The sequence below is a fragment of the Micromonospora tulbaghiae genome (genome assembly GCF_900091605.1).
In the GTDB taxonomy this organism is placed as follows: domain Bacteria; phylum Actinomycetota; class Actinomycetes; order Mycobacteriales; family Micromonosporaceae; genus Micromonospora; species Micromonospora tulbaghiae.
Window position 1 is genome coordinate 302,666 of sequence record NZ_FMCQ01000007.1, and the last position, 55,880, is coordinate 358,545.

The window sequence follows — 55,880 nt, forward strand, 5'->3', positions numbered from 1 at the left end:
GAGCGACGATGACCTCCCTGCTCGAGATCGCCGGGGTCGGCAAGACCTACCGGGCCCGGGAACGCACCGTCGAGGTGCTGACCGCTGTCGACCTGTCCGTGTCCGAGGGCGAGTTCGTCGCGCTCGTCGGCCCGTCCGGCTGCGGCAAGACCACCCTGCTCAAGATCGTCGCCGGGCTGCTGCCGGCCACGACGGGACAGGTCCGGTTCGACGGCCGCCCGGTCACCGAGCCGCCGGCCGGCCTCGGCGTGGTCTTCCAGGAGTACGGCCGCAGCCTGTACGCCTGGAAGACGGTCCGGCAGAACGTCGAGCTGCCGCTGCGCCACCTGGGCCTGAGCCGGGCGCGGCGGCGCGAACTCGTCGCCGACGCGCTCGACGCGCTCGACGCGGTCGGCCTCGGCGCGGCCGGCGACGCGTACCCCTGGCAGCTCTCCGGCGGCATGCAGCAGCGCGTCGCCATCGCCCGCGCGGTCGCCTACCGGCCCCGCCTGCTGCTGATGGACGAGCCGTTCTCGGCCGTCGACGCGCAGACCCGGGCCGACCTGGAGGACCTGGTCGCCGCGCTGTGGAAGCGCTACGGCATGACCATCGTCCTCGTCACCCACGACATCGACGAGGCGGTCTACCTCAGCCAGCGCGTCGTGGTGCTCGGCACCGGCGTCTCCGGCGTCCAGGCCGACATCCCGGTCGACCTGCCCGCCGACCGCGAACAGATCGGCACCCGTTCCTCCGCCCCCTTCGGCGAGCTCCGCACCCGCGTGTGGACGCAGGTCCGCCGTACCCCCGACGGCGAGCCGCACGCTCGCCGTACACCCGAGAGCGAGATGGCATGAGCAACGCCCGATGGACCGACACCGGCGGCGGCGAGGGCCCGCTGTGGTCCTTCCGAGTCGGTGAGGTCGAGGTCTTCCCGATCCGCGAGGTCGACTACTTCGTGGAGCCGGCCGAGTTCTTCCCGCAGATGGAGACCGAGTCGTGGACCGACGGCGCGTTCTACACGCGCGAGCCGTTCACCCACGACGGCCGGATCCTGCTCAACCAGGAGGCCCACCTGCTGCGGACGCCGGACCGGCTGATCCTGGTCGACGCGGGCGGCGGCAACGGCAAACCGCGCAACGGCGGCGTCTTCGACCGGGCGGACCGGCCGTTCCTGGAACAGTTCGCCCGCGCCGGGGTGTCGCTCGGCGACATCGACACGGTCGTCTTCACCCACCTGCACGTCGACCACGTCGGGTTCGCCACCGGCGCGGACGGTCGCGGCGGCTGGGAGCCGACCTTCCCGAACGCCCGGTACCTGGTGGTCCGCGAGGAGTTCGACTGGTGGACCGGCCCGGAGGGCGCGCGGGCCATGCGGCGTACCGGCGACTACATCGCCGACAGCATCCTGCCGCTGCGCGACGCCGGAGTGCTCGACCTGATCGAGGCCGACCACGTGCTGTCCCCGCAGGTGCACCTGGTGCCCGCGTTCGGCCACACCCCGGGCAACGTCTACCTGGTCGTCGAGTCAGTCGGTCAACGGGCGCTGTTCGCCGGCGACATGCTGCACCACGGCGTCCAACTGGAGCGGCCGGAGTGGAGCATCCGCTACTGCGTGGTGCCCGGCGACTCCGCCGACCAGCGCCGCCGCCTGCTCGAGCGGGCCGCCGACTCGGGCGACCTGCTCGTGCCGGCGCACTTCCCGTTCCCCGCGGCCGGACATGTGCACCGGGCGGAGCGCGGCTTCACCTACACGTTCCTCGACGTCTGATGTTCATCGCCGACTTCCACACCCACCACGCCTGTCCGGACCATCCGGCGGTGCTGCCGCACAACGCCACCGGCGTGCTCGCCGCCCGCTGGGCCGACACCGCCCGGCGGGTCGCCGACCTCGACGACCTGCTCGCCGAGTCGGGCCGGTACGGCGTCGACCTGCGTGTGCTCAGCGCCCCGCCGGCGATGGTCACCCCGCACGGCGAGCGGACCCGACCCGGCGACCAGCGGCGGCTCAACGACCATCTGGCGACCGTGGTCGCGGGAGACCCCGCCCGCCTCGCCGGGCTCGCCACGATCGACGCCTTCGGCGGCGAGGCGGCCGCCGGGGAGGTGGTCCGAGCCGTCCGTGACCTGGGCCTGCCGGGCGTCGTGGTCGACTGCGCCGCCGCGGACGGGCGGCTGCTCGGTGACCCGGCCGCCCGTCCCACGCTCGTCGCCGCGGCCGAGCTGGGCGTACCGGTCTTCGCGCATCCGATCAGCCGGTCCACCCTGACCGCGGAGTTCGCGGGCCTGGGCCGGCTCGGCACGTCGCTCGCCCGCGGCACGATCACCGCGGCCGCGCTGCTGTCGCTGCTCACCGGCGGTGTCCTGGCCACGCTGCCCGGCCTGCACGTGGTCTTCCCGATGCTCGGGGTGGCCGGCCTCGCCCTGGCCGCCGCCACCGACGAGGGCGCACTGCTCAGCGCGCCGGACCGGAGCGCCCACGTGTACGCCGACACGATGGGTTTCGCGCCGTCGGCGATCCGCTTCGCCACCGACCTGCTCGGCGCCGACCACGTGGTGGTGGGCGGGGACTGGCCGATCGCGGAGCGGTCCACCACCCGCGACCGGGTCGAGGCGGCGTTGCGCGACGCGGGTCTCGGCCCGGACGACAGCGCCCTGGTGGCCGGCGCCAACACGTTGCGGCTGCTGGGCCGCGGCTGAGCCCCGGTGGTGGGCAGCGGCGGACGTCAGGCCGGCGCCGATCCCGTACCGGCCGCGGCCAGCGGGGCGGCGCCGAACGACACCGCGAACCGCTTGCACCAGATCGACACGCTGCGCAGACCGTCCAGGTCCACAGTCGCCGGGATGTCGTACGCCTGGTCGCCGATGTTGCCCTTGAGCCGGCCCAGTTCGACCCAGCGGCCGTCGTCGAACACCTGCCAGCCCGCGCGGCCGGGTAGCACCTTCCGGTCGGTGAGCCACACCCGCAGGTCGGGTCCGTCCGAGGTGTCCAGTCCGCGCAGGAGGAGCTGACGGCGGCCGTCGGCGAGGCGGACCAGCTGTGCCCGGCCGGACGTGTCGTGCTCGTGGGTGACGAAGTCACCGGCGGCGAGGACCACGTCGGCGGGCGCCGCGCCGATCGACGGCGGGCCGGTCGTGCCGGAAGCCGGCGGGCCGGTGGTGCCGGCCGGCTGCTGCTCCGCCACAGTGGGCAGCGCCTCGCGTACCTCGCGGTCGGTGACCAGCCGCCACGGCTGGAACAGGTACAGGCTCACCCCGAGACCGGTGACGGCCACGAGGGCGAGCACCGACAACACCACACGTCTTCTGCCCATGCCGTGACGGTAGGCGGGTACCCGGCGGAAAGATCTTTCCGTCCGCTTACGGCTCGACCGCGGGCCGCCGCACCGGGCCGCCGGTGGGTAGCGTCTGGCCCATGGGGCGCTACGTGCTCGTCGTCGACGACGACCGGACGGTGAGCGACGTCGTCCGGCGCTACCTGGAACAGGACGGCTGCCGGGTCCGGCTGTCCTTCGACGGGCCCGGCGCGCTCGCCGCGGCCGAGGAGGAGCCGCCCGACCTGGTTGTCCTCGACCTGATGATGCCGGGTCTCGACGGCATCGAGGTGTGCCGGCGGCTGCGTCGCCGCCTGCCCGGCCTGCCGGTGGTCATGCTCACCGCGCTCGGGGACGAGGCCGACCGGGTCGCCGGGCTGGAGGTCGGCGCGGACGACTACGTGACCAAGCCGTTCTCGCCGCGCGAACTCGTGCTGCGCATCAGGTCGGTGCTCCGGCGCGCCGCCCCGAAGGACCGGGGACCGACCGGGGTGCTGCGCGACGGCGACCTCACCGCGGACACCGACCGGCGCGTCGCCGATCGCGGCGGGCAGCAGCTGTCGCTGACCGTACGGGAGTTCGACCTGCTCGCGTTCCTGCTGGCGAACCCGGGACGCGCCTGGTCGCGGGCCGAGCTGCTGGACCGCGTGTGGGGCTGGCGGTTCGGCGACCAGTCCACGGTCACCGTCCACGTCCGGCGGCTGCGGGAGAAGATCGAGGACCACCCGGCGCAGCCCCGCCGCATCGTCACCGTGTGGGGCGTCGGTTACCGGTACGAGCCGTCGGACCCGCCCCGGTGAACGAGCTGCTGGTCATCGGGCTCTACGCCCTGCTCGCCGGCGCTGTCGTCGGCGCGCTCGGCGTCGGCGCGCTGCGGCTGGTGCGCCACCGGTCGATCCTCGCGCACATCGCGGCGCTGCTCGCGGTCACGATCGCCTCGGTGACGGCGGGCGTCACGGCCGTCGCCCAGGCCATGTTCCTGTCCGCGCACGACCTCCAGGTCGTCCTCGTCACGGTCGCGGCGTCCGCGGCTCTCAGCCTGGCCGTCGGGGTGGCGTTCGCCCGCCGGCTGGCGCAGGCGGCGGTCTGGGCCGACCAGGCCCGGCAGCGGGAACGGCAGCTGGAGGCCGGGCGCCGTGAGCTGGTCGCGTGGGTCTCGCACGATCTGCGTACGCCGCTGGCCGGGCTGCGGGCGATGGCGGAGGCGCTGGAGGACCGGGTGGTCGACGAGCCGGCGGCGGTGGCCGAGTACCACCGGCGGATCCGGGTCGAGACGGACCGGATGACGCGTCTGGTCGACGACCTGTTCGAGCTGTCCCGGATCACCGCCGGAGCGTTGCGGCCCGCGCTGTCCCCGGTCCCGCTCGGCGACGTGGTCTCCGACGCGATCGCCGCCACCGCGCCGCTGGCCGCCGACCGGCGGGTCCGGGTGCTCGCCCCGGAGACCGGCTGGCCGACCGTCCGGGCCGCCGAGGCCGAACTCGCCCGCGTCGTGACGAACCTGCTGGTCAACTCGGTGCGGTACACGCCACCGGACGGCACCGTGCGCATCGACGCCGGACGGGACGACGACGACGCGTGGCTCGCCGTCTCCGACACCTGCGGCGGCATTCCCGAGGCGGACCTGCCCCGGGTGTTCGACGTGGCGTTCCGGGGCACCCGGGCCCGTACCCCCGCACCGGCCGGCGCCGGCGAGGCGGCGCCGGCCGGCGGCGGGCTGGGCCTGGCGATCGTGCGCGGGCTGGTCGAGGCGCACGGCGGGCGGGTGCACGCGCACAACGTGACCGGCGGGTGCCGGTTCGTCGTCCGCCTGCCGGCGGTCTGACCGCCCGGCTCACCGGGGCGGGCGGGTCGCCGCCGACGGCGGGCCTGGCGGGCCGGTCAGCCGGCGTCCGGGGGACCGGTCTCCACCAGGCGTCCCTCGGCCAGGCGCAGCCAGCGGCCGACGTTGATCGCGGTGAGGAACCGCTCGTCGTGGCTCACCACCAGCAAGGCGCCCCGGTAGGCGTTGAGCGCGCTCTCCAACTGGCCGACGCTGACCAGGTCGAGGTTGTTCGTCGGCTCGTCGAGCAGCAGGAGCTGCGGGGCCGGTTCGGCACCGAGGACGCAGGCGAGCGTGGCGCGCAGCCGCTCGCCGCCGGAGAGCACCCCCACCGGGAGATGCGCTCGCGGGCCGCGGAACAGGAAGCGGGCGAGCAGGTTCATCCGCTGCGCGTCAGGGGCCTGCGGCGCGAACGCGGCGAGGTTCTCCGCCACGGTACGGTCCAGGTCCAGCAGGTCCAGCCGCTGCGACAGGTACGCGATCCGGCCCTCGGCGCGGGCGATCCGGCCGCTCTCGGGCTCCAGGCCGCCGTCGATCAGGCGCAGCAGTGTGGACTTGCCCGCGCCGTTGGCGCCGAGCAGGGCGATCCGCTCCGGGCCACGGATCGTCAGGTCGACACCGTCGGCGGCGAACAGGGACCGCTCGCCGTGCCGGACCCGGACCCGTTCGGCGGTCAGCAGCGTGCGTCCGGCCGGCACGTTCGTGGCGGGCAACTCCACCGTGATCCGCTGCTCGTCGCGCAGCGCCCGCTCGGCCTCGTCCAGCCGCGCCCGGGCGTCGTCGACCCGCCCGGAGTGCATCTCGTTCGCCCGGCCGGCGGACTCCTGGGCGTTGCGCTTCATGGTCCCGGCGAAGATCTTCGGCAGGCCGGCGCTCTTCAGGTTGCGGGAGGCGTTGCCGGCCCGCCGGGCGGCCCGCTCGCGGGCCTCCTGCAACTCCCGCTTCTCCCGCCTGAGGTCCTGTTCGGCGCTGCGGACGTTCTTCTCCGCCACCTCCTGCGCGGCCCGCACCGTCGCCTCGTACGAGGTGAAGTTGCCGCCGTGGAAGCGCATCTCGCCGCGGTCGAGTTCGGCGATGCGCTCCATCCGGTCCAGCAGCGCCCGGTCGTGGCTGACCAGCAGCAGGCAGCCGTTCCACTGCTCCAGCACGTCGTACAGCCGGTGCCGGGCGTCGAGGTCGAGGTTGTTCGTGGGCTCGTCCAGCAGCAGCACGTCGGGCTGCTTGAGCAGTTGCGCCGCCAGGCCGAGGGAGACGACCTGCCCACCGCTGAGCGTGTCCAGGCGCCGGTCGAAGGCGAGGTCGCCGAGGCCGAGCCGGTCGAGCTGGGCGCGGGTGCGTTCCTCGATGTCCCAGTCGCTGCCGATGGTGGTGAAGTGCTTCTCGTCGGCGTCGCCGGCCTCGATGGCGTGCAGCGCCGCGATCAGCGGGGCGATCTCCAGCACCTCGGCCACTGTCAGGCCGGCGGCCAGCGGCAGGCTCTGCGGGAGGTAGCCCAGCACGCCGTTGACAGTGATCGACCCGGCGGCGGGCCGGTGTTCACCTGCGATCAGCTTGAGCAGCGTGCTCTTGCCGGCCCCGTTCGGCGCGACCAGGCCCGTACGGCCCCCGCCGAGCGTGAAGGAGAGGTCCTGGAAGACCGGGGTGTCGTCCGGCCAGGAGAAGGTCAGGTTCGAGCAGACGATGAAGGAATGGGACATCGGGAAGACGACCTCGGAGTGAGGGCAGGCGGACCGGAGCCGCCCGGCAGGTGGACATGGTCTCGGGGAACGACGAAGCGACCACGGCAAACGGCGCTGATCCGCGCGTGCCGGTGGTCTGTCACATGCCCGGGCTCACCCGGAGATGTCGTCGTCACCCGCCATGTCTGATCTCCCTGCTTGCCAGTCCTGGACTGGATCACTCCGCTCCACCGTAGCACCGACGACGCTCGCGAGCCGGTCCCGCAGACGGGCGTGCCGGAGCTGGTGGACCGCGAGTGGCGCGTGACCTGCGTTACCTCTCGCCGAGACGGGAATGTGATCACGGGAGGCGCATTTGACTCAGGGTGTGAGTGCCGCACCCTCTCGCGCCCGGCCGCACGCCGACCGGACCGGGACGCCCCAGAAGACCGATGCCGCCCCGACGCCCACCACGGGCGACCTGATGAGCCGGAGCCAGCGGCTCAAGCTCGTGCTGGTCCTCGGCTCGCTGATCGCTGTGGGTCCGCTGACCATCGACATGTACCTGCCCGCGCTGCCCGCCATCGTCAGCGACTTCGCGACCACGTCGGCGGCGGTCCAGCTGACGCTCACCGGCACGCTCGCCGGGCTCGCCGTCGGGCAGCTGCTGATCGGGCCGCTGTCGGACGCGATCGGGCGGCGCCGCCCGCTGATCGCCGGTCTCCTGCTGCACATCCTGGCGTCGGCGCTGTGTGTGGTCGCCCCGAACGTCGCCGTCCTCGGCGTCCTGCGCGTCGTGCAGGGCCTCGGTGTCGCCGCGACCGCCGTGGTGGCGATGGCGGTGGTACGTGACCTGTTCAGCGGGTCGGCGTTCGCCACCATGCTGTCCCGGCTGCTGCTGGTGATGGGCGCGGCACCGGTGCTCGCCCCGACGCTGGGTGGCGGCGTGCTGCGGTGGACCGACTGGCGCGGCGTCTTCGTGGTCCTGGCTGTCTTCGGGGTGCTGCTCGTCGCGCTGGCCACGCTCGCGCTGCCCGAGACGCTGCCGCCCGCGCGTCGCCAGCGCGGCGGGGTCGTCGCGACCGTGAAGACGTACGGCGGGCTGCTGCGGGACCGGGTCTTCGTCGGTCTGGTCCTGGTCGCCGGGCTGGCCATGGCCGCGCTGTTCGCGTACGTCGCGGGGTCGTCGTTCGTCCTCCAGGACACCTACGGGCTCGACGAGCAGGAGTTCGGCCTGGCGTTCGGCGCGGGCGCGGTGGGCCTGATCGGCGCCACCCAGTACAACGTGCGGCTGCTGCGCCGCTACCAGTCGCAGTGGATCCTGGTGACCTCGCTGGCGGCGGGAACGGTGGCCGGGCTGGCCCTGGTCGTGTTCGCCGCGACCGGCTTCGGTGGGCTGCCCGCCCTGCTCGTGTCGCTGTGGCTGGTGCTGGCGGCGGCGGGCCTGGCCATGCCGAACGCCCCGGCGCTGGCGCTGTCCCGCCACGGCGAGGCGGCCGGCACCGCGTCCGCCCTGCTCGGTGCCGTGCAGTTCGGCGTCGGCGCGGTGGCCGCGCCGCTGGTGGGCGTGCTCGGCACCGGCGCGGTGGCGATGGCCCTGGTGGTGGCCGGTGGAATGGTGGCGGCACTGGTGGTGCTGCTGGTCGTCGTCCGGCCGTCCCAGCTCGCGGGCCTGGAGGCGGCGCCGGCGGTCGCTGTCGCGCACTGACCCGGCCGCCCGGATCGCGCCGGGTGCGCGCAGTGCATACGCTGCTGCCGTGAACGCCCCGGCCCGCATCCTGGTCGAGGGCATCCACGGCTCCGGCAAGTCGACGCTCGCGGCGCATCTGGCGAAGCGGTTCGGCCTGCCCTGGCATCCGGTCGACGACCTGCTGTGGGAGCCCGGCTGGGTCGAGGTGCCGGTGGCCGAGCAGCGCCGCCGCATCGAGACCATCTGCCGGCGCGACAGGTGGATCGTCGACGGTGCGTACCACGGCTGGCGGGACGTGGTCCTCGGCCGCGCCGACCTGGTGATCGGCCTGGACTACCCGCGCGGGGTCTCGTTCCGGCGGCTGCTGCGGCGCACGCTGCGGCGTCTGGCCGGCGGTGAGCTGATCTGCAACGGCAACCGGGAGACGCTGCGCAGCGTGCTGTCCCGCGACTCGATCCTGGTGTGGCACCTGACCGGGTTCGGCCGGGCGCGGCGGCGGATGCGGGCCTGGGCGGCCGACCCGGCCGGGCCACCGGTGCTGCTGTTCGACGACCCGGCCGCTCTCGACGACTGGCTGGCGCGCGGGGCGCCGGTGACACCGCATGCCGGGCCGGACCGGGGCGGCCTGCGGCCGCTGACGTGACTACATCGGGAAGCGGCCCTGGCGCCACTGCCAGTGCCGGCCCGCCCGCATGTGGTCGATCACCGCGCGCTGGAGCGCGGTGCGGCGCGGCAGCCGGTCCAGCGGCGTGCTCAGGCTGCGGAACACGAACCGCAGCACCTCGACGTCGCCGTCCGGCGTGTCCTGCTCCTGGTGGGGCTCCAGCGTGAACCGCCGCTGGAACCGGATGATGTTGGAGTCCTCCGGCAGGTATTCGCGCAACTGCGGGTCGAGCAGCCAGGAGCCGCAGGAGAACGCGGTGTAGTGCTCGCCGGGGAAGTGGCGCGGGAAGAACGCGCGGGCCCGTTCCAGCGACGCGTCGACCGCCTCCGGGGTCAGCGGTCCCGAGTCCGGGATGTGCAGGCCGATCGCGCCGCCGTCGCCGCGCTGGTGCTGCAGCCGGCCCAGCTCGTAGAGGCCACCGCGCACGTGCAGCGTCAGCCAGCTCTGCATGACCGGCCAGCCGTCACCGTTCATCCGCCGGTCGACGGCGAGGTTGTTGCCCAGGTCGGCGAGCGTCGCCCAGGACACGTCGTCGGGGACGTCGTGGTCGCGGTGGTAGGCCCGGACGGCGTCGACCAGTGCGAGGTACGCGTAGACGTAGAGGTGCCGCCAGGCCGGACCCCGGTCGCGCGGCAGCGCCGGGCCCGGCGCCAGCCAGGCGTGGCCGCCGAGGTCGGCGCGGACCAGGGCGGTCGAGCGGTCGAGCAGCCAGCGCAGCTCGGGAGTCCAGAGTGGTGAGCCGGGATCCGGCCAGGCCGCCAGGATCTCGGCGGCGTCGTCGGGGCGGACCGCGAGCCGGTCCAGCAGCGTGGGCGCGTCCGCCCGGGCGGGCAGCGGCGCGGAGGGCCGGTCACCGGCGAGCCGGTGCACCCGGTCGACCTCCTCGACGGGCACGCCGAGCCGGCCGGCGACGTCATCGACATCCATGGCGGTGACGCTACCGGCCGGCGCCCACCCCGACAGCCCCGTGCGGTGCTCAGCGCCGTTGCTGGCACGGCACGCAGAAGCGGGCCGAGGGCAGGATCTCCAGGCGGGCGGTCGGGATGTCCTGCCCGCAGCGCTCGCAGACGCCGTACGTGCCCTCGGACACCCGCTTCAGCGCCTGGGCGGTGTCCGCGACGCCCTGCCGGGCGGTCTCGATCAGCCGGCGCAGCGTGTCCGGGTCGTGCCCGCCGTAGTCGGGCTGCCGCGTGTGCAGCGTCAGCTCGGTGAGCTGGTCGGTGTACTCGCCGAACTGCCGGTCCAGCAGTTCGCGCAGCGTGTCGGTGCGGTTGAGGGCGTGCGTCATGATCAGGCGCTCCTTTCCGGGCGGCGCTCGGTGTCGTGCGGGTGTCGCAGGGCCGAGATGGCGGCCATGCCGGCGCCGGTCAGCGCGGCGGTACGGGGTGACGCGGCGCGGTGCACCGTCGCGCCGAGCGTGGCGACCAGGCGGGCCGTCACGTCGGGCCGGGTGGCGCCGTCACCGATGACGATCGGGCCACGGGCCAGCGCGGCGCGGACCTGGGGCCGCAGCGCCGCGTCCTGACGCAGCTCGCGTACCAGCCGGGAGGTGGTGTCGGCGAGCATGGCGGCGGTCGTCGTGTGGTTCAGGTCCCGGGTGCCGGCCTCGGCCCGCCGGGCGGCGACCACCCGGCCGTCCTCCAGCAGCGCCACCTCGGTGAGCTGGGCGCCGATGTCGGCGACCAGCAGGGTGCCGGCGGCGGCGCCGGCGCCGATGGCGCCCGCCCGGACGCTGTCGAGGAACAGCAGCCGGGACGGCGCGAGCACGGCGGTGAGCACCCGGCGGGTCGCCTCCTGCTCGGCCGGCGCGGCGAGCACCGGACGGCAGGCCACGACCAGCGCGCCGACCGGCACCGGGGTGCGGTGGTCGCGCAGGATCTGCCGCAGCTCGGAGACGCAGCCCGGACCGTCGACGATCCGGCCGCGCCGCACGACCGGGCTGCGCAGGCCGTGGCCGAGCGGGACGCTGAGCGTCCGGCCCGGTCCCAGCCAGATCCGCAGCAGGCTGCTGCCGAGGTCCACGGCGAGCGGCGCCGCGTCGACCGTCACCGGCGGGCGGCTGCCGTGGGAGCGGCCGATCAGCATGCCGGTACGGGCCGGAGGACGAATGGCGGTGACAGGGTGCGGCATACCGACCTCTTTCGGATCAGGGTGCCCAACGGGCGGTGGACGATGCGGGGAAGGGGCGTGGCCGGGGCCGCGGGCGTCGGATGCACTCGACGACGCCGGCGGCCGGGGGCTCAGACGCGCTTCTGGTCGCCGCTCGCAGATCGGGACGCGAGGAGACCGGCGAACACCGGTGGCGGAGCCATCGACGTGCGGGTCATGCTCACCACCTCCTCGCTGCTCGGGTGCCGCCTCGGACCTCCAGCGTCGCCGGGAACACCACGCGCGGCAGTGCACGCCACCGGCCAACAACGGGCGCAATGATTGCCGGTGGCCGGAACCCGGATTCACCCGTACCCCGTGGCTATGGTTGACACATGGAGAACGCGAGCCCAGCTCGAACATCCACCGCGTCGCCCTGACGCCGGCCGGCTCCGGCGGGCCCGCGGCGACCGCGTCCGAAGGAGGTCCCCGTGATCATCGAACGTACGACCCTTCCCGGCATCGGGGTCCGGCACACGCTGACCACGGAGGAGGGCCGCCGGATCGGCGTGATCGACTATCAGGTCGGCGGCCGGCGCGACGTCGTCCACGACGACCCGGACGACCCGGACCGCATGGTCACGCTCACCCTCACCCCTGACGAGGCGTCGGCCCTGGCCAACCTGCTCGGCTTCCCGGAGCTGGTGGCCGTACCGGCCTGAGCCGGTCACCCCGCGGCGGCGGCCCCTACGCCGGCAGCGGCCGGCGCGGCCAGTCGAGCGCCCGCGCGCCGAGCACGGCGGCGTGCAGCGTGAACCGGTCGCGCGCGTCGGCGGGGTCGTAGCCGCTCAACGCCCGGATCCGGGCCAGCCGGTAGGTGACGGTGCGCACCGACACGTGCAGCCGGCGGGCGGCCTCGGTGGCGACCTCGCCGCAGGCGAAGTATTCGTTCAGCGTGTCCAGCAGCGGCTCGGCGCCCCCGCGCGCCTGGGCCAGCGGCGTCAGCACCGCCCGCACCAGATCGACCATGGCGGGCTGGTCGCGCAGCAGCACCCGGTAGATCAGCAGGTCGTGCGCGTCGATCACCGACGCCTCGCTGTGCAGGCGCCGCGCCGTGGTCAGCGCCTCCCGGGCCTCCTCGTACGAGCGAGCGATGCCGTAGACGCCCGGGTGCGGGCGGCCCACCGCCACCTGCCACGGCCGGCCCCGGACCAGCCGGTCCAGCTCGCCGTGCATCAGCGCGCCCAGGTTCCCGGTCGCGCCGGCGCCGCGGCCCCGGTCGGCGGCCACCGGGTCCGCCGGGGCGATCACCACGAGCAGCCCTTCCTTGGTGGCCACCAGCACGTCCCGGTCACCGAGCCGGTCGAAGATGACCCGCTCCAGCGCGCTGATCGCCGCGTCGGTGTCCGGCAGCCGCCGGCCGGGCGCGGCGAGCGCGACCTGGTGCACCCGGGCCAGGTCCAGGCCGAACGGCTCGGCCCGCTCCACCAGCCCGCCCAGGTCGGAGTCGCCGCGCAGCAGGTCGTCGACTAGTTCCCGGCGCAGCGACTCCTCGCGCCGGACCAGTTCCCGGCGGGCCACCGCGTACCCCTCGGCGAGCGTGGCCACGGCGGTGTCGACCACGTGCAGGACGGCGTCGGCGGCGGCGCGGACCGCCTCGCTGTCGTCGGACCGGTCCAGGTGGGGAAGCTGCCGCCAGACGCGCCGCGCCGCAGACAGGTAGAGGCGTACCGCGCGGCCGGCGGAGATCCCCTGCTCGGCCGCGCGCCGGCCCAGCGCGCCGACCGCGTCGAGTTCGGCGCGGCGCGGGCGGCGGCCGGTCACCGCCGCGTCGGTCAGCAGCCGCAGGTAGTCGCCGAGCAGCTCCACCGGCACGCCGCCGGCGTCGGCGCCCGCCTCGCGGGCCACCTCGGCCAGCCACTGCTCGTCCTCGCCGCCCGCGACCGGTGCCGGCCGGCGGACGCTGTCGCTCATCGCGGTCTCCCCGGACGGGGCCGGCACCGGACGCCGGCCCACCGCACCAGCCTAGGCGGCGGGTCCGGCGCACCCTGTGTCATCGCCGCGACGGTGGTTCCGGGTCGATCACGAGCGCCGGCCCGGTGCGCCGCGCGCCCCGGGCGCCGCGGGTCAGCAGCTGCGCCGTCCGTGCCGGGTCGTCGCCGGCGGCCACCTGATCGAGTACGCGCAGCCAGCGCTCCCCGTGCGCGTCGGTGAAGCCGGTGCCGACGACGGCGATCCGGCGGCCGGTGACCGGGCCGGGCGGGGCGTGGTCGCCCGGCTCCGTCGACCCGATCGCCGGCCCCTGCGGCACTCCGGCGGGTTCGGCGCGGCTCCCGGCGGCGACGACGAGATCCGGTGAGCCGCATCGCACCGCCCGTACCGACCCGGCTCGGTCCACGTCGACGATCGTGGCGCGCAGGTGGCCCGCCGGGGCGAGATCTCGTACCACCCGGTCCAGCGCGCCGACCAGGTGCGGCACTGTGCGCCGTGGTCCGGCGGCGGCCCGTCGGAACGCCTGCTCGATCGCCCGGCGCCCGGTGGGCGTGTCCAGCGCGGCGCCGGTGACCGTGCCGAGCAGGACGCGCAGCCCGCCGCCGCGGACCGGTACGGCGGCGCCGATCTCCCCGGCCGTGCCGCAGATCGCCAGCGCGGCGCTTCCGGGCCCGGCCGGCACGGTGAACACCGCGACGTCGGTCGGCGCGGCGACCCGCGCCAGGGCGGCGGTCCGCGTCCGGCGGCGGGCCCAGGCCAGGACCGGCACCGCGGCGAGGCCGGCCGCCGAGGCGAGCAGCGCCTGCGGATCACTGCGGTGGCCGGGGATCACCGGTACGACGACGGACAGCGCGAGCAGCACGCCCGCCCAGGCCGACACCAGCGCCGCCACCCGGGGCCGGGCCGAGACGCCGAGCAGGCCGGGCAGCAGCACCCAGCCGACCGGCGTGCTGACCTCGGCGAGGCCCATCAGCATCGCGTTCCCGGTGGTGCCCGCCAGGGCGGTTCGCATCGGCAGCACGCCGACCACCCTATCGGGGTGCCCGCCGGACGCCGACCGGTGTACCGGGCAGAGTAAACCTCACTCCTTACCCGAAGCAGAGCGGAGGCGACACGACACGTTCGCGTGATTCTCTCGACATACCGTCTCGCCACATCGCCGGTTAGGGTTGACGTACCGCAGGTCGATCTTGAGGAGTGTGTGTGCTGGTTCTGGTGGCGGTCCATGCGTTCGCAGCCGTGACCGCCCCCGTGCTGGTACGCCTCCTCGGTAGGCGGGCTCTCTACCTGCTGGCGGCCGTCCCGGCGGCGGCGCTGATCTGGGCGGTGACCCGGACCGAACCTGTCCGCGCGGGCCGGCCCGTCGTCGAGACCGTCACCTGGGTACCGCAGCTCGGCCTGGAACTCGCCCTGCGCATGGGCACGCTGTCCTGGCTGCTGGTGCTGCTCGTCGGTGGGGTCGGCGCCCTCGTGCTGGCCTACAGCGCCCGTTACTTCCGCTCCGACGATCCCGGCCTCGGCCGGTTCGCCGCGGTGTTCCTCGCGTTCGCCGGCGCGATGCTCGGCCTGGTCGTCTCCGACGACCTGCTGCTGCTGTACGTGTTCTGGGAACTCACCACCGTCTTCTCCTACCTGCTGATCGGCAGCGACCCGACCAAGCGGGCCAGCCGCCGCGCGGCGATGCAGGCCCTGCTGGTGACCACACTCGGCGGCCTGGCGATGCTCGCCGGTTTCGTCATGCTCGGCCAGCACGCCGGCTCGTACCGGTGGTCGGAGATCGCCGGGAACCTCCCCGAGGGCGGCTACCTCACCGTCGCGCTGGTGCTCGTCCTGCTCGGCGTGACCAGCAAGTCGGCGATCTTCCCGTTCAGCTTCTGGCTCCCGCGCGCGATGGCCGCGCCCACGCCGGTCAGCGCGTACCTGCACGCCGCGGCCATGGTGAAAGCGGGCGTGTTCCTGGCCGCGCTGATGGGCCCCGCGGTGGGCCAGACCACCGTGTGGCGTGGCGTCCTGCTGGCCGGCGGCCTGATCACCCTGTTCCTCGGCGGGTGGACGGCGCTGCGGCAGGTCGACCTGAAGCTGCTGCTGGCGTACGGCACGGTGAGCCAGCTCGGCCTGCTCATGGTGATCCTCGGCGCGGGCACCCGCGACACCGCGCTGGCCGGCGCCGCGATGCTGCTGGCGCACGCCCTGTTCAAAGCCACACTGTTCCTCGTCGTCGGCGTCGTCGACCACGTCACCGGCACCCGCGACCTGCGGGAGCTCAGCGGCCTGGGCCGCCGCGCGCCGGTGCTGGCGGCCGTCGCCGGACTCGCGGCCGCCTCCATGGCGGGCCTGCCGCCGCTGATCGGCTTCGTGGCCAAGGAGGCCGCGCTCGAGGCGTTCCTGCACGGCGGCACGACCGAACTGCTGGTGCTCGCCGGAGTGGTGACCGGCTCGGCGCTGACCGTCGCGTACACCGCGCGCTTCCTCTGGGGCGCGTTCGCCGCCAAGCCCGGCGTGCAGGAGACACGGCCGCACCGGATCGAGCCGGCGTTCATCGGCCCGGCGGCGGTGCTCGCCCTCGCCGGCCTCGCGGTCGGCGTCCTCGCCCCGGCGGTGGACCGGGTGCTGGCCCCGTACGCCGACCAGTTCCCGACCGCCGACCCCGGCTACCACCTGGCCCTCTGGCACGGGCTGACCCCGGCGCTGGGCCTGTCGGCGCTCGCGGTGGCGGGTGGCCTCGGGCTGTTCCTGCTGCTGCACCGGCGCCGGCCGTACCTGCCGCGGCTGCCCTTCGACGGCGCCACCGGCTACGACCGCCTGGCCGGGGCGGTCGACCGCGCGGCCGTGGAGCTGACCGGCGCCACCCAGCGTGGCTCGTTGCCGTTCTACCTCGGCGTCATCCTGCTGGTCCTGGTCGTGCTTCCCGGCGGCGCGGTGCTCGCCGGCGCGCCGTGGGCCCGGCGGTTCCAGCTCTGGGACACCCCGTTGCAGGCGGTCGCCGGCGCGGTCATCGTGGTCGCGGCGCTGGTGGCCGCGCGCGCCCGCCGCCGGCTGACCGCGATGATCCTGGTCGGCGTGACCGGCTACGGCACGGCGCTGATGTTCATCCTGCACGGCGCGCCCGACCTCGCGCTCACCCAGTTCCTGGTGGAGACCGTCACGATCGTGATGTTCGTGCTGGTGCTGCGCCGGCTGCCGCGCCGGTTCTCGGCCCGCCCGATCCGCGCCACCCGGCGGTTCCGCGTCGCGCTCGGCGTCGCCGTCGGCGTGGTCACCGCGGGCATGGCGTACGTGGCGGCGGGCAGCCGGACCGCGACGCCGATCTCGGTCGGCTTCCCGGACGAGGCCGTGTCCTACGGCGGCGGCAAGAACGTGGTCAACGTGACGCTCGTCGACATCCGGGCCTGGGACACCATGGGCGAGATCGCCGTGCTGGTGGTGGCCGCCACCGGCGTGGCCAGCCTGATCTTCCGTCGCACCCGCGCGCTGGACCTCCGCAGCGGCATCCCCGGTGCCGGCCCGCAGAACTCGTCGCGTCCGCGCTGGCTGACCAGCGGCGCGACCTCCCGGCAGCAGTCGGTGATCCTCCAGGTGGTCACCCGGCTGCTCTTCCACGCCATCCTGCTGTTCTCGATCTACCTGCTCTTCTCCGGCCACAACGCCCCCGGTGGCGGTTTCGCCGCGGGTCTGGTCGCCGGGCTGGGGCTCGCCGTGCGGTACCTGGCAGGGGGGCGTACCGAACTCAACGGCGCCGCGCCCGTGGACGCGGGCCTGGTGCTCGGCGCAGGGCTGTTCGTGGCGGTCGGCACCGGCGTGGCCGCGATGCTGCTGGGCGGCGAGTTCCTCCAGAGCGCGACGCTCGACTTCCACCTGCCGCTGCTGGGCCACGTGCACTTCGTGACGTCGGTCTTCTTCGACGTGGGCGTCTACCTCATCGTGGTCGGCCTCGTACTGGACATCCTGCGCAGCCTGGGCGCCGAGATGGACCGCCAGGAGGAGGTCGACGAACAGGAGACCGAACCGGCCGGCGTACGGGAAGAGGAGCTGGTATGAGCCCGAACGTCCCCAACCTGGTCTATGTCGTGGTCATCGGCGTCCTGTTCGCCACCGGCGTCACCCTGCTGCTGGAACGCAGCCTCACCCGTGTCCTGATGGGGGTCATCCTGCTCGGCAACGGCGCGAACCTGCTGCTGCTCACCGGCGGCCGGGCCGGTGGCCCGCCGATCGTCGGCACCACCGCCCAGGAGGACATGTCCGACCCGCTGCCGCAGGCGATGGTGCTGACCGCGATCGTGATCACGCTCGGCATGACCGCGTTCCTGCTCGCGCTGGCCTACCGGAGCTGGCACCTCAACGGGCACGACGAGGTGCAGGACGACGTCGAGGACCGCCGGATCATGGAGCTGGCCGACCGGGACGAGGGCCCGGGCACCTCGGACTCGGACACCGTCGACGCCGCCGACGGCAGCCCCGAGGCCCGGGTGCTCGCCGCGGGTGAGGCGGAGGCCGTCCGATGACCTGGCTCGTTCCGCTGCCGGTGGTGATGCCGCTGCTCGGCGCCGCCCTCACCCTGCTGCTCGCCCGCCGGGCCCGCGCCCAGCGGTGGGTCAGCATCATCGTGCTCACCGCCACCGTCGCGGTGGCCGCGATGCTCCTGGTCCGCTCTTCGCTGGACGGCCCGCTCGTGGTGGAGGTGGGCGGCTGGGCGGCGCCGATGGGCATCGTGCTCGTCGCCGACCAGCTCGCCGCGCTGATGCTCGTGGTGTCCGCCTCGGTGACCCTCTGCGTGCTCGTCTACTCCATCGGGCAGGGCATGGCCGACGGCAACGAGGAGACGCCGCTGTCGGTCTACCACCCGACCTACCTGGTGCTGACCGCTGGCGTCTGCAACGCCTTCCTCTCCGGCGACCTGTTCAACCTCTACGTCGGCTTCGAGATCCTGCTGGTGGCGAGCTACGTGCTGCTGACGCTCGGCAGCACCGAGACGCGGATCCGGGCCGGCACCACGTACGTCGTGGTCAGCCTGCTCTCGTCGCTGATCTTCCTGGTGGCGATCGGCCTGGTCTACTCCGCCACCGGCACGCTGAACCTGGCGCAGCTCGCGGACCGCCTGGACGCGCTGCCCGACGACATCCGCCTGGTGCTGCAGGGCATGCTGCTGCTCGCGTTCGGGATCAAGGCGGCGGTGTTCCCGCTGTCGGCGTGGCTGCCGGACAGCTACCCGACCGCGCCCGCCCCGGTGACCGCGGTCTTCGCCGGCCTGCTCACCAAGGTCGGCGTGTACGCGATCATCCGCACCGAGACGCTGCTGTTCCCGGGCGGCCGCACCGCCGACCTGCTCATGGTGATAGCGGCGCTGACCATGGTGGTGGGCATCCTCGGCGCGGTGGCCCAGTCGGACATCAAGCGGCTGCTGTCGTTCACGCTCGTCAGCCACATCGGGTACATGCTGTTCGGGGTCGGGTTGACCACCCCGCTCGGCCTGTCCGCGGCGATCTTCTACGTGGTGCACCACATCACCATCCAGACCACGCTGTTCCTCGCCGCCGGCCTGGTCGAACGGCGCGGCGGCAGCACCGCGCTGGACCGCCTCGGCGGGCTGGCCCGGCTGTCGCCGATGCTGGCCGTGCTGTTCTTCGTGCCCGCGCTGAACCTGGCCGGCATACCACCGTTCTCCGGGTTCCTCGGCAAGCTCGGCCTGGTCCAGGCCGGCGTCGACGACGGCGGGTTCCTGGCCTGGTCGCTCGTCGCCGGGGGACTGCTCACCAGCCTGCTCACGCTCTACGCCATCGCCCGGGTGTGGAACCTCGCCTTCTGGCGGGCCCCGCACGCGGACATGCCGGAACCCGGTGACGCCGACCGGGCGGCCCGCACCGACGGCGCCGAGCAGCCGCACGACGGCCCGGCGCCGGCCGGGGCGGTGCTGCCCCGGCTGATGACGGTGTCCACCGCCGCCCTCGTGGTGCTCGGCCTGGCGCTGACAGTGGTGGCCGGGCCGCTGTTCGACATCAGCACCGACGCCGCCGACGACCTGTTGCGCCGCGCCCCGTACGTCGAGGCCGTGTTCCCGGAGGGACCGCCGTGACCAGTCAGCCGAAAGCGCCACTGACCCGCCGTGACCGCTGGCGCAACCGGGCCATCGCCGTGACCGGCCTGGTCACCGTCTGGGTGCTGTTGTGGGGCACCTTCAGCTGGGCCAACGTGCTCAGCGGACTCGTGGTCGCGGCCGTGCTGCTGGTGGTCTTCCCGCTGCCCCCCGTCACGTTCGCCGGCCGGATCCGGCCGGTGCCGCTGCTGCGGTTCGTGGTCCGCTTCCTGTACGACCTGGTGGTGGCGTCCGCGCAGGTGGCCTGGCTGGCCGTCCGGTCCAAGCACCCGCAGTCGGCGATCATCGCGGTGCCGCTGCGGGTGAACACCGACCTCAACCTCACCCTCAACGCCGAAGCCCTGTCGCTGGTGCCGGGCAGCCTGATCCTGGAGGCCGACCGGAGCACCGGCACGCTCTACGTGCACGTCATCGGCATCCGCAGCCTCGACGAGGTGGAGCGCTTCCGGAGCGGCGTGCTGGAGCTGGAGGAGCGCATCGTCGCCGCCGTCGGCTCGGCCGAGGAGCTGAGCCTGGTCCGTCGATCCGTACCCACCGGCCCGTCCGGGTCGGTCGACCTGGAAGGAGCACCGACGTGACCGTCATCGCCGTGATCGTCACCGCGCTGCTCGTCGCGGCCGGTGGGCTCACCCTCGTCCGCATCATCCGCGGGCCGTCGATCCTCGACCGGGCCGTCGCCACCGACGTGCTGCTCGCCGTCGCGGTCGCGGCCATCGCCACCGAGGCGGCCTACAGCCGGGACGCCACAGCGCTTCCGGTCCTGGTGGTCCTCGCCCTGGTCGGCTTCGTCGGCTCGGTGAGCGTCGCCCGGTTCGCGTCCCGGAGAAGCTCGAAGTGATGCTCGACGCGATCCTGGACACCGTCGCCGGCATCTGCCTGATCGCCGGCGCCCTGCTCTGCCTCGCCGCGGGCATCGCGCTGATCCGCTTCCCGGACGTGCTGTCGCGGATGCACGCGGCGGCCAAGCCGCAGGTGCTGGGGCTGCTGCTGGTGCTGCTCGGCTGCGCGCTGCGGCTGCGTACCGGGGTGGACATCACGACGCTGGTCCTGGTCGGCCTGTTCCAGCTCGCCACCGCCCCGGTCGCGGCGCACATGGTCGGGCGGACCGCGTACCCGCACGACGACATCCGGCGGGACCTGCTGATCACCGACGAGCTGTCCGACCACATCGACCGCATCCGGGCGGACCGGGCCGGTGAGCCGCAGGAGACGTCGCCGGTCCACACGTCCTGAGACTCCGCACGAGCGCCGAGGCAGGGAGCCCATGAGCGGCACGGTCTACGAGAACGCCCGCATCCACACCCTCGACCCGGACCACCCGCACGCCGAGGCGATGCTGGTCCGCGGCGAGCGGATCGTCGCCGTCGGTGACCTCGCCGAGTGCCGGGACCGGGCCGGCGTCGGCGCGCGCCGGGTCGACCTCGGCGGGACGGCCGTGCTGCCCGGGCTGATCGACAGCCACATGCACTCGGCGTCCTACGTGCGCGGGCTGGACCAGGTGGACCTGCGCGGCACGGCGAGCCTGGACGAGGCGCTGACCCGGATCGCGCGGCACGCCGCCACGCTGCCGCCGGACGCCTGGCTGCTCGGCGGGCGGTGGGACAGCAACAAATGGACCCGGCCGGTGCAGCCGACCCGCACCGACCTGGACCGGGTCTGCCCGGACCGGCCGGCGGCACTGCCCAGCATCGACGGCCACACCATCTGGGTGAACACCGCCGCCCTGGCCCGGCTCGGCATCGACGCCGCCACCCCCGACCCGGCCGGCGGGCAGATCGCGCGGGACGAGCACGGCGAGCCGACCGGCATCCTGCGCGAGGCGGCGGCGGACGCGGCGTACGCGGTGGTGCGCTCCCCGCACGCCGGTGACCTGGTCGCGCAACTGCGCACCCACCTGCCCCGGCTGCTCGCCGCCGGGCTGACCGGCATCCACGACCTCGACGGGCAGGACGCCCGGGCCGCCTACGAGACGCTGTACGCGCGCGGCGAGCTGCCGCTGCGGGTGCACAAGACGATCCCCGCCACGGCCCTGGACGAGGCGATCGACAGCGGCTGGGCCACCGGGGACGGGGACCGCTGGCTGAGCACCGGCCCGGTGAAGATCTTCACCGACGGCGCGCTCGGCTCACACACCTGCCTGATGACCGAACCGTACGACGGCGAGCCCGGCAACCACGGCATCGCCGTCACCCCGGCCGAGGAGTTCTGGCGGCTGGTGGCGACGGCCGCCGGGGCGGGGATCGCGGTGGCCGCGCACGCCATCGGCGACGCGGCGAACCGGATGGTGCTGCGGGCGTACGCGCGCTGGCGCGAGTCGGCCGACCCCGGCGCGGTGGCGCGGCTGCGGCACCGGATCGAGCACACCCAGCACCTGCTGCCGGACGACGTGCCGCTGCTCGCCCGCTCCGGTGTGATCGCCTCGATGCAGCCCACGCACTGCACCAGTGACATTCCACTGACCAGCCGGATGCTCGCCGGCCGGGGCCTGGCCTCGTACGCGTGGCGCAGCCTGCTCGACGCCGGGGCCGTAGTGGCGTTCGGGTCGGACGCCCCGGTGGAGGACCCCGACCCGTTCTTCGGCATCCACGCCGCGGTGACCCGCCAGCAGCCCGACGGCACCCCGCCCGGCGGCGTCGACCCGCACGAGCGGCTCGACCTGGACAATGCGTTGCGCTGCTTCACCGAGGCGGGCGCGTACGCCTCCTACGAGGAGCACCTGAAGGGCCGGTTACGCCCCGGCATGCTCGCCGACTTCATCGTGTTGCCGACCGACCCGTACCGGGTCGAACCGGCGGAGCTACGCGACCTGACCGTGGCGCTGACGGTGGTCGGTGGCGTGGTCCGCTGGCAGCGCTGACCGTGTCCCGCCCGGACGCCGCTGTCCGGGCGGGACACGGCTCTCAGGCGCCCTTGACCCAGTCGACGCTGAACCGGGCGAAGTAGATGCCGCCGGTGTCGCCCACCTCGTACAGGTTGCCGACAGTGCCGTCGGCCAGCACCGCCATCGTCGAGTAACCGGCGCCGCCGGGCTTGACCAGCGCCCGCGCCGGCCAGGTCGCGCCGTCGTCGGTGGACAGCCGCACGGTGAGGTCGTTGCGCGCGCTCGGGTGCGCGTTGTTGCTGAACAGCGCCGTACGGGTGCGTAGCGGCGCCCGGTTCGTGCCGACCTCGGCGGGCCGCAGGTAGGACATCTCGTCGGCGTTGCAGAGCGGGTCGGTCAGCACGGCGCTCGCCGTCGCCGGGCCGAACGTGGCGGCACCGTCGGTGGACGTGGCGTAGAAGCGGCTGCGAGTCGAGTTGTGCCGCATGTTCTGCACCACCGCGCCGGTGCCACGCTCGATGGCCTTGCTCTCGTTGATGTTCCCGCCGGCGGATCCGCCGCGCCGCCAGGTCGCGCCCTGGTCGTCGCTGTAGATGTTCGCGGCGTGGCTGGTGCCCGAGGCGTCCCGGTAGGCGATCGGCTGGATCAGGCGGCCGGTGCTGGTCTGGATGCCGTGGCCGGAGGAGAAGAACACCTGCCGCCAGGTGGGGTCCTTGACGGCGGGGTTCAGCTCCACCGGGGCGCTCCAGGTGGCGCCGTTGTCCCGGCTGGTGATGTAGCGCAGGTGCATGCTGTTCGGGTCGTCGGCGGTGTTCAGGCCGGAGCCGCCGGACCAGAAGCTGATGCCGGGCCGGGGGGAGTAGGTGAAGAAGCAGTAGACGACACCGGTGGCGCGGTCCACGAGCAGGCTGGGGTCGCCGACGCCCTCGCTGGTGGTGGGCGGGGCGTGGATGACGCGGGGCTGCTCGAAGGTGCGCCCGCCGTCGGTGCTGCGGATCATCACGATCTGGATGTTGTTGGTGCCGCCGCCGAGGTCGTACGAGCCGTTGACCCGGGCGTCGGCGACGGCGATGACAGTGCCGTTGTTGCTCACGGCCAGGCCGGGGATGCGGACCGAGGCGACGGTGCCGTCGTAACGGCCGTTCGCGCCGTTGAGGCCGCGGATCACGGTCTGCGTGGTCAGCAGCGTGGTGGTGGCGAGCTGCGGGTTGCCGGCGGCCAGGTCGCAGGCGGTGGTGCCGCGCAGCGTGGTGTCGAAGCCGGGCGCGGTGACCCGCAGCGTGTACGGGGTGCCGGCACCGACGGTCCAGTAGTGCAGGAAGTTGCCGCCGGCGGCGATGGTGCGGGTCCACGGTGAGCCGGTGCGTCCGGGCCAGGTGACGGTGAAGTCCCGGGCGGTGGTGGTGCGGTTCTCCAGGGCGAGCTGGAGGCGGCCGTTCGTGCAGTCGAAGCCGGCCAGCGCGGACATTCCGGTACCGCAGTGGAAGATGCCGCTGGTGGTCTCGTCCAGGCCGGTCGGGGTCGTGGTGCGCAGCGTGTACGGCGTGCCGGGGGACAGCGTCCAGTACAGCTCGGCGTTGCCACCGGCGGCGACCGTGCGGGTCCACGGCGAGCCGGAGCGGCCCGGCCAGGTGACGGTGTAGGTCTGCGTCGTGGCGCTGCGGTTGTCGAGGTCGAGCAGCAGCCGGCCGGCGGTGCAGTCGGCGCCGACGGTGGCGGTCACGCCGGCGGGGGCGGCGGCCTGGGCCGCGGTGGCGGGCAGTACGGAGAGGAGGGTGAGGGCGGCCACCGCGAGGACGGTTGCGCGGCGCGGTATGGCGCGGCGAGGGGACACGTGGTTCCTTCCGGACGGGGGGAGGGGGAATCGGACTAGCTATAAGACGTCAGATGTCCGATGTCTGCACGCTAGGCGGATTCACCCCGGCCCGTCAAGGATCGGTTCCGGTCGACGTCCCCGTCCGGCCCGGGGAGTCGTCAGCGGTCCGGCCCGGGCGTCTCGCCGAGCAGTGCCTCGCCCATCGCGGTGAGCCGGTGCAGGACCAGGTTGCCGTGCCGCTGACTGGTGATCAGACCGGCCTCGCGCAGGATGGTGGTGTGATGGCTGGTGGTGGCCGGCGAGATGCGGGCACGCCGGGCCAGCTCCCCGGTGGTGGCACCGCTCGCGGCGGCGCGCAGGACCGCGACCCGGGTGTGGCCGAGCAGCGGACCGAGCCGGCGTTGCGGGCCGGCCGGCGGCGTCGGTTCCGGTCGCTGCCGGCGAGCCGGATAGACGAGCGTCGGCGGCAGGTCGGGGTCGGCCAGCGTGATCGGCGCGTGCCAGCAGAAGTACGACGGGACCAGTGTGATGCCCCGGCCGTCGAGATGCATGTCCCGGTCCTCCGGGTAGCCGTGCACGCACAGCACCGGCGGATCCCAGGAGGTCTCCGGGCTGAGGTCGTCGAGGATCTGCCCGGCGCCGTTGTCCAGGACCCACGTCCCGCGCAGCGCCCGGTCGCCGGAGACGGCGGAGGTGATCTGCGTCCAGTACGGCGCGAGCGCGACGCGGAAGTAGGCGCGCAGCGCATCGCCGAGGCCGCGCCGGGCGGCGAGCCGGCCGGCGGCCAGATCGCTCATCCAGGCGCCGTCGACGGGTGTCACCATCCGCCCCAGTTCGGTGCGGATCCGCCGGGTCGGGGTGCCGAGCACCCGGTCGATCCCCTCGTCGAGGTCGGTGACCGGGCCGGGTGTGAGGAAGTCCGGGAAGTACCGCTTGAGCGGCGCGACGGGCATCAGCCGCTCGCGGACGACCGGCACGAGACCGGCGCGCTCCAGGTCCGGGCGGATCTGCCGGTGCCACCGGGCGTAACCGGCGTAGCCGGCCCGGGTCTGGAGGCGGTGCAGGCTGCAGATGATCTCCCACAGTGGATCCGGCCGGGCCGCCAGCCGGGTGCGGCTGAGGTCCCCGGCCGTGAAGTGGATGCGTAGCGTCCCCATGACGCACAGTGTTCCGACGTGTGCCGCCGCGCTCAGTCTCGTCCACGACATTGACATATATCACTGGATGGGATGCGGCGGGGCGGCAGCCGCACGGCTGCCGCCCCGCCCTGTCTCAGCTCAGCCCGCGCTGCAGCTCGTACGCCACCGGTGGGAGGCGATGTTGTCGTTGGCGTTCGCCATGTAGCCGTCCCGGTTGGAGCCCCAGCTGAACCAGACCCCGGTGAGGTTGTCCCACGCGTCGCCGGCGCCGAGACAGGCGTACGCACCTGTGTAGTCGGGGTGGATGTAGAGGGCGACCGGCCGGCCGCCGTTCGAGTCGTTCCAGGCCGAGGACGCCAGGTTGCGCATGCTGGCCCGGTTGTTGTAGTCGCAGTTGGCGTTCTCCGCCGTGCTGATCGTGTCCCAGTTGTTGTCGGCGTTGTACCACCAGCACCACCGGCCCGCCCACCCGGCGTCCTGGCTGACGTACAGGTAGCCGCTGCCCGCGGCGGCACGCTGCGTGTCCGCGTGCGGGGTCGGCCGGGGCGCGGCCTGGGCGGCGGTGGCGGTGAAGGCCAGCGCGGCTGCCGCCGCGACCACTGTGGCCAGCACGGACCGTACTGCTCTCATGGTGTTCCCTCCGGTCGGGTCCTGCCGTGGCGGGCCGCCACGGAAGTCGTGGGGTGGGTCAGCCGGTGGCCAGCACGGCGCGCGCCCGCGGCAGCGCGGCGGCCTCCAGACGGAGCCGTTCGGCGACCTCGGTGTGGAACCGCCTGTCGAGGGCGCGACGGTGCTCGGCGTCGAGCCGCCGGGCGAGCCGGCCGAATCCGGTCCGTGTCGCGCAGGTCGCCTCGGCCGCCGCCAGCCTGATCTCACCGGGCGTGACGGAGCCGGACGCCGGCTCGGGCGCCGACGCGCGGGCCGATGCCGGATCGGCCACGTCGTGCCCGGCGGCGCGCATGCACCGCCGCCACGCGGCCACGCCGTCGGCGTAGCGGGGGTCGGCGAGCACCCGGCCGACGCGCAGTCCGGCCAGGTTGTCCGTGATCCTGGTGACGCGGTACCAGCCGGGCAGATCGCGATAGAGCTGTCGCTCCGCCTCGGACGTGCAGCTGTGACTGCTGCGGCGCAGCACCCCACCGGCCGGCAGCGTCGCGCGCAGGGCGTCGGGCTCGCCGGGGTCGCCGTTGACCGCGCGTACGGCGGCGGCGCCGCGTTCCGGGGGCAGTTCCCGGACGTACCGGGTGTTCGGGTCGGCCGCCATCGCCTCCTGGAGGCGGCGTTCCAGGGCGCCGCCGTATCCGTATCGGCGGGCGTAGGAGACGTCGTCGAGGACGTACGGGAACTCGCGCAGCTCCGGCACCGGCTGCCGGGGAACCGGCCAGTAGCGGAACCCGCGACGCTGCATGCAGTCGCGGATCAGCACCTGCGTGGCGGCGTACCGCACGTCGGCGGCCGGGGCGGTGGCGGGCGGGACCGGGTCGGCGGCGGCACTAGCCGCGGGCGCGCGGTGACTCTCGGACTGCGGCGCGACGTCGGGGCGCGCGCCCAGTGCCCCGGCCGCCGCCGCCGCGAGGGCGGCGGGGACCGCGAGGACGTACCACCATGACCGCGCTCGGCGCGACACCACCGCCATGACATGCACCTCGGCCGTCCGGGGCGCCCGATGCGCCCGTCAGAAGACAGCTTCGGCACGGTGCGTGCCTCGGGACAGAGACCTTCGATCAGGCTCGAACGACAGGGCCCGGCGTACCGCGGGTCAGGGCTGCGCGGCGCGGGCGATGCTCGCCCGGATGGGGGCGTAGTGCTCGGCGACGGCCGAGCGCAGCGCCGTCGCGTCGGCGGCGGTGAGGGCCGCGACGATCGCCTGGTGCCGCTGGGCGGTGATCACCCGGTCCTCCGGCTCGGTCTGCAGGGTGGGCGCGACGATGGCCTGCACCTGCCAGAACGCCTCCGTCAGCTGGACCAGCAGGTCGTTGCCGAGGGGTTCCATCAGCTTCAGGTGGAACGCGCGGTCGACGTCGAGGAAGTCCTCGCCCCGGGCGGCCCGGCTGTGCATCTCGTCGGCGAGCGCGGACAGCTCCGACCGGTGCTGCTCGTCGAGGGCGTCGATGACGGTGGCGGCCAGGCCCTGCTCCAGCGTCTGGCGGACGTCGACGACCTGGGCCAGTACGCGATGGTCGTCCTCGCCGCTGAGCAGTCCGCGGAACGTCAGGCTCTCCACCAGGGCGTTGAGGGACATCCGGCCGACGAACGTGCCGTGGCCGTGGCGCACCTCGACGATGTCGAGCGCGGAGAGGATCTTGACGGCCTCGCGGACGCTGGAGCGGCTGGCGCCGACGGCCTCGCACAGTTCCGTCTCGGTGGGCAGGAGGTTCCCGGGCTTCAGGCGGTTGCGCAGGATGTACTCCTTGATCCTGGTGGCGACCTCCTGCCGGCGAGGGCTGGGCCGCTCGGCGCCGCGTAGCGGACTGGCGTCAATGGTCGTCATCTGCCCCTTGCCCTTCGTTCCCGAATCTGACACCCTCACCCTACCGGCATCAGACGTCAGACGTCATACACCTTATGCTTCACATCCCCGAGCGCGAGCGGTCACCGCGAGCGCATGAAGAGCCTATGGAGGCAGCTACGTGAGCACCACCGGTAAGCCGTCGGGGAGCCGGCGCGTCCTGCGAGGCCGCGCCCGCTCCCTGGCCGTCGCCTCCCTCGCGGGGGGCCTCGCGGTCGCGCTGGCGGCCTGCAGTGGCGGTCCCGCCTCGACCAACGCCGTGGGCGACGGGAAGGGGGGCACGTCGATCGAGGCCACGCTGGCCTTCACGCTCTCCAGCGGTTTCGATCCCAGCAACGCCTCCTCGGCCGTGGCGACAGCGGTCAACCAGCACGTCTTCGAGGGCCTCGTCGACCTCGACCCGATCACGCGGGAACCCTACAACGCCCTGGCCAAGAGCGACCCGACCCCCGGGGCCGACGGCCGGACCTACACCGTGACGCTGCGTGACGGGGCGAAGTTCTCCGACGGCACCGCTGTGACCGCCGAGGACGTGGCCTGGTCCTTCACCCGCGTGCTCAAGCCCGCGGACCCGAAGGCGCCGCCGCTGATGCAGGGCTTCGTGTCGTTCCTCGACAGCGTCACCGCCAAGGACGCGACGACCGTCGAGTTCACGCTGAAGTACCCGTTCGCGCTGTTCAGCGAGCGGATCGCGGTCATCAAGATCGTCCCCAAGGCGAAGACCGGTGACGCGGCCGCGGCCAAGGCGTTCGACACCGCCCCGATCGGCTCCGGCCCGTTCAAGGTGGACAGCGCGTCCAAGGAGTCCGGCGTCAAGCTGAGCAAGAACGCGAACTACAACGGCCCGCGCGCCGCCAAGGTCGAGACGATGACGTGGAACACCACCACCGAGGCGTCGGCCCGCGTGTCGGACCTGCAGGGCGGCCGGGTGCAGGCCATCGAGGCCGTGCCGTACCTGAACGTGGACTCGCTCAAGGACAAGTACACGATCGACGTGAAGCAGGCCTTCAACCAGGTCTTCCTCATGTTCAACAACTCCGCCGCCCCGTTCAGCGACAAGCGGGTGCGCCAGGCCCTGCACTACGCCATCGACAAGGAGGCGGTCATCAAGACCGCGCTCAACGGCTACGGCAGCCCGGCGACCAGCTACCTCGACGAGGGCAACAAGGCGTACCAGAAGGCCGCCACGGTCTACGACTACAACCCGGACAAGGCCAAGGCCCTGCTCCAGGAGGCCGGCGTCACCAACCTGTCGTTCCGGCTCGACACCACCGACAGTTCCGTGGTCAAGGACGTCGCCCCGCTGGTCATCGAGCAGTGGAAGAAGATCGGCGTCACCGCCACGCTCAACACCGTGCCGTCCTCGGCCATCTACGGCGACATCGTCCCCAAGGACACCTTCCGGGTGCTCATGGCCACCGGTGACCCGAGCGTCTTCGGTGTGGACACCGACCTGCTGATGCGCTGGTACTACTTCGGCGAGACCTGGCCGGGCCAGCGTTACCGCTGGAGCGACGCCGACCGCAAGGCCATGAGCGACCTGCTGGACAAGGCCGCGCAGACCTCCGACGAGGCGGCCCGCAAGGTGCTGTGGAAGCAGGCCCTGGACATGGCGGCGGACCAGGTGCCGCTGTACCCGATCCTGCACACCAAGGTCGTCACCGCGTACGACCCGGCCAAGGTGGACGGCTTCTCCGGCGCCTCCACCACCGGCCTGTACTTCCTGGGCACCGGCCGGACCGGCTGAGCCCGCGCTCGGGGTTCCGGCCCCGCAGGCGTCCCGCCCGGCCCACGTGACCCGTGCGGCCGGGCGGGGCGTCCCGGCGCCCCGCCACGAGAAAGAGAATCCATGCTGACCGTCCTGAACCTGGTCGCACGACGATTCCTGACGCTGATCCCCCTGGTGCTGGGCATCACGCTCTTCGTCTTCGTGATCATGCAGTTTTCCCCGATCGACCCGGCGTTGTCCGTCCTCGGTGACCAGGCCACGCCGGCGCAGGTCGAGGCGTTCCGCGCCGCCAACGGCCTGAACGACCCGCTGCCGCTGCGCTACCTGCACTTCCTCGGCGACCTCGTCCGCGGCGACCTCGGCATGACGTTCCCGCCGTCGGTCCCGGTGGCCGAGAAGATCGCCATGGCGCTGCCGCTGACCATCCAGCTGACCGTGCTCGGCGTCGTCGGCGCGCTCGTCATCGCGCTGGCCCTCGGCATCCCGGCCGCCCTGTACCGGGACCGCTGGCCCGACCAGGTCATCCGGATCGTCTCCATGGCCGGCATCGCCACGCCCTCGTTCTGGCTGGCCCTGCTGTTCATCCAGGAGTTCTCCGTCCGCCGCCCGATCTTCCCGACCGGCGGGTACGTCAACCCCGCCGACTCGGTCGGTCTGTGGTTGCAGTCGCTGGCCATGCCCGCGCTGGCGCTGGCCGTACCGGTCGGCTGCTCGCTGGCCCGCATCGTCCGGACGTCCATGGTCGAGGAGCTCGACAAGGACTACGTCCGCACGGCGATCGGCGCCGGACTGCCGCCGCGCGTGGTGGTCGGCCGCAACGTGCTCCGCAACGCGCTGGTCAACCCGCTCACTGCGCTCGGCCTGCGGATCGGCTACCTCATCGGCGGCACCGTCGTCATCGAGGCCATCTTCTCGCTGCCCGGCATGGGCACCCAGATCATGAGCGCCGTCCAGCAGAACGACACCGCGCTGGCCCAGGGCACCGTCCTGACCATCGCGCTCGGCTTCGTCCTGGTGAACCTGGTCGTCGACATCCTCTACCTCTTCGCCAACCCCCGACTGCGCGGAGGCCACTGATGCGCCGGTCCCTCACCACGCGGCTGTCCCGCCCCGGCATGGCCTTCGCCCGGCTCGGTGTCGCGGCCCGGTTCGCGCTCGGCTTCGTCGCGCTCATCGTCGTGGTCGGCGTGCTCGCCCCGCTGCTGCTGCGCCACGACCCCACCCAGTCCGGTCTCGGGCCGGCGCTGACCGGCCCGAACGGCGACTTCTGGTTCGGCCTGGACAAGCTCGGCCGGGACGTGTTCTCCCGGCTGGTGGCCGGCACCCGGCGCTCCCTGATCGTCGGCTTCGGCGCGGCCGGCATCGCGCTGGTGCTCGGCGCGATCCTCGGCGCGATCGCCGGAAGCAGCCGCACCGTCGTCGACGAGATCATCATGCGCTGTCTCGACGTGGTCATGGCGTTCCCGGCGATCGTGCTCTCCGCGCTGCTGATCATCTCGTTCGGCAAGAACAGCCTGCTGGTTCTCGTGATCGCGATCGGTTTCGTGTTCACCCCGTCGGTCGCGCGCATCGTCCGCGCCAACGTGCTGTCCCAGTACGGCGAGGACTACGTGGCCGCCGAACGGATCATCGGCGCCCGGCGCCCGCACATCCTCTGGCGGCACGTCCTGCGCAACTGCGCCGCCCCGATCCTCGTCTTCGTCACGGTCATGGTCGCCGACGCGATCGTCTTCGAGGCGTCGCTGTCCTTCATCGGCGGCGGCCTCGCCCCGCAGGAGGCGGCCTCCTCGTGGGGCTCGGTGATCGCGTTCGGCAAGGAGATGGTGCAGATCGGCGGCTGGTGGGCCACGTTCTTCCCCGGCTTGCTGATCCTGCTCACCGTGCTGGCGCTCAACGTGCTCTCCGAGGGCATGTCCGACGCGTGGGCCGCACCGGCCGCCCGCCGCGCCATGTCCACCACCAGCGGTGACGCGCTGGAGCAGGCGCAGCCCGGCACCGGTGAGGTGGTCGAGCTGCCCGGCCTCGCCGAGGCGGCGCGGCGGCTGCGCGAACGCGCCCGCCCGCTGCCGCAGGGCCGGCCCGTCCTTCAGGTCAGCAACCTGTCCATCGGCTTCGAGGGCCGCCACCGCGGCGTGGACATCGTCGACGGGCTCTCCTTCGACGTACGCCCCGGCGAGGTCGTCGGCCTGGTGGGAGAGTCCGGCTCCGGCAAGTCGCTGAGTGTCCTGGCCGTGATGGGCCTGCTGCCGAAGGGCGCCCGCGTACGCGGCGAGATCCGCTTCCAGGACACGAACCTGCTGAAGCTGAACGCCAAGGGCCGCCGGGCCCTGATGGGGCGCGAGATCGCCATGGTCTACCAGGACGCGCTGTCGGCGCTGAACCCGGCGCTGCGCGTCGGCGCCCAGCTCGCCCAGATGATCCGGCGCGGCGGCACCCGCTCGGCCGAGGAACTGATGCGGCTGGTCGGGCTGGACCCGCAGCGCACGCTCGCCGCGTACCCGCACGAGCTGTCCGGCGGGCAGCGGCAGCGCGTGGTGATCGCCATGGCGCTGTCCCGCGACCCGAAGCTGATCATCGCCGACGAGCCGACCACCGCGCTCGACGTCACGGTGCAGGCCCAGGTGATGAAGCTGCTGCTGGACCTGCGCGAGCGGCTCGGCTTCGCCCTCATCCTGGTCAGCCACGACCTCGCCCTGGTCAGCGACGTCTCCGACCGGGTCGTGGTGATGTACGGCGGGCAGATCGTGGAGACCGGCGTGACCGCCGACGTGATGGAGGCGCCCGCCCACCACTACGCCCGCGGGCTGCTCGGTTCCGTCCTGTCCCTGGAGACCGGGGCGGAACGGCTCACCCAGATCCGCGGCGTGGTGCCGTCACCGGCCGACTTCCCGAAGGGCTGCCGGTTCTCCGACCGCTGTCCGATGGCGACCGAGATCTGCCGGGACACCGCGCCCCCACTGGAGGGCACGGACGGCCACGGGTACGCCTGCCACCACCCCGCCGTCACCGTCAGCGAGAAGGAGCCGGCCCGATGAGCGCCACCGCCGAGCACCGGCCGATCGCCGAGCTGAGCGACGTGCACGTGGTGCACGCCGCGCGTGGCGGCGGCATGTTCAGCCGGGACAAGGTCTACGCCCTCACCGGCGCCGACCTGGTGATCCGGGCCGGCGAGACGGTCGGCATCGTGGGCGAGTCCGGCTGCGGCAAGTCCACGCTGGCCAAGGTGCTCGTCGGCCTGCAACGGCCGACCAGCGGCACGGTGTCCTTCGCCGGCAAGGACGTGTGGTCGATGAGTGCCGCCGAGCGGCGCGAGCACATCGGCGCCGGCGTCGGCATGATCTTCCAGGACCCGGCCACCTCGCTGAACCGCCGCATGCCCGTACGCGACATCCTGCGCGACCCGCTCGACGTGCACCGCCGCGGCACCCGGCAGCAGCGCGAGCAGCGGGTGTCCGAGCTGATGGCCCTGGTGGGCCTGCCCCGCTCGGTCGCCGACGTGCTGCCCAGCCAGCTCTCCGGCGGCCAGCGCCAGCGGGTGTCCATCGCCCGCGCGCTGGCTCTGGAGCCGGGGCTGGTCATCGCCGACGAGCCGACGAGCGCGCTCGACGTGTCGGTGCGGGCCCAGATCCTCAACCTGCTGCTGGACCTCAAGGACCGGCTCGGACTGGCCATGGTGCTGGTCTCGCACGACATCCAGACCGTCAAGCGGGTCAGCGACCGGGTCGTCACCATGTACCTGGGCCGGATCGTCGAGCAGACGCCCGCCGACCTGCTGCCCGAGGGCGGCCGACACCCGTACACCCGGGCGTTGTTCTCGGCCACGCCGGGCCTGCTGTCACCGATCGAGCCCATTCCCCTGGTCGGCCCGGTCCCGTCGGCCACCCGGCCGCCGAGCGGCTGCCCGTTCCGGACCCGCTGCTGGGCCGCCACCGACGGCTGCGCCGTGGACATGCCGGCGCCGCGCCCCGCCGAGGGCGTGGGCCACGAGTTCCGCTGCCACCACCCGGTGCCCGCCGGAACCGCCAACACCGAACTGGTCGCGCTCGCCACCCCGGCGACCGGCCGCACCGCATCTGAGTCTGTCGAGGAGAACCTGTGACCACCCCAGCCCCGCGGTTCGCCGGAGTCGTGCCGCCGGCCGTGACCCCCCTGACCGAGGAGGGCGAGGTCGACGTCCGCTCCCTGGAACGGCTGGTCGAGTGGCTGCTCGACGCCGGTGTCGACGGCATCTTCGCCCTCGGCAGCTCCGGCGAGACGGTCTTCCTCACCGACCGGCAGCGGGACCTGGCCCTGGAGACCATCGTGAAGACCGCCGGCGGCGCCGTGCCGGTCATCGCCGGATGCATCGAACCCACCACCCGCCGGGTCGTGGAACGCGCCGAGGCGTCCACCCGGCTGGGCGCGGACGGCCTGGTCGTGACCGCGCCGTTCTACGCCATCGTCGGCCCGCACGAGATCGAGCGGCACTTCCGCGCGGTCGCCGCGGCGGTCGAGCTTCCCCTGCTGGCGTACGACATCCCGGTCTGCGTGCACAGCAAGCTCTCCGTCGACCTGCTCACCCGGCTCGCCGCCGAGGGTGTGCTGGCCGGCGTCAAGGACTCCAGCGGCGACGACGTCGCGTTCCGCCAGCTGGCGCTGGCCGTCGCCGAGCACGCGCCGGAGCGCGACTTCAGCCTGCTCACCGGCCACGAGGTGGTGGTCGACGCGATGATGCTCGCCGGCGGCTCCGGCTCCGTGCCCGGACTGGGCAACGTGGACCCGGCCGGATACGTGCGGCTGCACCGGGCCTGCGTGGCCGGCGACTGGACCGCCGCCCGGCGGGAGCAGGACCGCCTGACCCGCCTGTTCCGCATCGTCGACGCCGCCGACCCGGCCACCTCGGCGGGCGCCACCCGGGGCGTCGGCGCGTTCAAGACCGCGCTGGCGCTGCTGGGTGTCATCGCCGGCAACGCGGTGTCGCTGCCGCTGCGGCCGCTCGACGCCGCCGAGACGGGCCGCGTGCGTACCCAGCTGGAACTGGCCGGGCTGCTCTGACCATGCCCGACCTGAGCACGAGCGGCGCCGACCTGGTCGCCGCGCTCGACATCGGCGGCACCAAGACCACCGCCGCCCTGGTCAGCGCCGGGGGAGCGGTCGTCGGCCGGCTCACCGCACCGACGCCTGGTCGCTCCGGCGCCGCCGCGGTGCTCGACACCGCCGCCGGCCTGGTCGAGAAGCTGCGGGCGGACGCACCGGGTGCCGTACGGGCGCTCGGCGTCGGCAGCGCCGGTGTGATCGACAGCGGCTCCGGCCTGGTGCTGTCCGCCACCGACGTGCTGACCGGGTGGACCGGCACGGACCTGCGCGGCGACCTGCGCCGGCGCCTGGGCGTGCCGGTCACCGTGGTCAACGACGTGCACGCCCACGCGCTGGGGGAGGCTCGTCACGGCGTGGCGGCCGGATACGACACGGTGCTCTACGTCGCCGTGGGCACCGGCGTCGGCGCGTCGTTCGTCCTCGGCGACTCGGTGCTCGCCGGTGCGCACAGCGCCGCCGGGCACGCCGGGCACCAGCCGTCCCCGTACGCCGGGTCGCTGCCCTGCACCTGCGGCGGGCGCGGGCACCTGGAGGCGATCGCCGCCGGTCCCGCGCTCGCCGCCGAGTACGTCCGGCGTACCGGCCGGCCGGTGGCCGACCTGCGGGCCGTCGCCGCGCTCGCCGAGGACGGCGACGAGACGGCCCGGGAGGTCGTCCGGCTGGGCGGCGCGGCCGTCGGTTCCGCCGTCGGCGGCCTGGTCAACGTGCTCGACCCCGCCGCCGTGGTGGTCGGCGGCGGCGTCACCGGCCTCGGCGAGCCCTGGTGGCGGGCGCTGCGCGACGCGGTGCCCGCCGAGACGCTGCCCGGCCTGGCCGGCGTGCCGGTCCTCGCCTCCACCCTCGGCCCCGACGCGCCGCTGCTCGGCGCCGCCTCGCTCGCCTGGAAGGTCTCATGAACGCGCTCGTCGACCAGCTCCGCCACCGCCTGGTGGTCTCCTGTCAGGCGTACCCGGGTGAGCCGATGCGCGACCCGGACACCATGCGCCGGGTCGCGCTCGCCACCGCACGCGGCGGCGCCGCCGGCATCCGTGCCCAGGGACTGGCCGACATCGCGGCCATCCGCGAGGCGGTTGACCTGCCGCTGATCGGGCTCTGGAAGGACGGCGACGACGACGTCTTCATCACCCCGACGCTGGAGCACGCACTGGCGGTCGCCGACGCGGGGGCGCACGTCGTCGCGCTCGACGGCACGTCCCGGCCCCGGCCCGACGGCCGTACGCTCGCCGAGACGATCGCGGCCGTGCACGAGCGCACCGGCGCGCTGGTGATGGCCGACTGCTCCACGTTCGACGAGGGCGTGGCCGCCGCCGCGGCCGGCGCCGACCTGGTGGGCACCACGCTCTCCGGGTACACCGCGTACACCACCAAGGGCGACGGGCCGGACCTGGACCTGGTCGCCCGGCTCGCCGCCGCGATCGACGTCCCGGTGGTCGCCGAGGGACGCATCCACACGCCGGAGCAGGCCGCGCAGGCGCTGCGGGCGGGCGGGTGGACGGTCGTGGTGGGCACCGCCATCACCCACCCGAGCACGATCACCGGCTGGTTCGCCTCAGCCGTCGAGGAGGCCGCGTCGTGCCGCTGACCGACCTCGACCTGGCCGGCTGTATGGCGTACCGGCCGGAGCTGGACGTGCCGGCGGACCTGGACGCGTTCTGGGCGCGCACGCTCGACGGCGGCGGCGATCCGGAGGCGGCGGTCTACGAGCCGGTCGACACCGGCCTGACCCAGATCCGGACGTACGCCGTCACGATCCCCGGCTTCGGCGGCGAGCCGGTACGCGGATGGCTGCACCTGCCCGCCGGGGCCGACGGGCCGCTGCCCTGCGTGGTCGAGTACCTCGGCTACGGCCGGGGCCGCGGCCTGGCGCACGAGAAGCTGTTCTGGGCGGCGGCGGGCTTCGCGCACCTCATCATGGACAGCCGGGGCCAGGGGTGGAGCGCCGCCACCGGCGGCACCCCCGACCCGCACCCGTACCCGGCCGGCACCGTGCCGGGCTTCCTCACCCGGGGCGTCGACGACCCGGCGGAGCACTACTACCGGCGGCTGATCACCGACGCGGTGCGCTTCGCCGAGGCCGCCCGGCGGCACCCGGCCGTCGACCCCGCGCGGGTGGCGGTGACCGGCTTCAGCCAGGGCGGCGGCCTGGCCCTGGCGGCCGGCGCGTTGTGCCCGGACGTCGTGGCGGTCATGCCCGACGTGCCGTTCCTGTGCGACATCCGCCGGGGCGTGCGCGTCGCCGGCCCGGACAGCCCGTACGCCGAGGTCGTCGAATACCTCGCGCTGCACCGCGACCGCGCCGACCGGGTGTTCCGCACCCTGTCCTACCTGGACGCCGCCGTGCTCGCGCCCCGCGCCACAGCGCCGGCGCTGTTCTCGATCGCCCTGCGGGACCAGGTCTGCCCGCCGTCGACCTGCTTCGCCGCCTACCACCGCTACGGCGGCGACAAGGACGTGCGGGTGTACGAGTTCAACGACCACGAGGGCGGCGAGGCGGCGCACCAGCGCGAACAGCTCACCTGGCTGCGCGGGATCCTGGGAGCCTAACGCGCGCGTTCCACCACGTAGTCGGTCAGCTCCAGCAGGAAACGGCCGTCCTCGGTGTCGGCGGCGGCGCCCAGCGCCCGCTCGCCCGCACGCCGGGCGGCGAGGGCGAGTTCCCGGGCGCTGCGCCGCGCCGCCTCCACACAGTCGTACGCGAACAGCCGCCCGTGCAGCCAGCGCACCTCGGCGGCGCTGCGCTGCGCCCGGGTAAGGCTCAGCAACCGCACGAGCCGTTCGCGTTCCTCCAGGGTGCACCGCCGCATGAAGTCGATCAGGATCAGCGTGCGCTTGCCCTCCCACAGGTCACCGGCGATCTCCTTGCCGTACCGGGCGTAGTCGCCGGTCAGGTTGAGCGCGTCGTCCTGGATCTGGAACGCCGCACCCAGATACCAGCCGTACCGGTCCAGCACGTCGACCGCGTTCTCCCGGCCGGTCGCCGCGAGGATCCCGGTGCGGCACGGGTAGATGCACGTGTACCAGGACGTCTTCTTCAGGCACATCCGGTAGTAGTCGTCCGCGTCCAGGTCGCACACGTTGTCGCGGATCCAGCCGATCTCGATGGCCTGACCCTCCAGGGAGTGGCGCATCATGAGCTCGGTCTCGGTGAACAGCCGCCACGCGATCCCGGAGCCGAGCGCCGCCCGGTTCGCCGCGAGCCGCCGCAGCGCCAGCAGGTTGGTCATGTTGCCGACGTTCAACGCCACGCCGACGCCGTACTCGGCGTGCAGCGTCCGCCCGCCGCGCCGCTGCTCGCTGGAGTCCTGGATGTCGTCGTGGATGAGGAAGGCGTTGTGGAACAGCTCCACCGTCACGGCGGCGTTGAGCCCCACCGCGTCGCCGCCGCCGAACGCCCGGCACGTCGCCAGGCACAGCGCGGCGCGCAGCCCTTTGCCCCAGCGCCGCGGATACTCCGCGACCAGGTCGTAGAGGTATCGCGGGCCGCCCTCGGGCACGTCGTCGAGCAGCGCGCCGAGGGCGAGCCCGCGATAGCGCTCCAGCATCCGTTCCACGTGCCCGCCGGCCACCCCGGTGGTCGGCGCCATCGCGCGGCTACCGGTCCGTCGGCCGCTTCGGGGCCGGCGACGCGAGCCGGTCCGCGAGCCCGTTGGCCACCTCGGGGGCCAGCCGCGCCAGATTGAGTACGGTGTCCAGCGCGTCGTGCGCGTCCGAGGTGTACCGCCGGATCACCTCGCCGCGCTGGTCGTCGGCCATCTTCAACTGCCCGACCACGGTGTCGATCAGGGCGTGCCCGTCGGTGCGGACCCGGGCGACGAGTTCGTCGAACGCCTCCGGGTCGACCCGGCGGCTCTCGGTCAGCTTCTCCTCGAGCCGCCGTGCGCCGGCCAGCCCCGCCGCGAGTTCCTCCTCCAGCACCGTGGCCGCGTGGGTCACTGTCTCCGAGGTCTCCTCGGCCACCTTCTCGAAGCGCTCGTTCACGCGCTCACGCTTGCCGTCTGTCATGGGCGAAGTGTCACCGGACCAGGGACGACTCGCCAGGCCAGTGTCGCCATGGTGACTCAGCGTGGCCGGGCTCGGGTGGCCTTGCGACCTGGGTACGGGTACTCAGCGCATCACCGTCTCGTGGCTCAGGCGGCAGCGCCGGGGCGTCGACAGGATGCTTCTCATGGCCGAGACGCTGCACCGACACGCCGCTGCACGTACCGTCGACACGCCCCTGCCCCCCGAGGCCGCGCTGGCCCCCGCCGGCCGCGCGGTCGCCGCGCTGGCCCGGCTCGTCGCCCACCACCCCGTCGGCTGGCGGTGGCTGGCCCGGCGCCACCACCCGGTCCTGGACCGCCTCGCCGCCGCGAACGCGCGGTCGACCTGCGTGCGGGCGGCCCGGCGGGTGCCCGCCTACCAGGCGTTCCTGCGGGCCCGCCCGGGCGACCTGCGCCGCCGGCTGCGGGACTTCCCGGAGACCGACAAGCGTGGGTACGTCATGGCGTACGACTCCTCGGCCCGGTGCCGGGACGGGCGGCTGCCGGAGCGGGGCGTGGTGGTCGACGAGTCGGCCGGATCGTCCGGGCGGCCGTTCAACTGGCCGCGCGGCGAGCGGGAGCTGCGGGCGGTGCACCGCGACATCGCCGGCTACACCGGGCTGGCGTTCCCGATGCGCCGCCCGTTCGTCATCAACGCGTACTCGATGGGCGCCTGGGCGACGGGCACCACCACCGGCGCGGCGATGGCCCGGATCGCGACCGTGAAGAACACCGGACCGGACCTCGGGAAGATCGTCGACACGCTGCGCGAGTTCGGCCCCGGCCACGACTACCTGGTGACCGCGTACCCGCCGTTCCTCAAGCACCTGCGGGACCGGCTCGACGCCGAGGACTTCCCGTGGTCGCGGTACCGGATCTTCGCCAGTTGCGGCGGGGAGGGCATGACCGAGGCGCTGCGCGACTACCTGGAGCAGCGGTTCGTGCGGGTGCGGTCGGCGTACGGGGCGTCGGACCTGACCATCGGCATCGGCGCGGAGACCCGGTTCACGGTGTGGCTGCGGCGGCGGCTGCGCACCGACGCGGGGCTGCGCGCGGAACTGCTCGGCCGCGGCGAGCAGCGGCTGCCGATGGTGTTCCAGTACAACCCGTTCGCCACCTACCTGGAGACCAACGACCGGCGGGAACTGCTCTGCACTGTGACGAGCCCGCACGTGCTCCAGCCGCGGCTGCGCTACAACGTGGGTGACGAGGCGCTGCTGGTGCCGTACCGGCGGATCGTCGAGCTGGCCCACGCCGACCCGGTACGCCGCGCCGAGTTCCGTACCGCGGTGGCCGAGGAGCGGATGACGCTGCCGCTGCTGCTGTTGTTCGGCCGCAGCGACTCCACCGTGTCCTACCTGGGCGCGAACCTCTACCCGCAGGACGTCGAGTACGGCCTCTACACCGGCAACCCGTACGCCGCCGAGATCAGCCGGTTCTGCCTGACGCTGCACGAGGACGCGGCGCTGGAGACCCGGCCGGTGATCCACGTCGAGCTGCGCCGCCCGCTGGACGCCGGCGCACGCGCGGCGCTCGCCGACGCCTGCCGAGACGGGGTACGCGCGCACCTGACCTCGGTGTCGCGGGACTTCGCGCAGTCCCTGGTCGAGGACCCGACCGCCGGTGACCTGCGGGTGGAGCTGCACGAACCGGACGGCGGCCCGTTCGCCGCCATGCAGAAGATCAAGAACGTCTACCTGGTGAGGTGAACGATGCGCACCCGTGACTTCTCCCGCGCCCCGGCCCAGGCCCGCGCCGGCGCCATGTTCATCGGCGGTACCCGGTACGCGAACCCGCTGGTGCTGCTGCGCCTGGCCCCCGACTGGATCCGGATGGTGCGCGACATGCGCCGGATGTCCGGCTACTGCTGGCACACCGTCTACTGGCAGTTCCCGCTGACGCTCGGCACGATCGCGTTCTTCACCGACCGGGACGCGCTGCTGCGCTTCGCCCGCACCCGGCACCACCGCAAGCTGATGATGTGGCTGACCGACGGCAACCGCAACGCCACCGCCGGCTTCATCCGGCTCTACACCGCGTCCCCCGACGGCTACTCCAACGGCGCGTGGCGGGCCGAGGACGGCGCGATGGGCCACATCGAGCAGTTCACGCCGCTGGGCGCGGAGACGGCCGGTCCGGCGGTGCGCCGGTGACCGGCCACCGGTTCGAGCGCGTGACCGGCCGGCGCGGCCTGCGCGACTTCCTCACGCTCACCGACGGGCTGTACGCGGACGAGCCCCGGTTCGTGCCGACGCCCCGGCAGCAGATCCGCCGCTGGTGGCGCGACGGCGTGCCGATGTACGTGCTGCGCGACGCCACCGGCACCGTGGTCGGGCGCACCACGCTGCACACCGACGCGGACCTCGACGCGAAGCTGGGCCGCCGGTGCCAGCTGTTCGGGCTCACCGAGTTCAGCCCGTCCGCCGCCGGGCCGCTGTTCGACGCGATCAGCACGCACGCCACACCCGGCCGGGATCTGCTGTTCGGGCCGGTGGCGCTGCTGCCCAACCAGGCCGGCGGTGTGATCACCTCCGGGCACGCCGACCGGGGCTTCGTGGACAGTGCGTGGAACCCGCCGCAATATCCGGACGCGTACGAGGAGAACGGGTTCACCAGGCGGTTCGTCTCCGACACCTGGATCTGCCCGGTCCCGCCGCCGGCCGGACCGGCCTCCGGCCCGGGCGTCCAGCCCGACGGCGCCCGGCTGGAACTGCACCGGGGGAGCACCCGGCGGCTCGACGAGCAACTCGGCCTGCTGCGCGGGATGCTCAACGACTCCTTCGCCCAGCTCGGCTACTACACGCCGATCTCGGCGGCGCAGCTGCGGCGGCAGACCGACGGGCTGGCGTACCTGCTGGACGAGTCACTGCTGCTCTACCTGACCCGCGACGGGCGCCCGGTGGCGTTCGTGCTCTGCGTGCCGGACATCAGCGACTTCCTGGTCGCCGTCCGCGGCGACCTGAACCCGGTCAACCAGCTGCGGCTGCTGGCCACCCGCCGCCGGTACCGCCGGGAGGCGGTGCTGATCGTCAAGGGAGTGGTGCCGGAGTTCCAGGGGCGCGGCTACCAGCGGCTGCTGTCCGAGCACCTGCACCGCAACCTGCACGCCGGTGGTTACACGGCGCTGCGCAGCACGTACGTCGGGCGGGACAATCCGGCGTCGGCCGCCCAGTACCGGCGTCTGGGCGGACGCCCGCTGCACGGCTACACGTTCTACGCCAAGGAGCGGTGACCATGGACCTCGCCGCGTTCCACGCGCTGGAGCCGCTGTGCTGGCGGGCCCCGAGCGCGCACAACACCCAGCCGTGGCGGCTGCGCTACGAGCGCTGGGCGATCACCGTCGGGTGGGATCCGGTCGACGCGCTGCCCGCGGGCGACCCGACCGGGCGGGATCTGCGGCTGTCGCTGGGCGCGTTCGTGGAGACCTGCCTGATCGTCGCCGCCGACGCGGGGCTGCGGCTGGACTGGGCCGCCGACCACGACGAGTCCGACCGGCGGGTGGGCCGGCTGCGGCCGGGACGGCAGCCGTACCGGACACCGTTCCGCACCGCCGACGTGTGGGACCGGCGTACCCACCGGGGCCGGTTCACCGCCGGTCCGGACGCCGACGTGGTGGCGGCAGTGGACGCGGTCGCCCGGCGGGCCGGTGGCGCGGTCCGCGTCGTGCCGGCGGCCGGGCGGCTGCGCGCGCTGCTGCGCACGGCCGACCGGCACGTGTACGCCGACCCGGCGGTGGTCGCGGAGCTGCGCCGCTGGCTGCGCCTGGACCGGTCGGGTCCGCGCTACCGGACCGACGGGCTCAGTGACCGCTGCCTCGGGCTGGGCCGGGCGGCGGCCGCCGGGCTGCGGGCGGCGCTCGCGGCGTACCCGGCGTTGCGTCCGCTCGGGCTGCCCCGGCTGCTCGCCGCCGCGGGCGGTGACCCGCTCGCGCAGGGCGGCGCGGTGCTGGCGCTCGTCGCCCCGCCCGGCCTGGACGCGGCCGGCCAGGTCGAGTTCGGACGGGTGCTGATGCGGACGTGGCTGACGCTGCACACGGCCGGGCTGGCCGCGCACCCACTCAGTCAGCTGATCGACGTGGCCCACACCCGGGAGGCGCTCGGCACGCTGCTGGACGTGGCGCCGGAGCGCATCGTGCACGTGGCCCGGGTCGGCCGGCCGGCCGCTCCGGTGCCCCGTTCGGCCCGGCGAGTGGGCCACGGATCGAATCTGTTAGCGGTAACACCCCTTGACGCGGTGTCACTTCATCCATGAGAGTCCATGTTGGCTGATGTGTCGCCCGGTCGGGAGCCCTGGGCGCGTAGTGGCAGAAACGCGGCGTCCGGGTGCGCGAGCGGAGTCTGTTAGCGATAACAGCACCGTCGCGCACCCGGGACCGCCCTCTGATCTGCGCGGTTGGGAGCAACCATGTCCGAAGTGACACGACGAAACATCATCAAGGCAACGGCGGCGGGCGCCGGCGCCGCGCTGGTACCGGCCGCCTGGAGCGCCGCCGCGCGCGCCGGCTCGGCGGCGCCACCACAGGTGCTGGCCGCGAACGACCTGGCACTCTGGTACGACGAACCGGCCGGCACCGACTGGCTGCGCGCCCTGCCGATCGGCAACGGGCGCCTCGGCGCGATGGTGTTCGGCAACGTCGACACCGAACGGCTCCAGCTCAACGAGGACACCGTCTGGGCCGGCGGCCCGTACGACTCGGCCAACACCCGGGGCGCGGCCAACCTGGCCGAGATCCGGCGCCGCGTCTTCGCCGACCAGTGGACCTCGGCCCAGGATCTGATCAACCAGACCATGATGGGCAGTCCGGGTGGTCAGCTCGCCTACCAGACAGTCGGGAACCTCCGGCTCGCCTTCGGGTCGGCGAGCGGGGCGACCCAGTACAACCGGACGCTCGATCTCACCACCGCCACGGTGACCACCACCTACGTGCTTAACGGCGTACGGCACCAGCGGGAGGTGTTCGCCAGCGCGCCCGACCAGGTGATCGTGCTCCGGCTGACCGCCGACCGGGCGAACTCGATCACGTTCTCCGCCACCTTCGACAGCCCGCAGCGGACCACCGTGTCCAGCCCGGACGGGGCGACAGTCGCGCTCGACGGCATCTCCGGCTCGATGGAGGGGGTAAACGGCTCGGTGCGGTTCCTCGCGCTGGCCCACGCCGCCGTCACCGGTGGCACGGTCAGCAGTTCCGGCGGCACGCTGCGGGTGTCCGGCGCCACCAGCGTGACGGTCCTGATCTCGATCGGGTCCAGCTACGTCAACTACCGCACCGTCAACGGCGACTACCAGGGCATCGCGCGCAACCGGCTGAACGCCGCCAAGGGCGTCGACGTCGACCAGCTGCGTACCCGCCACCGCGCCGACTACCAGGCCCTGTTCGGCCGGGTCACGATCGACCTGGGCCGCACCGCCGCCGCCGACCAGCCCACCGACGTACGGATCGCGCAGCACGCGAGCACGAACGATCCGCAGTTCGCCGCGCTGCTGTTCCAGTTCGGGCGGTACCTGCTGATCTCCTCGTCGCGGCCGGGCACCCAGCCGGCGAACCTCCAGGGCATCTGGAACGACTCGCTGACGCCGTCCTGGGACTCGAAGTACACGGTCAACGCCAACCTGCCGATGAACTACTGGCCGGCCGACACCACGAACCTGTCCGAATGCTTCCTGCCGGTCTTCGACATGATCAAGGACCTCACCGTGACCGGCGCGCGGGTCGCCCAGGCGCAGTACGGCGCCGGCGGCTGGGTCACCCACCACAACACCGACGCCTGGCGGGGCGCGTCGGTCGTGGACGGCGCGTTCTGGGGCATGTGGCAGACCGGTGGGGCCTGGCTGAGCACGCTCATCTGGGACCACTACCTGTTCACCGGCGACCTCGGATTCCTCCAGGCCAACTACCCGGCGCTCAAGGGCGCCGCCCAGTTCTTCCTCGACACCCTCGTCGCCCACCCGACGCTCGGCTACCTGGTGACGAACCCGTCGAACTCGCCGGAGCTGGCGCACCACGCCGACGCCAGCGTCTGCGCCGGCCCGACGATGGACAACCAGATCCTGCGCGACCTGTTCGACGCCGCGGCCCGGGCGAGCGAGGTCCTCGGCGTCGACACCACCTTCCGGTCCCAGGTGCGTACCGCCCGGGACCGGCTGCCGCCGAGCCGCGTCGGTTCCCGGGGCAACGTGCAGGAGTGGCTGGCCGACTGGGTCGAGACCGAGCGCACCCACCGGCACGTCTCCCACCTGTACGGGCTGCACCCCGGCAACCAGATCACCAGGCGCGGCACGCCGGCGCTGTACGAGGCCGCCCGTAAGACGCTGGAGCTGCGCGGCGACGACGGGACCGGCTGGTCCCTCGCCTGGAAGATCAATTTCTGGGCCCGGCTGGAGGACGGCGCCCGCGCCCACAAGCTCCTGCGCGACCTGGTGCGCACCGACCGGCTCGCGCCGAACATGTTCGACCTGCACCCGCCGTTCCAGATCGACGGCAACTTCGGGGCCACCTCGGGCATCGCCGAGATGCTGCTGCACAGCCACACCGGCGAGCTGCACCTGCTGCCCGCGCTGCCGAGTGCCTGGCCCGCCGGGCAGGTCGCGGGCCTGCGCGGCCGGGGCGGTTACACCGTGGGGCTGACCTGGAGCAGCGGCCAGGCCGACGAGATCGCCGTCCGCGCCGACCGCGACGGCACGCTGCGCCTGCGGTCCCGGCTGTTCGCCGGCACCTTCACCGTCGCCGACGTCACCGACGGCAGCACACCGGCCACCACCCGCCCGGAGTCCGACGTCGTCGCGCTCACCGTCCGCGCCGGGCACACCTACCGGGCGGCGCGGCCCGGCGTGACGCCGTCGCCGACGGCCACACCGACGTCCACGCCCTCACCCACTCCGACCCCGACGCCGACGCCGACCCCGACCACCAGCTCCCCGGCGCCGTCCGGCGCGCGTGCCACGTACGCGATCACCGGCTCGTGGTCCGGCGGCTTCCAGGCCGAGGTCACGGTGACCGCCGGCGCGACCGCGATCCGCGGCTGGACGGTGTCCTGGACGTTCCCGAACGGGCAGGTGATCAACCAGATCTGGAGCGGCACGCACACCCAGAACGGCGCGAACGTGACGGTGCGCAACGTCGACTACAACGGATCACTGCCGGCCGGCGGCTCCACCACGTTCGGCTTCATCGGCACGGCCGGTGGCACCAACAACCCGCCGGCGAACCTCACCTGCACGACCACCTGACCCGCGACGCGCCCCGCCGCGGCCACCCGGCCGGGGCGGGGCGTACCGCCGGTCAGGCCAGCAGCGTCTCGCGCAGCCGCGCGCCCAGGTTCAGCTCGCCGACGACGCGGGGACCGGCCGGGTCGTACACGGCGATGCGGTGGTTGCGGCGCATCATCTCCCGCACCGCCGGCGGCAGCCGGGGCGGGTCGTCCATCGTGGCGAGCACCCGCGCGCCGGTGCCCATCAGCCGCTCCACGAGCGTCGCGCTGTCGGTGTCCACACGCACCCGGCCGAACTCCCAGCCCGCGGTGGTCAGGTCGAGCACCTCGAACAGGCGCGTGACGAACGGCTGCGGGTCGGTCACCCGGTCCAGCCGGTCGGCCCGCCCGCCGACCACCGCCACGGCGGCGGTGACCTGCGCGTACGGGTGCAGCCCGCTGGGCAGCGCGCCGAGCGGCCAGCGCAGCGCCGGCCCGGCCTCCTTCCACAGGGGCCGGTAGTTGCGGCGGTGCACCAGCAGTCGCCGCCCGGTGCGCCGGAACACCTCCTGCGCCTGGGCGAGCAGGTCGGCGTGCGCCTGGTCGGCGGCCTCGCAGACGATCCCGGCGGCCACCACGAGACCGTCGTCATCGGACAGCAGCCGGGTGATCGCATCGGCCTGCTCCGGGAACCGGAGGCGGGCGTGCGCCCCGTAGGACTGCCGGACGTCCCGCAGCAGCTCCTGCTGACGTGCAGGGTCCAGTTCGACCCGTCCGCCACCGAGCAACCGCTGGAGCCAACCCATCGCGCCTCGCTTCCGTCGCCGTCTGCGGACCGGGCAATGCTAGTTCGTCGGCCGATGCTCGTATGGTGACGGGGTGACCGATCGATCCCTGACCCTGATGGCGGTGCACGCGCACCCCGACGACGAGGCGACGAGCACCGGCGGCGTCCTGGCGCGCTACGCGGCCGAGGGCGTCACCACAGTGCTCGTGACGTGCACCGACGGGGGGTGCGGCGACGGCCCCGGCGGGATCAAGCCGGGCGACCCCGGGCACGACCCGAAGGCCGTAATCGAGATGCGGCGCGCCGAACTGGCCGCGAGTTGCGAGGCGCTGAAGGTCACCCACCTGGAGACGCTCGACTACGGCGACTCCGGGATGATGGGCTGGGCGACGAACGACGCGCCCGGCGCGTTCTGGAACACGTCGGTGGCCGAGGCGGCCGGCCGGCTGGCCGAGCTGATCCGGCGCTACCGCCCCGATGTCGTGGTCACCTACGACGAGAACGGCTTCTACGGCCACCCGGACCACATCCAGGCCCACCGGATCACCATGGCCGCGGTCGAGCAGACCGGCATCCCGGCCAAGGTCTACTGGACCACAGTGCCGCGCAGCGCGTTCCAGCAGTTCGGCACCGTCATGCGGGAGATCGGGGTGGAGTTCCCCGAGCCGGAGGCGACCGACGAGATGCCGGCGCTGGGCCTGCCGGACGACGAGATCACCACCTGGGTCGACACCCGCGGCTACGGCGGGCAGAAGTTCGCCTCGCTCGCCGCGCACGCCAGCCAGGCGGAGAACATCTTCTTCCTGCGTCTGGGGCAGGAGCGGTTCACCGAGCTGATGGGCATGGAGACGTTCGTGCGGGTGCGGGACACCACCGGCGCGGCCACGCCCGAGGACGACCTCTTCGCCGGGTTGCGCTGACCGGTCGTGGGCCCGGTCCGGGGCGGTCATCGGCTCACGTCGAGACGGTCTGTGCGGCCAGGTGCGCCAGTACGGCGCGGACGTCCCCGTCGGTCTCGGCCATGATCCGTCGTTGCCGGGTGGCGCCGGTGCCGTCCCGGCGTACCCGGTCCAGCTCGCGCCGGACCAGGTCCAGGTCACCGTGGCGGGTCAGCGCGGGTGTGACGGTGACGAACAGGTCGTCGACGAGGTCCCAGGCGGGCCGGGGCCGCCCGGTGCGCAGGTCGACGAGCCGGCCGTCGACGCCGTCGTGGGCGGCCCGCCAGTGCGCGGCGGCCACCAGGCAGTCCCGGATGCGTGGCGCGGGCACTCCCGCGCGGACGTCGTCGATCAGGGTGGCCACGAGCGCCCGGACCAGCCCGGCGACCAGCACTGTGTCGTCGACGGTGGGGCAGACGTCGCCGACGCGGACCTCCACTGTGGGGTACGACGCGGACGGGCGGGCGTACCAGTAGACCATCGCGGCGTCGAGCATGATCCCGGCGGTGATCAGGTCCGCCACCGTGGCGTCGTAGTCCGCGGCGGAGTCGAAGTGCGGCGTCGGTCCGATGCTCGGCCAGCGTTCCAGCTGCATCGAGCGCCAGCTCGCGTGCCCGGTGTCCCGCCCGTCGTGCAGCGGCGAGTTCGCGGTGAGCGCCTGCACCACCGGCAGCCACGGGCGCAGGTGGTTGCAGACCTGCACTGCGAGTTCCCGGTCCGGCACGCCGACGTGAACGTGGCAGCCGCAGACCGCCGGGTCGTGGGCGACCGGGCCGAACCGGCGGGACATGTCGTGGTAGCGCTGCTCGTCGGGCACCGTGCGGTGGGCCTCGCAGACCGGCGTGGCGCCGACCGCGACCAGCCGCGCCCCGGCCGTGTCGGCCGCGCGTGCGGCCGCCCCGCGCAGCGTGACCAGATGCTCCCGCAGCTCTGCGAGATCCGGGCTGACCGGCGTCACCATCTCGACCATGCTGTGCCGGAACTCCTGCCGGGTCTGCTCGCGGGCGGTGCCGGAGAGCGCGTCGCGTACCCGGTCGGCGACCGGCATGCTCTCGCCGGTGGCCGGGTCCAGCAGCAGGAACTCCTCTTCCACCCCGAGGGTCAGGACGGTGGGGATCTGCGGGGTGGTGGCGGTGGTGGTGGGCCGCGGCCTCACCGACGGCTCCACCGGCACGGAACGGTCGGCGTGTCGTCGTGAGGCGGAGTCATGTCTCGACGGTACGAGGGCGGAGGCCGGCCCGAGGCCGTTTCCGCCGACCACCGCCCCCGCGGGTGGCGGGGGCGGTGGCGGTACGGCTCAGCAGTCGAAGTAGAGCGCGAACTCGTGCGGCGTGGGCCGCAGCCGGACCGGGTCGACCTCGTTGGCGTTCTTCCAGTCGACCCAGGTGGAGATCAGGTCGTCGGTGAAGACGTTGCCGTCGAGCAGGTAGTCGTGGTCGGCCTCCAGCGCCGCCAGCGCCTCGGGCAGCGAACCGGGCACCTGCTTGACGTCGCCCCACTCCTCCGGCGGAAGGTCGTAGAGGTCCTTGTCGATCGGCGCCGGCGGCTCGATCTTGTTCTTGATGCCGTCGAGACCGGCCATGAGCATCGCGGAGAACGCCAGGTAAGGGTTGCTGGACGGGTCGGGGACGCGGAACTCGACGCGCTTGGCCTTGGGGTTGCTGCCGGTGACCGGGATGCGGGTGCAGGCGGAGCGGTTGCGCTGGGAGTAGACCAGGTTGACCGGGGCCTCGAAGCCGGGCACCAGGCGGCGGTAGGAGTTGATCGTGGGGTTGGTGAAGGCGAGCAGCGAGGGGGCGTGGTGCAGCAGGCCGCCGATGTACCAGCGGGCGGTGTCGGACAGGCCGGCGTAGCCGGTCTCGTCGTAGAACAGCGGCTCGCCGCCGCGCCAGAGGCTCTGGTGGGTGTGCATGCCGGAGCCGTTGTCACCGAACAGCGGCTTGGGCATGAACGTCGCGGTCTTGCCGTGCGCCCACGCCTCGTTCTTGATCATATACTTGAACAGCTGGAGCTCGTCCGCCGAGTGCAGCAGCGTCGAGAACTTGTAGTTGATCTCCGACTGCCCCCCCGTGCCCACCTCGTGGTGCGAACGCTCGACGGTGAAACCGCCGTCCACCAGCCGCCGCACCATCCGGTCGCGCAGGTCGGCGTAGTGGTCCACCGGCGGCACCGGGAAGTAGCCGCCCTTGTACGCGGTCTTGTAACCCCGGTTGCCGCCCTCCTCGATCCGGCCGCTGTTCCAGGCGCCCTCGATCGAGTCGATGTAGTAGAACGACTGGTGCGCCGACGTCTCGTGGCGGATGGAGTCGAAGATGTAGAACTCCGCCTCCGCACCGAAGTACGCGGTGTCCGCGATCCCGCTCGCCGCCAGATACGCCTCGGCCTTCTTCGCCACGTTGCGCGGGTCGCGGGAGTACGCCTCGCGGGTGAACGGGTCGTGGACGAAGAAGTTCAACGCCAGCGTCTTCTGCGCCCGGAACGGGTCGATGAAAGCCGTCGACACGTCCGGCAGCAGCAGCATGTCCGACTCGTGGATCGACTGGAAGCCGCGGATCGAGGACCCGTCGAAGGCGAGACCGTCGGTGAAGACGCTGTCGTCGAACGACTCGACCGGCAGGTTGAAGTGCTGCATCACGCCGGGCAGGTCACAGAAACGTACGTCGACGAACTTCACGTCCTCGTCGGTGAGGTATCGCAGGAGTTCCTCGGAATTGGCGAACACACGTCCTCCTGGCAGGCGTCGTTGATCCTGGCCACGTCCCGTGGCCGGACCGCCCGGGGACATGGCCCGTACCGCCACCGTACGACGGCTCGCCGTGCCCGGCTCGGCAACCGCCCATCCGGGTTTCCTTCGCCACATGCCGGGTAGTCGCCGTACCCGGCGGACCGCCCGGGAGACGACGCGGCGGGAGGTTGGCATGGTGAGTGCTCCGCGACTGACCGGTGGGCGCTGAGATGTGCGGGATCAGCGGTGAGGCCAGGTTCGACGGGGCCACCCCCGACACCGACGCGGTGAACCGGATGACCGCGGCCATGCGCTCCCGCGGCCCGGACGGTGAGGGCGCGTGGAGCGACGGCTGGATCACCCTCGGGCACCGCCGGCTCACCGTGATCGACCTGTCCGAGGCCGGCGCCCAGCCGATGGTCCGCGACGACCTCGGCCTGGCCCTGGTCTTCAACGGTTGCGTCTACAACTACCCGGAGCTGCGCGACGAGCTGCGCGCCGCCGGGCACACGTTCCACAGCACCAGCGACACCGAGGTGATCCTGGTGGCGTACGCGCAGTGGGGGGAGCGGTTCGTCGACCACCTGGTCGGCATGTTCGCGGTGGCGCTGGTGGACCGGCGGCGCCGCCGCCTCGTGCTGGCCCGCGACCGGCTGGGCATCAAGCCGCTCTACCTCGCCGAGTCGCCCGGCCGGCTGCGGTTCGCCTCCACGCTGCCGGCGCTGCTGGCCGGCGGCGACGTCGACACCGGCATCGACCCGGTCGCGCTGCACCACTACCTGTCCTGGCACTCGATCGTGCCGGCGCCCCGCACGATCCTGCGCGGCATCCGCAAGCTGCCCCCGGCCACCGTCCGGGTGGTCGAGGCCGACGGGCGCAGCCGCGAGCGCGTCTACTGGCGGCCCGAGTACCGGCGCGACCCGGCCCACGACGGCATGGACGCCGCCGACTGGCGGGCCGCCGTCGGGGACGCGCTGCGCACCGCCGTACGCCGCCGGCTGGTTGCGGACGTGCCGGTCGGGGTGCTGCTCTCCGGCGGCCTCGACTCCAGCATGATCGTGGCGTTGCTCGACGGCGCCGGACAGCACCACCTCCAGACGTTCAGCATCGGCTTCGACAGCCGCGGCGACGAGACCGGTGACGAGTTCCACTACTCCGACCTGGTCGCCCGCACGTTCGGCACGGACCACCACCGCATCCGGCTCGCGGACGGCGATCTGGGCCCTGCCGTACGCGCCACCGTGGCGGCCATGACCGAGCCGATGGGCAGCCACGACGTGGTGGCGTTCCACCTGCTCTCCGAGCAGGTCGCCCGGCACGTGAAGGTGGCGCAGTCCGGCCAGGGCGCCGACGAGGTGTTCGCCGGCTACGGCTACCACCACCGGCTGGCCGCCTCGGCCCGCGAGGACGCGACGGCCGAGTTCACCGCCGCGTTCTTCGACCGCGACCACGCCGAGCTGACCGAGGTGGTCGAACCGGCGTACGCCTGCGACGGTGACGCCAGCGGCGAGCTGGTCGCCGCGGACCTGGCCGCGCCGGGCGCGCAGACCGCCGTGGACGCGGTGCTGCGCCTGGACACCCACCTGATGCTGCCCGACGACCCGGTCAAACGGGTGGACAGCATGAGCATGGCGTGGGGGCTGGAGGTGCGCACGCCCTTCCTCGACCAGGACCTGGTCACGCTCGCCGCGGCCTGCCCGCCCGAGCACAAGCTGGCCCAGGGCGGCAAGGGCGTGCTCAAGGAGGTGGCCCGGGAGGTACTGCCCGCCGAGGTCATCGACCGGCCCAAGGGCTACTTCCCGGTGCCGGCGCTGCGCAACGTCGACGGTCCCGTGCGAGAGTTGGTGGTCGAGGCGCTGGGTGCGCCCGAGGCGCGCCGGCGCGGGCTGTTCCGCCGCGCGTACGTCGACGAGCTGCTGGCCGAGCCGGACCGGGCCCAGGCCGCCGCCGGCAGCAACAAGCTGTGGCAACTGGGCCTGCTGGAGCTGTGGTTGCAGACGCACGGCGTGAGCTGAGCGGGGCGGGAGGAGCGCGATGAAGTTCGTCATCGAGAGCGGGGCCGACGGCACTGTGGGATTCACCGTCGTCGGCGGCGACGGTCAGGTGCTCGCCACCGGTGCGCCCTGCCCGGACAAGGGCTCGGCTCTCGCCGTGGTCGGTGAGCTGATGCACGGGCTCGGCGACGCCTGCCTTGAGGACCGGACCGAGGCGACCGCCGGGCCGGTGGCCGGCACCCGGACCGAGATCGGCGACGACATGTCGGACATCGGCCGCTCCGGCATCCCGCCGGTCTGACCGGCGGCACGTCCCGCCCGGCCCGCGAGTGGCCCTGAACGCGACACGTCCCGCCGGGGCCACGAGCCCGGGCGGGACGGTGCGCTCACTGCTCGTCGTCGAGCACCTCTGTGTGGCCGTCCCGGGTGACTGTGGGCGGCAGGTGCTCGTCCGGCTGGGGCGCCTCGGCCAGTGTGTGGTGCGGGTCGCCGTCGGGCGAGAACAGCACCCGATCGGTCTTGCGGGTCTTCTCCTGCTCCTCCTCCGGCTCCGTCACCGCGTTCTCCCTCCGCTCACCGGCGCCCCGGGCAGGCCGCCCCTCGTCCCACGCTAAGCGCCGGACGGGCGCCGGGAGCGGGTTTCCGCGCGACGGCCCGCTGTCACACGGCCGGACGGTACGGCCGCCGGGTCAGGCTCGCGTACGCCATCGTGGTCAGCGTGACGATGTCGAACACCGGCACACCCAGCCGCGCCTGGATCCGGTGGGCGAACGGCACCAGGTCGGTGCACTCGACGACCAGCGCCCCCAGACCCGGGTGGGCGCGGGCCAGCGCGTCGACCCGCTCGTCCACCTCGGCCGCCAGCCGCTCGACGTCGAGGGCGTCGCGCCGCCCCTCCAGCATCACCTCGCGGAACTCCGGCTGCCCGGCCATGCCGGTGACCGCCACCGGCACGTCGGCCGCGCCGATCGCGGCCAGGTGGCGCGGGGTCAGCGCCGCCTCGTCGGCGACCAGCAGCCCGACCGGGCGCCCGACCATCCGGTGCACCATCGGCAGTTGCACCAGGCTCGACGACCACAGCGGGACGCGCACCGCGGCGGCGAGTTCGGCCTGGAACAGCACGAGGAACCCGCACGCGCCGGTGATCCCGGCGACCCCGGCCGCCTCCAGGTCGCGGGCCGCGTCGACGAACGGTCGCAGCAGCGTCGGGTCGGCCTCGCGGACCAGCCGACGCGGAGTGGCGCCCTCGACCACCCGGTAGCGCACCGGGAAGTCGAACGTGTCCGGGTTGCGGATGTGCCCGGGGATCTTGTCGAAACTGGTGTCGAGGCAGAGCACCCCGATCTCCGGCCGGTCGCTCACGAGATCCCCTTCCGGAAGCGGTCCAGGGCGAACGTCTCCAGCGGCAGGTCCGGCTCGGCGCCGGAGAGAAGCTGGGCGAGCAGCTGCCCGCCGGCCGGGGCCAGGCCCATCCCGATGTGCCCGTGCCCGGTGGCCACGCTGACGTTGTCGTAGCCGCCGGCCCGCCCGAGCAGCGGCAGGCTGTCCGGGGTGCACGGGCGCAGTCCGCTCCACACGTCCAGGCGCCGGCCGGTGTCCAGAGCCGGCAGGTACCGCCGCGCGGTGTGCAGGATCCCGTCGACGCGGCGCGGTGAGATCGACGCGTCCAGCCCGGACAGCTCCAGCGTGCCGCCGACGCGTACCCGGTCACCCAGCGGCATCACCGCGACCTTGCCCTCGCTGAGCAGCACCGGCCGGGTCGGCGTGCCCGGGCCAGCGGGCAGCGTGACGGTGTAGCCCTTCGCCGGTTGCAGCGTCAGCCCGACGCCGAGCATCCGGGCGCAGGCCGCCGACCACACCCCGGCGGCGATCACCACCTCGGCCGGGCGCAGCTCACCCCTGGTGGTGCGCACCGCGCGTACCCGCCGCCCGGTCACCTCGAAGTCGCGTACCTCCGCGCCGGTGACGACGTCCACGCCCCGGGCCCGCAGCGCCCGCGCGAGCGCCACCAGGAACGCCGGGATGCGCAGCGCGGCGCCCTCCTCGTTGAGCAGCGTCCCGGCCACCGCGAACTCGACGCCGGGTTCCAGCCGGGCCAGCTCGGCCCGGTCCAGCTCGCGCAGCGGCACGCCGCGCGCGGTCGCGGCCGGGATCGTCCGGCGCGCTTTGGCGTACCCCTGCTCGGTGTGGCAGGCGAGGATCATGCCGCGTTCGGTGAGTGTCCCGGCCAGCTCGCCCTCGGCGCAGATCTCACGCAGCAGCCCGAGGCTGCGCTGCTTGAGCGCGAGCAGCGTCTCGAACCCGGCGCGGGCGTGCCGTTCGGTGCAGTGCCGGCGGAAGTGCCACAGCCAGGCCAGCAGCGCGCCGTCGAGCCGGGGCCGGACCGCGAACGGGCTCTCCGGGCTGAACAGCCAGCGGATCCCGGTGGCCGGCACCCCCGGCTCGGCCAGCGGCGCCGAGCCCTGGGTGCCGACGAAACCGGTGTTCCCGGCCGAGCAGGCCGCCGGGTCGCCGACCTCGCCCCGGTCGACCACCGTCACGGTGTGCCCGGCGCGGCGCAGGAACCAGGCACAGCACAGGCCCACCACCCCCGCGCCGACGACCAGCACGTCGGGGTCGGTACGGGCCGGCGTCGTCATCCGTCGCCGCCGGTCAGAGCGTGACGACGAAGAAGCAGGTGGGCAGGTTCACCACGACCCGCTCCCAGATCTCGGCGCGCAGCGCCACCCCGGGTTCGGCGAACGTGCCCGGCGGCGGCTCGGCGAACCCGATGGTGGACCGGCCGGCGTCGAACAGCAGCGCGCCGTGGCCGAAGTCCCCGACGATCGCGGTGCCCGGGTCGACCAGCCGGGTACGCACGATGAACACGCCGTTGTCCTCCACGTCCCGCATCAGCGAGCCGCTGCCCAGCAGCCGGTAGTAGTCGGCCGGGTTGATGATCAGCCCGTCGGCGGTGCTGCCCATCTGCTCGACCTCGTTGCAGGCCGCCAGGATGGTCGACGCGAACGGGCCTGGGTCGGTGAGCCGGCCCAGGTCCGGCATGGTCAGCAGCCCGCCGTCGCCGCGCAGGATGGTGTGGTTCTCCGCGGTGGCCAGCCGCACCACCAGCCGGTAGTCGATGAACTGGGCGAAGCTGACCGGGTCCTCCCACAGCGTGTCCGGCACCTGCACCCACGCGGTGGTGGTGAGCAGCGGCGGGATGGGGGAGCGGTGGAAGTGGTTCGCCGCCTCCCGGCGCAGGTCCGCGCCGTCCACCGCCGGGTCGTCCGGGCGGGGCGGGCTCTCGTGCCAGTAGTAGTCCTGCGGATCCCGGGACAGGTCCACCACCTTGAGCATGTTCCGGGACGGGTAGCGGGGCTTGCGCCGGGAACTGGTCAGCGAGTCGGTGATCGTCACGTCGTAGTCGACGCTGGTGTCGAAGCCGTCCTTGGCGAACGCCTCGACGAACGTCGCGCCGGGCGACATCTGCGTCTTCCGTTCGGCGACCACCTCGGCGATCGTCCGCTTCACGGTGTCGGTGCGCTGTGACATCTGCTGTCCCTTCCTCAGGCCGGCTTGCGGGCGACGAACATGCCCCAGCCGAACTCGCCCCTGTCGATCGCCGCCTGGATCTCGTCGCACGAGTCGGCGAAGCCGAGGATCCAGGTCCGCGCCGCCTCGTCCGCCGTCGTCGCGGCACGCTCCCGGGCGGTGCGGCCCAGCACCCGGTACGTCTGCCTGATGTGCGCGTCGAGGCTGCGGGCGACCACGTCCACGAACCCGGCCTCCGCCAGCGCCCGGCGGTAGCCGTCGAGCGAGTAGCCGTCGTTCCAGCGCACCCGGTCGTAGACGTGCCTGCGGGCCGC

Annotated in this window: 54 protein-coding genes (2 of these 54 running past the window's edge); 32 read left to right on the top strand and 22 right to left on the bottom strand. The window is 73.5% G+C overall.

From position 1 onward, the window contains the following. The 4 genes in view from GA0070562_RS21460 to GA0070562_RS21475 are tightly spaced (each overlapping or abutting the next) and all read left to right on the top strand, a layout consistent with a single transcriptional unit that may run on beyond the window. Positions 1-12 carry the 3' portion of an ABC transporter permease gene (locus GA0070562_RS21460; protein WP_091425128.1) on the top strand. The gene continues 753 nt to the left of window position 1, outside the view, so the window shows 12 of its 765 coding nt (coding positions 754-765); the start codon falls outside the window, past its left edge; it ends in the stop codon at positions 10-12. Continuing rightward, positions 9-833 (top strand): ABC transporter ATP-binding protein, encoded by an 825-nt coding sequence (locus GA0070562_RS21465; RefSeq protein ID WP_091425130.1) that lies wholly within the window; start codon positions 9-11, stop codon positions 831-833. The genes GA0070562_RS21460 and GA0070562_RS21465 overlap by 4 nt, the downstream gene beginning before the upstream one ends. Beyond that, positions 830-1,747, top strand: a complete 918-nt coding sequence (locus GA0070562_RS21470; protein WP_091425132.1) for an MBL fold metallo-hydrolase — start codon at positions 830-832, stop codon at positions 1,745-1,747. The genes GA0070562_RS21465 and GA0070562_RS21470 overlap by 4 nt, the downstream gene beginning before the upstream one ends. Beyond that, on the top strand, positions 1,747-2,676 hold the full coding sequence (locus GA0070562_RS21475) for an amidohydrolase family protein (protein ID WP_091425133.1): 930 nt from the start codon (positions 1,747-1,749) through the stop codon (positions 2,674-2,676). The genes GA0070562_RS21470 and GA0070562_RS21475 overlap by 1 nt, the downstream gene beginning before the upstream one ends. Before the next feature lie 26 nt (positions 2,677-2,702). Here GA0070562_RS21475 and GA0070562_RS21480 read toward each other — a convergent pair whose 3' ends face one another. After that, the gene (locus GA0070562_RS21480; RefSeq protein WP_091425135.1) at positions 2,703-3,290 is read right to left on the bottom strand and encodes a DM13 domain-containing protein; all 588 of its coding nucleotides are present in this window, start codon (positions 3,288-3,290) and stop codon (positions 2,703-2,705) included. Between the two features lie 101 nt (positions 3,291-3,391). Here GA0070562_RS21480 and GA0070562_RS21485 point away from each other — a divergent pair, with 101 nt between their 5' ends. Further along, a complete protein-coding gene (locus GA0070562_RS21485) occupies positions 3,392-4,090 on the top strand; it encodes a response regulator transcription factor (protein WP_091425137.1) in 699 nt (232 codons plus the stop codon). After that, entirely contained in the window at positions 4,087-5,115 is a 1,029-nt protein-coding gene (locus tag GA0070562_RS21490; RefSeq protein ID WP_091425140.1) for a sensor histidine kinase, read from the top strand. Before GA0070562_RS21485 ends, GA0070562_RS21490 begins: the two co-directional genes overlap by 4 nt. A gap of 56 nt (positions 5,116-5,171) precedes the next feature. On the opposite strand, the gene GA0070562_RS21495 is transcribed toward GA0070562_RS21490, so the two are convergent. Further along, entirely contained in the window at positions 5,172-6,809 is a 1,638-nt protein-coding gene (locus GA0070562_RS21495) for an ABC-F family ATP-binding cassette domain-containing protein (RefSeq protein ID WP_091425142.1), read from the bottom strand. Between the two features lie 445 nt (positions 6,810-7,254). Between GA0070562_RS21495 and GA0070562_RS21500 the strand changes: the two genes are divergently transcribed. Both GA0070562_RS21500 and GA0070562_RS21505 read left to right on the top strand, forming a co-directional pair. Beyond that, positions 7,255-8,478 carry a multidrug effflux MFS transporter gene (locus GA0070562_RS21500; RefSeq protein ID WP_091425143.1) on the top strand — a complete coding sequence of 408 codons (1,224 nt, stop codon included), beginning with the start codon at positions 7,255-7,257 and terminating at the stop codon, positions 8,476-8,478. A 49-nt stretch (positions 8,479-8,527) separates the two neighbouring features. After that, positions 8,528-9,103, top strand: a complete 576-nt coding sequence (locus GA0070562_RS21505) for a P-loop NTPase family protein (protein ID WP_091425146.1) — start codon at positions 8,528-8,530, stop codon at positions 9,101-9,103. On the opposite strand, the gene GA0070562_RS21510 is transcribed toward GA0070562_RS21505, so the two are convergent. The 3 genes from GA0070562_RS21510 to GA0070562_RS21520 are packed head-to-tail and all read right to left on the bottom strand — an operon-like array spanning position 9,104 to position 11,254. Further along, the gene (locus tag GA0070562_RS21510) at positions 9,104-10,051 is read right to left on the bottom strand and encodes an acyltransferase domain-containing protein (RefSeq protein ID WP_091425148.1); all 948 of its coding nucleotides are present in this window, start codon (positions 10,049-10,051) and stop codon (positions 9,104-9,106) included. Between the two features lie 49 nt (positions 10,052-10,100). After that, positions 10,101-10,412, bottom strand: a complete 312-nt coding sequence (locus GA0070562_RS21515; protein ID WP_091425150.1) for a TraR/DksA family transcriptional regulator — start codon at positions 10,410-10,412, stop codon at positions 10,101-10,103. A 2-nt stretch (positions 10,413-10,414) separates the two neighbouring features. Further along, entirely contained in the window at positions 10,415-11,254 is an 840-nt protein-coding gene (locus GA0070562_RS21520) for a rod shape-determining protein (protein WP_091425152.1), read from the bottom strand. Between the two features lie 449 nt (positions 11,255-11,703). On the opposite strand from GA0070562_RS21520, the gene GA0070562_RS21525 reads away from it, so the two are divergent. Next, on the top strand, positions 11,704-11,934 hold the full coding sequence (locus GA0070562_RS21525; protein WP_091425155.1) for a cation:proton antiporter regulatory subunit: 231 nt from the start codon (positions 11,704-11,706) through the stop codon (positions 11,932-11,934). Between the two features lie 25 nt (positions 11,935-11,959). On the opposite strand, the gene GA0070562_RS21530 is transcribed toward GA0070562_RS21525, so the two are convergent. Continuing rightward, positions 11,960-13,186 carry a PucR family transcriptional regulator gene (locus GA0070562_RS21530; RefSeq protein WP_091425313.1) on the bottom strand — a complete coding sequence of 409 codons (1,227 nt, stop codon included), beginning with the start codon at positions 13,184-13,186 and terminating at the stop codon, positions 11,960-11,962. 79 nt (positions 13,187-13,265) lie between these two features. Beyond that, positions 13,266-14,216: a hypothetical protein gene (locus GA0070562_RS21535; protein WP_091425317.1), complete on the bottom strand. Its 951-nt coding sequence runs from the start codon at positions 14,214-14,216 to the stop codon at positions 13,266-13,268. A 191-nt stretch (positions 14,217-14,407) separates the two neighbouring features. On the opposite strand from GA0070562_RS21535, the gene GA0070562_RS21540 reads away from it, so the two are divergent. The 7 genes from GA0070562_RS21540 to GA0070562_RS21570 are packed head-to-tail and all read left to right on the top strand — an operon-like array spanning position 14,408 to position 22,152. After that, on the top strand, positions 14,408-17,242 hold the full coding sequence (locus GA0070562_RS21540; protein WP_091425158.1) for a Na+/H+ antiporter subunit A: 2,835 nt from the start codon (positions 14,408-14,410) through the stop codon (positions 17,240-17,242). Further along, positions 17,239-17,706, top strand: a complete 468-nt coding sequence (locus tag GA0070562_RS21545) for a Na(+)/H(+) antiporter subunit C (protein ID WP_091425161.1) — start codon at positions 17,239-17,241, stop codon at positions 17,704-17,706. The genes GA0070562_RS21540 and GA0070562_RS21545 overlap by 4 nt, the downstream gene beginning before the upstream one ends. Continuing rightward, entirely contained in the window at positions 17,703-19,274 is a 1,572-nt protein-coding gene (locus GA0070562_RS21550; protein WP_091425163.1) for a Na+/H+ antiporter subunit D, read from the top strand. The genes GA0070562_RS21545 and GA0070562_RS21550 overlap by 4 nt, the downstream gene beginning before the upstream one ends. Next, on the top strand, positions 19,271-19,873 hold the full coding sequence (locus GA0070562_RS21555) for a Na+/H+ antiporter subunit E (RefSeq protein WP_091425165.1): 603 nt from the start codon (positions 19,271-19,273) through the stop codon (positions 19,871-19,873). The genes GA0070562_RS21550 and GA0070562_RS21555 overlap by 4 nt, the downstream gene beginning before the upstream one ends. Further along, positions 19,870-20,133, top strand: coding sequence for a monovalent cation/H+ antiporter complex subunit F (locus tag GA0070562_RS21560; RefSeq protein WP_091425167.1), 264 nt, complete (start codon positions 19,870-19,872; stop codon positions 20,131-20,133). Before GA0070562_RS21555 ends, GA0070562_RS21560 begins: the two co-directional genes overlap by 4 nt. Beyond that, positions 20,130-20,528 (top strand): monovalent cation/H(+) antiporter subunit G, encoded by a 399-nt coding sequence (mnhG, locus tag GA0070562_RS21565; RefSeq protein ID WP_091425168.1) that lies wholly within the window; start codon positions 20,130-20,132, stop codon positions 20,526-20,528. Before GA0070562_RS21560 ends, mnhG begins: the two co-directional genes overlap by 4 nt. 31 nt (positions 20,529-20,559) lie before the next feature. Then, positions 20,560-22,152 carry an amidohydrolase gene (locus tag GA0070562_RS21570; RefSeq protein WP_091425170.1) on the top strand — a complete coding sequence of 531 codons (1,593 nt, stop codon included), beginning with the start codon at positions 20,560-20,562 and terminating at the stop codon, positions 22,150-22,152. 43 nt (positions 22,153-22,195) lie between these two features. Here the strand turns inward: GA0070562_RS21570 and GA0070562_RS21575 are convergent, their stop codons facing one another. From GA0070562_RS21575 to GA0070562_RS21595, 5 genes are all read right to left on the bottom strand, one after another. Continuing rightward, positions 22,196-23,905: an exo-alpha-sialidase gene (locus GA0070562_RS21575; protein WP_091425171.1), complete on the bottom strand. Its 1,710-nt coding sequence runs from the start codon at positions 23,903-23,905 to the stop codon at positions 22,196-22,198. 185 nt (positions 23,906-24,090) lie between these two features. Beyond that, complete coding sequence (locus tag GA0070562_RS21580; RefSeq protein WP_091425173.1) at positions 24,091-25,089, bottom strand: ArsR/SmtB family transcription factor; 999 nt, start codon at positions 25,087-25,089, stop codon at positions 24,091-24,093. 120 nt (positions 25,090-25,209) lie between these two features. Then, positions 25,210-25,701: a hypothetical protein gene (locus GA0070562_RS21585; RefSeq protein WP_091425174.1), complete on the bottom strand. Its 492-nt coding sequence runs from the start codon at positions 25,699-25,701 to the stop codon at positions 25,210-25,212. A 58-nt stretch (positions 25,702-25,759) separates the two neighbouring features. Beyond that, the gene (locus tag GA0070562_RS21590; RefSeq protein WP_091425175.1) at positions 25,760-26,707 is read right to left on the bottom strand and encodes a hypothetical protein; all 948 of its coding nucleotides are present in this window, start codon (positions 26,705-26,707) and stop codon (positions 25,760-25,762) included. 123 nt (positions 26,708-26,830) lie between these two features. After that, positions 26,831-27,562: a FadR/GntR family transcriptional regulator gene (locus GA0070562_RS21595; RefSeq protein WP_091425177.1), complete on the bottom strand. Its 732-nt coding sequence runs from the start codon at positions 27,560-27,562 to the stop codon at positions 26,831-26,833. A gap of 139 nt (positions 27,563-27,701) precedes the next feature. On the opposite strand from GA0070562_RS21595, the gene GA0070562_RS21600 reads away from it, so the two are divergent. The 8 genes from GA0070562_RS21600 to GA0070562_RS21635 all read left to right on the top strand — a co-directional run bounded on the left by GA0070562_RS21600 (position 27,702) and on the right by GA0070562_RS21635 (position 36,929). Then, positions 27,702-29,327, top strand: a complete 1,626-nt coding sequence (locus GA0070562_RS21600; RefSeq protein WP_091425179.1) for an ABC transporter substrate-binding protein — start codon at positions 27,702-27,704, stop codon at positions 29,325-29,327. A gap of 102 nt (positions 29,328-29,429) precedes the next feature. Further along, positions 29,430-30,386 (top strand): ABC transporter permease, encoded by a 957-nt coding sequence (locus GA0070562_RS21605; protein ID WP_091425181.1) that lies wholly within the window; start codon positions 29,430-29,432, stop codon positions 30,384-30,386. Continuing rightward, positions 30,386-32,344: a dipeptide/oligopeptide/nickel ABC transporter permease/ATP-binding protein gene (locus GA0070562_RS21610; RefSeq protein WP_091425183.1), complete on the top strand. Its 1,959-nt coding sequence runs from the start codon at positions 30,386-30,388 to the stop codon at positions 32,342-32,344. Before GA0070562_RS21605 ends, GA0070562_RS21610 begins: the two co-directional genes overlap by 1 nt. Next, the gene (locus tag GA0070562_RS21615) at positions 32,341-33,408 is read left to right on the top strand and encodes an oligopeptide/dipeptide ABC transporter ATP-binding protein (protein ID WP_091425185.1); all 1,068 of its coding nucleotides are present in this window, start codon (positions 32,341-32,343) and stop codon (positions 33,406-33,408) included. The genes GA0070562_RS21610 and GA0070562_RS21615 overlap by 4 nt, the downstream gene beginning before the upstream one ends. Further along, positions 33,405-34,343, top strand: a complete 939-nt coding sequence (locus GA0070562_RS21620) for a dihydrodipicolinate synthase family protein (protein WP_091425187.1) — start codon at positions 33,405-33,407, stop codon at positions 34,341-34,343. Before GA0070562_RS21615 ends, GA0070562_RS21620 begins: the two co-directional genes overlap by 4 nt. 2 nt (positions 34,344-34,345) lie before the next feature. Next, complete coding sequence (locus GA0070562_RS21625; RefSeq protein ID WP_091425189.1) at positions 34,346-35,281, top strand: ROK family protein; 936 nt, start codon at positions 34,346-34,348, stop codon at positions 35,279-35,281. Then, positions 35,278-35,967 (top strand): N-acetylmannosamine-6-phosphate 2-epimerase, encoded by a 690-nt coding sequence (locus GA0070562_RS21630; protein WP_091425191.1) that lies wholly within the window; start codon positions 35,278-35,280, stop codon positions 35,965-35,967. The genes GA0070562_RS21625 and GA0070562_RS21630 overlap by 4 nt, the downstream gene beginning before the upstream one ends. Beyond that, on the top strand, positions 35,958-36,929 hold the full coding sequence (locus GA0070562_RS21635) for an acetylxylan esterase (protein ID WP_091425193.1): 972 nt from the start codon (positions 35,958-35,960) through the stop codon (positions 36,927-36,929). The genes GA0070562_RS21630 and GA0070562_RS21635 overlap by 10 nt, the downstream gene beginning before the upstream one ends. Here GA0070562_RS21635 and GA0070562_RS21640 read toward each other — a convergent pair. Together GA0070562_RS21640 and GA0070562_RS21645 are read right to left on the bottom strand one after the other, a co-directional pair. Then, complete coding sequence (locus GA0070562_RS21640) at positions 36,926-37,969, bottom strand: polyprenyl synthetase family protein (RefSeq protein ID WP_091425195.1); 1,044 nt, start codon at positions 37,967-37,969, stop codon at positions 36,926-36,928. The two genes, GA0070562_RS21635 and GA0070562_RS21640, sit on opposite strands and share 4 nt — an antisense overlap. 7 nt (positions 37,970-37,976) lie before the next feature. After that, positions 37,977-38,387: a hypothetical protein gene (locus tag GA0070562_RS21645; protein WP_091425196.1), complete on the bottom strand. Its 411-nt coding sequence runs from the start codon at positions 38,385-38,387 to the stop codon at positions 37,977-37,979. Positions 38,388-38,550: 163 nt separating this feature from the next. On the opposite strand from GA0070562_RS21645, the gene GA0070562_RS21650 reads away from it, so the two are divergent. The 5 genes from GA0070562_RS21650 (at position 38,551) to GA0070562_RS21670 (ending at position 45,631) form a co-directional block, all read left to right on the top strand. Then, on the top strand, positions 38,551-40,113 hold the full coding sequence (locus GA0070562_RS21650; protein ID WP_091425198.1) for a phenylacetate--CoA ligase family protein: 1,563 nt from the start codon (positions 38,551-38,553) through the stop codon (positions 40,111-40,113). A gap of 3 nt (positions 40,114-40,116) precedes the next feature. Continuing rightward, positions 40,117-40,557 (top strand): DUF4188 domain-containing protein, encoded by a 441-nt coding sequence (locus tag GA0070562_RS21655; RefSeq protein WP_091425200.1) that lies wholly within the window; start codon positions 40,117-40,119, stop codon positions 40,555-40,557. Further along, complete coding sequence (locus GA0070562_RS21660) at positions 40,554-41,636, top strand: N-acetyltransferase (RefSeq protein WP_091425202.1); 1,083 nt, start codon at positions 40,554-40,556, stop codon at positions 41,634-41,636. The genes GA0070562_RS21655 and GA0070562_RS21660 overlap by 4 nt, the downstream gene beginning before the upstream one ends. A 2-nt stretch (positions 41,637-41,638) precedes the next feature. Further along, positions 41,639-42,655, top strand: a complete 1,017-nt coding sequence (locus GA0070562_RS21665) for a nitroreductase family protein (protein ID WP_091425203.1) — start codon at positions 41,639-41,641, stop codon at positions 42,653-42,655. Positions 42,656-42,808: 153 nt separating this feature from the next. Continuing rightward, positions 42,809-45,631 (top strand): glycosyl hydrolase family 95 catalytic domain-containing protein, encoded by a 2,823-nt coding sequence (locus tag GA0070562_RS21670; RefSeq protein ID WP_091425205.1) that lies wholly within the window; start codon positions 42,809-42,811, stop codon positions 45,629-45,631. A 52-nt stretch (positions 45,632-45,683) separates the two neighbouring features. Here GA0070562_RS21670 and GA0070562_RS21675 read toward each other — a convergent pair whose 3' ends face one another. Next, a complete protein-coding gene (locus tag GA0070562_RS21675; RefSeq protein WP_091425206.1) occupies positions 45,684-46,397 on the bottom strand; it encodes a hypothetical protein in 714 nt (237 codons plus the stop codon). A 73-nt stretch (positions 46,398-46,470) separates the two neighbouring features. Here GA0070562_RS21675 and GA0070562_RS21680 point away from each other — a divergent pair, with 73 nt between their 5' ends. Continuing rightward, positions 46,471-47,298, top strand: coding sequence for a PIG-L family deacetylase (locus GA0070562_RS21680; RefSeq protein WP_091425207.1), 828 nt, complete (start codon positions 46,471-46,473; stop codon positions 47,296-47,298). 34 nt (positions 47,299-47,332) lie between these two features. Here the strand turns inward: GA0070562_RS21680 and GA0070562_RS21685 are convergent, their stop codons facing one another. After that, the gene (locus tag GA0070562_RS21685) at positions 47,333-48,472 is read right to left on the bottom strand and encodes a carboxylate-amine ligase (protein ID WP_091425320.1); all 1,140 of its coding nucleotides are present in this window, start codon (positions 48,470-48,472) and stop codon (positions 47,333-47,335) included. A 141-nt stretch (positions 48,473-48,613) separates the two neighbouring features. Beyond that, the gene (gene glnA / locus GA0070562_RS21690; protein WP_091425209.1) at positions 48,614-50,038 is read right to left on the bottom strand and encodes a type I glutamate--ammonia ligase; all 1,425 of its coding nucleotides are present in this window, start codon (positions 50,036-50,038) and stop codon (positions 48,614-48,616) included. Positions 50,039-50,271: 233 nt separating this feature from the next. On the opposite strand from glnA, the gene GA0070562_RS21695 reads away from it, so the two are divergent. Continuing rightward, on the top strand, positions 50,272-52,056 hold the full coding sequence (locus GA0070562_RS21695; protein WP_091425211.1) for an N-acetylglutaminylglutamine amidotransferase: 1,785 nt from the start codon (positions 50,272-50,274) through the stop codon (positions 52,054-52,056). A 19-nt stretch (positions 52,057-52,075) separates the two neighbouring features. Continuing rightward, positions 52,076-52,336 (top strand): YegP family protein, encoded by a 261-nt coding sequence (locus GA0070562_RS21700; protein WP_091425214.1) that lies wholly within the window; start codon positions 52,076-52,078, stop codon positions 52,334-52,336. Positions 52,337-52,421: 85 nt separating this feature from the next. On the opposite strand, the gene GA0070562_RS30345 is transcribed toward GA0070562_RS21700, so the two are convergent. The 5 genes from GA0070562_RS30345 to GA0070562_RS21720 all read right to left on the bottom strand — a co-directional run. Further along, positions 52,422-52,592 carry a hypothetical protein gene (locus GA0070562_RS30345; protein WP_162959107.1) on the bottom strand — a complete coding sequence of 57 codons (171 nt, stop codon included), beginning with the start codon at positions 52,590-52,592 and terminating at the stop codon, positions 52,422-52,424. A gap of 103 nt (positions 52,593-52,695) precedes the next feature. Beyond that, entirely contained in the window at positions 52,696-53,397 is a 702-nt protein-coding gene (locus GA0070562_RS21705) for an aspartate/glutamate racemase family protein (protein WP_091425217.1), read from the bottom strand. Continuing rightward, the gene (locus GA0070562_RS21710; RefSeq protein ID WP_091425220.1) at positions 53,394-54,674 is read right to left on the bottom strand and encodes an NAD(P)/FAD-dependent oxidoreductase; all 1,281 of its coding nucleotides are present in this window, start codon (positions 54,672-54,674) and stop codon (positions 53,394-53,396) included. Before GA0070562_RS21710 ends, GA0070562_RS21705 begins: the two co-directional genes overlap by 4 nt. 13 nt (positions 54,675-54,687) lie before the next feature. Further along, a complete protein-coding gene (locus GA0070562_RS21715) occupies positions 54,688-55,566 on the bottom strand; it encodes a family 3 encapsulin nanocompartment shell protein (protein WP_091425222.1) in 879 nt (292 codons plus the stop codon). Positions 55,567-55,580: 14 nt separating this feature from the next. Further along, a protein-coding gene (locus tag GA0070562_RS21720) for a class I SAM-dependent methyltransferase (RefSeq protein ID WP_091425225.1) crosses the window boundary here: on the bottom strand, positions 55,581-55,880 show its end. It continues 540 nt past the right edge of the window; only the last 300 of its 840 coding nucleotides appear in the window; its start codon lies off the right edge, out of view; it ends in the stop codon at positions 55,581-55,583.

Excerpts from the sequence above, each read along its gene's own strand:
- GA0070562_RS21465 (WP_091425130.1), top strand. The coding sequence starts at position 9 with ATGACCTCCCTGCTCGAGATCGCCGGGGTCGGCAAGACCTACCGGGCC.
- GA0070562_RS21470 (WP_091425132.1), top strand. The coding sequence starts at position 830 with ATGAGCAACGCCCGATGGACCGACACCGGCGGCGGCGAGGGCCCGCTG.
- GA0070562_RS21475 (WP_091425133.1), top strand. The coding sequence starts at position 1,747 with ATGTTCATCGCCGACTTCCACACCCACCACGCCTGTCCGGACCATCCG.
- GA0070562_RS21480 (WP_091425135.1), bottom strand. The coding sequence starts at position 3,290 with ATGGGCAGAAGACGTGTGGTGTTGTCGGTGCTCGCCCTCGTGGCCGTC.
- GA0070562_RS21485 (WP_091425137.1), top strand. The coding sequence starts at position 3,392 with ATGGGGCGCTACGTGCTCGTCGTCGACGACGACCGGACGGTGAGCGAC.
- GA0070562_RS21495 (WP_091425142.1), bottom strand. The coding sequence starts at position 6,809 with ATGTCCCATTCCTTCATCGTCTGCTCGAACCTGACCTTCTCCTGGCCG.
- GA0070562_RS21500 (WP_091425143.1), top strand. The coding sequence starts at position 7,255 with ATGAGCCGGAGCCAGCGGCTCAAGCTCGTGCTGGTCCTCGGCTCGCTG.
- GA0070562_RS21510 (WP_091425148.1), bottom strand. The coding sequence starts at position 10,051 with ATGGATGTCGATGACGTCGCCGGCCGGCTCGGCGTGCCCGTCGAGGAG.
- GA0070562_RS21515 (WP_091425150.1), bottom strand. The coding sequence starts at position 10,412 with ATGACGCACGCCCTCAACCGCACCGACACGCTGCGCGAACTGCTGGAC.
- GA0070562_RS21520 (WP_091425152.1), bottom strand. The coding sequence starts at position 11,254 with ATGCCGCACCCTGTCACCGCCATTCGTCCTCCGGCCCGTACCGGCATG.
- GA0070562_RS21530 (WP_091425313.1), bottom strand. The coding sequence starts at position 13,186 with ATGAGCGACAGCGTCCGCCGGCCGGCACCGGTCGCGGGCGGCGAGGAC.
- GA0070562_RS21535 (WP_091425317.1), bottom strand. The coding sequence starts at position 14,216 with ATGCGAACCGCCCTGGCGGGCACCACCGGGAACGCGATGCTGATGGGC.
- GA0070562_RS21545 (WP_091425161.1), top strand. The coding sequence starts at position 17,239 with ATGAGCCCGAACGTCCCCAACCTGGTCTATGTCGTGGTCATCGGCGTC.
- GA0070562_RS21550 (WP_091425163.1), top strand. The coding sequence starts at position 17,703 with ATGACCTGGCTCGTTCCGCTGCCGGTGGTGATGCCGCTGCTCGGCGCC.
- GA0070562_RS21570 (WP_091425170.1), top strand. The coding sequence starts at position 20,560 with ATGAGCGGCACGGTCTACGAGAACGCCCGCATCCACACCCTCGACCCG.
- GA0070562_RS21580 (WP_091425173.1), bottom strand. The coding sequence starts at position 25,089 with ATGGGGACGCTACGCATCCACTTCACGGCCGGGGACCTCAGCCGCACC.
- GA0070562_RS21585 (WP_091425174.1), bottom strand. The coding sequence starts at position 25,701 with ATGAGAGCAGTACGGTCCGTGCTGGCCACAGTGGTCGCGGCGGCAGCC.
- GA0070562_RS21590 (WP_091425175.1), bottom strand. The coding sequence starts at position 26,707 with ATGGCGGTGGTGTCGCGCCGAGCGCGGTCATGGTGGTACGTCCTCGCG.
- GA0070562_RS21595 (WP_091425177.1), bottom strand. The coding sequence starts at position 27,562 with ATGACGACCATTGACGCCAGTCCGCTACGCGGCGCCGAGCGGCCCAGC.
- GA0070562_RS21605 (WP_091425181.1), top strand. The coding sequence starts at position 29,430 with ATGCTGACCGTCCTGAACCTGGTCGCACGACGATTCCTGACGCTGATC.
- GA0070562_RS21610 (WP_091425183.1), top strand. The coding sequence starts at position 30,386 with ATGCGCCGGTCCCTCACCACGCGGCTGTCCCGCCCCGGCATGGCCTTC.
- GA0070562_RS21615 (WP_091425185.1), top strand. The coding sequence starts at position 32,341 with ATGAGCGCCACCGCCGAGCACCGGCCGATCGCCGAGCTGAGCGACGTG.
- GA0070562_RS21625 (WP_091425189.1), top strand. The coding sequence starts at position 34,346 with ATGCCCGACCTGAGCACGAGCGGCGCCGACCTGGTCGCCGCGCTCGAC.
- GA0070562_RS21630 (WP_091425191.1), top strand. The coding sequence starts at position 35,278 with ATGAACGCGCTCGTCGACCAGCTCCGCCACCGCCTGGTGGTCTCCTGT.
- GA0070562_RS21640 (WP_091425195.1), bottom strand. The coding sequence starts at position 37,969 with ATGGCGCCGACCACCGGGGTGGCCGGCGGGCACGTGGAACGGATGCTG.
- GA0070562_RS21645 (WP_091425196.1), bottom strand. The coding sequence starts at position 38,387 with ATGACAGACGGCAAGCGTGAGCGCGTGAACGAGCGCTTCGAGAAGGTG.
- GA0070562_RS21650 (WP_091425198.1), top strand. The coding sequence starts at position 38,551 with ATGGCCGAGACGCTGCACCGACACGCCGCTGCACGTACCGTCGACACG.
- GA0070562_RS21655 (WP_091425200.1), top strand. The coding sequence starts at position 40,117 with ATGCGCACCCGTGACTTCTCCCGCGCCCCGGCCCAGGCCCGCGCCGGC.
- GA0070562_RS21665 (WP_091425203.1), top strand. The coding sequence starts at position 41,639 with ATGGACCTCGCCGCGTTCCACGCGCTGGAGCCGCTGTGCTGGCGGGCC.
- GA0070562_RS21670 (WP_091425205.1), top strand. The coding sequence starts at position 42,809 with ATGTCCGAAGTGACACGACGAAACATCATCAAGGCAACGGCGGCGGGC.
- GA0070562_RS21675 (WP_091425206.1), bottom strand. The coding sequence starts at position 46,397 with ATGGGTTGGCTCCAGCGGTTGCTCGGTGGCGGACGGGTCGAACTGGAC.
- GA0070562_RS21695 (WP_091425211.1), top strand. The coding sequence starts at position 50,272 with ATGTGCGGGATCAGCGGTGAGGCCAGGTTCGACGGGGCCACCCCCGAC.
- GA0070562_RS21700 (WP_091425214.1), top strand. The coding sequence starts at position 52,076 with ATGAAGTTCGTCATCGAGAGCGGGGCCGACGGCACTGTGGGATTCACC.
- GA0070562_RS21710 (WP_091425220.1), bottom strand. The coding sequence starts at position 54,674 with ATGACGACGCCGGCCCGTACCGACCCCGACGTGCTGGTCGTCGGCGCG.
- GA0070562_RS21715 (WP_091425222.1), bottom strand. The coding sequence starts at position 55,566 with ATGTCACAGCGCACCGACACCGTGAAGCGGACGATCGCCGAGGTGGTC.